This window comes from Gemmobacter aquatilis (genome assembly GCF_900110025.1).
Lineage (GTDB): Bacteria > Pseudomonadota > Alphaproteobacteria > Rhodobacterales > Rhodobacteraceae > Gemmobacter > Gemmobacter aquatilis.
The window spans coordinates 56,013-113,683 of sequence record NZ_FOCE01000005.1 but is presented as its reverse complement, the minus strand read 5'-3'; the positions used below and the strand labels follow the sequence as shown (position 1 = coordinate 113,683).

At 64.9% G+C, this 57,671-nt stretch carries 49 protein-coding genes (1 of these 49 only partly in view); 28 read left to right on the top strand and 21 right to left on the bottom strand.

What is annotated here, in order from left to right; all coding sequences use genetic code 11:
• On the bottom strand, nt 1-1,076 hold the 5' portion of the coding sequence (guaA, locus tag BMX43_RS10465) for a glutamine-hydrolyzing GMP synthase (protein WP_091301086.1). It extends 484 nt beyond the left edge of the window; only the first 1,076 of its 1,560 coding nucleotides appear in the window; the start codon lies at nt 1,074-1,076; the stop codon falls past the left edge of the window.
• Nucleotides 1,077-1,296: 220 nt separating this feature from the next.
• Between guaA and BMX43_RS10460 the strand changes: the two genes are divergently transcribed.
• Nucleotides 1,297-2,841 (top strand): trimethylamine methyltransferase family protein, encoded by a 1,545-nt coding sequence (locus BMX43_RS10460; protein ID WP_091301083.1) that lies wholly within the window; start codon nt 1,297-1,299, stop codon nt 2,839-2,841.
• 69 nt (nt 2,842-2,910) lie between these two features.
• On the opposite strand, the gene BMX43_RS10455 is transcribed toward BMX43_RS10460, so the two are convergent.
• Nucleotides 2,911-3,204, bottom strand: coding sequence for a DUF6477 family protein (locus tag BMX43_RS10455; RefSeq protein ID WP_091301081.1), 294 nt, complete (start codon nt 3,202-3,204; stop codon nt 2,911-2,913).
• A 231-nt stretch (nt 3,205-3,435) separates the two neighbouring features.
• On the opposite strand from BMX43_RS10455, the gene BMX43_RS10450 reads away from it, so the two are divergent.
• Nucleotides 3,436-4,542, top strand: coding sequence for a DUF6456 domain-containing protein (locus BMX43_RS10450; RefSeq protein ID WP_091301454.1), 1,107 nt, complete (start codon nt 3,436-3,438; stop codon nt 4,540-4,542).
• Between the two features lie 10 nt (nt 4,543-4,552).
• On the opposite strand, the gene BMX43_RS10445 is transcribed toward BMX43_RS10450, so the two are convergent.
• The 3 genes from BMX43_RS10445 to BMX43_RS10435 all read right to left on the bottom strand — a co-directional run bounded on the left by BMX43_RS10445 (nt 4,553) and on the right by BMX43_RS10435 (nt 6,703).
• Nucleotides 4,553-5,125 carry a hypothetical protein gene (locus tag BMX43_RS10445; RefSeq protein ID WP_091301452.1) on the bottom strand — a complete coding sequence of 191 codons (573 nt, stop codon included), beginning with the start codon at nt 5,123-5,125 and terminating at the stop codon, nt 4,553-4,555.
• Between the two features lie 188 nt (nt 5,126-5,313).
• Nucleotides 5,314-5,862 (bottom strand): peroxiredoxin, encoded by a 549-nt coding sequence (locus BMX43_RS10440; RefSeq protein ID WP_091301079.1) that lies wholly within the window; start codon nt 5,860-5,862, stop codon nt 5,314-5,316.
• A 154-nt stretch (nt 5,863-6,016) separates the two neighbouring features.
• Complete coding sequence (locus BMX43_RS10435; RefSeq protein ID WP_091301077.1) at nt 6,017-6,703, bottom strand: MIP family channel protein; 687 nt, start codon at nt 6,701-6,703, stop codon at nt 6,017-6,019.
• 119 nt (nt 6,704-6,822) lie between these two features.
• Between BMX43_RS10435 and lipA the strand changes: the two genes are divergently transcribed.
• Complete coding sequence (gene lipA / locus BMX43_RS10430; RefSeq protein ID WP_091301075.1) at nt 6,823-7,773, top strand: lipoyl synthase; 951 nt, start codon at nt 6,823-6,825, stop codon at nt 7,771-7,773.
• A gap of 59 nt (nt 7,774-7,832) precedes the next feature.
• Here the strand turns inward: lipA and BMX43_RS10425 are convergent, their stop codons facing one another.
• The 4 genes from BMX43_RS10425 to hpt all read right to left on the bottom strand — a co-directional run bounded on the left by BMX43_RS10425 (nt 7,833) and on the right by hpt (nt 10,071).
• On the bottom strand, nt 7,833-8,723 hold the full coding sequence (locus BMX43_RS10425; RefSeq protein ID WP_091301073.1) for a c-type cytochrome: 891 nt from the start codon (nt 8,721-8,723) through the stop codon (nt 7,833-7,835).
• 153 nt (nt 8,724-8,876) lie between these two features.
• A complete protein-coding gene (locus BMX43_RS19805) occupies nt 8,877-9,044 on the bottom strand; it encodes a hypothetical protein (RefSeq protein WP_175482081.1) in 168 nt (55 codons plus the stop codon).
• Nucleotides 9,041-9,535: a mismatch-specific DNA-glycosylase gene (locus BMX43_RS10415; protein ID WP_091301069.1), complete on the bottom strand. Its 495-nt coding sequence runs from the start codon at nt 9,533-9,535 to the stop codon at nt 9,041-9,043. The genes BMX43_RS19805 and BMX43_RS10415 overlap by 4 nt, the downstream gene beginning before the upstream one ends.
• Nucleotides 9,532-10,071 (bottom strand): hypoxanthine phosphoribosyltransferase, encoded by a 540-nt coding sequence (gene hpt / locus BMX43_RS10410; protein WP_091301067.1) that lies wholly within the window; start codon nt 10,069-10,071, stop codon nt 9,532-9,534. Before hpt ends, BMX43_RS10415 begins: the two co-directional genes overlap by 4 nt.
• 67 nt (nt 10,072-10,138) lie before the next feature.
• On the opposite strand from hpt, the gene BMX43_RS10405 reads away from it, so the two are divergent.
• A complete protein-coding gene (locus BMX43_RS10405; protein WP_091301065.1) occupies nt 10,139-10,594 on the top strand; it encodes a type II toxin-antitoxin system RatA family toxin in 456 nt (151 codons plus the stop codon).
• On the opposite strand, the gene BMX43_RS10400 is transcribed toward BMX43_RS10405, so the two are convergent.
• The 3 genes from BMX43_RS10400 to BMX43_RS10390 are packed head-to-tail and all read right to left on the bottom strand — an operon-like array spanning nt 10,573 to nt 12,670.
• Nucleotides 10,573-11,055, bottom strand: coding sequence for a CinA family protein (locus tag BMX43_RS10400; protein WP_091301063.1), 483 nt, complete (start codon nt 11,053-11,055; stop codon nt 10,573-10,575). The two genes, BMX43_RS10405 and BMX43_RS10400, sit on opposite strands and share 22 nt — an antisense overlap.
• A complete protein-coding gene (locus BMX43_RS10395; RefSeq protein WP_175482080.1) occupies nt 11,055-11,549 on the bottom strand; it encodes a phosphatidylglycerophosphatase A family protein in 495 nt (164 codons plus the stop codon). The genes BMX43_RS10400 and BMX43_RS10395 overlap by 1 nt, the downstream gene beginning before the upstream one ends.
• Nucleotides 11,546-12,670: a bifunctional 2-C-methyl-D-erythritol 4-phosphate cytidylyltransferase/2-C-methyl-D-erythritol 2,4-cyclodiphosphate synthase gene (locus BMX43_RS10390; RefSeq protein ID WP_091301061.1), complete on the bottom strand. Its 1,125-nt coding sequence runs from the start codon at nt 12,668-12,670 to the stop codon at nt 11,546-11,548. The genes BMX43_RS10395 and BMX43_RS10390 overlap by 4 nt, the downstream gene beginning before the upstream one ends.
• A gap of 182 nt (nt 12,671-12,852) precedes the next feature.
• Between BMX43_RS10390 and dusB the strand changes: the two genes are divergently transcribed.
• The 10 genes from dusB (at nt 12,853) to hflX (ending at nt 25,640) form a co-directional block, all read left to right on the top strand.
• Nucleotides 12,853-13,833, top strand: a complete 981-nt coding sequence (gene dusB, locus BMX43_RS10385; RefSeq protein WP_091301060.1) for a tRNA dihydrouridine synthase DusB — start codon at nt 12,853-12,855, stop codon at nt 13,831-13,833.
• Nucleotides 13,830-14,933 carry a two-component system sensor histidine kinase NtrB gene (locus tag BMX43_RS10380; protein WP_091301058.1) on the top strand — a complete coding sequence of 368 codons (1,104 nt, stop codon included), beginning with the start codon at nt 13,830-13,832 and terminating at the stop codon, nt 14,931-14,933. The genes dusB and BMX43_RS10380 overlap by 4 nt, the downstream gene beginning before the upstream one ends.
• Nucleotides 14,933-16,297: a response regulator gene (locus BMX43_RS10375; protein WP_091301056.1), complete on the top strand. Its 1,365-nt coding sequence runs from the start codon at nt 14,933-14,935 to the stop codon at nt 16,295-16,297. Before BMX43_RS10380 ends, BMX43_RS10375 begins: the two co-directional genes overlap by 1 nt.
• 95 nt (nt 16,298-16,392) lie before the next feature.
• Entirely contained in the window at nt 16,393-18,666 is a 2,274-nt protein-coding gene (locus BMX43_RS10370) for a sensor histidine kinase NtrY-like (protein WP_091301054.1), read from the top strand.
• Complete coding sequence (ntrX, locus tag BMX43_RS10365) at nt 18,663-20,069, top strand: nitrogen assimilation response regulator NtrX (RefSeq protein WP_091301052.1); 1,407 nt, start codon at nt 18,663-18,665, stop codon at nt 20,067-20,069. The genes BMX43_RS10370 and ntrX overlap by 4 nt, the downstream gene beginning before the upstream one ends.
• 116 nt (nt 20,070-20,185) lie before the next feature.
• The gene (locus tag BMX43_RS10360) at nt 20,186-20,956 is read left to right on the top strand and encodes a hypothetical protein (protein ID WP_091301050.1); all 771 of its coding nucleotides are present in this window, start codon (nt 20,186-20,188) and stop codon (nt 20,954-20,956) included.
• A gap of 77 nt (nt 20,957-21,033) precedes the next feature.
• Nucleotides 21,034-22,410, top strand: coding sequence for a Trk system potassium transporter TrkA (trkA, locus tag BMX43_RS10355; protein WP_091301048.1), 1,377 nt, complete (start codon nt 21,034-21,036; stop codon nt 22,408-22,410).
• On the top strand, nt 22,410-23,933 hold the full coding sequence (locus BMX43_RS10350) for a TrkH family potassium uptake protein (protein WP_091301046.1): 1,524 nt from the start codon (nt 22,410-22,412) through the stop codon (nt 23,931-23,933). The genes trkA and BMX43_RS10350 overlap by 1 nt, the downstream gene beginning before the upstream one ends.
• Before the next feature lie 133 nt (nt 23,934-24,066).
• On the top strand, nt 24,067-24,300 hold the full coding sequence (gene hfq / locus BMX43_RS10345) for an RNA chaperone Hfq (protein ID WP_054303569.1): 234 nt from the start codon (nt 24,067-24,069) through the stop codon (nt 24,298-24,300).
• Nucleotides 24,301-24,338: 38 nt separating this feature from the next.
• A complete protein-coding gene (gene hflX, locus BMX43_RS10340) occupies nt 24,339-25,640 on the top strand; it encodes a GTPase HflX (protein WP_483863933.1) in 1,302 nt (433 codons plus the stop codon).
• Here the strand turns inward: hflX and BMX43_RS10335 are convergent.
• Both BMX43_RS10335 and BMX43_RS10330 read right to left on the bottom strand, forming a co-directional pair.
• Nucleotides 25,625-26,131 carry a GNAT family N-acetyltransferase gene (locus tag BMX43_RS10335; RefSeq protein WP_091301043.1) on the bottom strand — a complete coding sequence of 169 codons (507 nt, stop codon included), beginning with the start codon at nt 26,129-26,131 and terminating at the stop codon, nt 25,625-25,627. The genes hflX and BMX43_RS10335 overlap by 16 nt on opposite strands.
• On the bottom strand, nt 26,128-28,599 hold the full coding sequence (locus tag BMX43_RS10330) for a penicillin acylase family protein (RefSeq protein ID WP_091301041.1): 2,472 nt from the start codon (nt 28,597-28,599) through the stop codon (nt 26,128-26,130). The genes BMX43_RS10335 and BMX43_RS10330 overlap by 4 nt, the downstream gene beginning before the upstream one ends.
• A gap of 78 nt (nt 28,600-28,677) precedes the next feature.
• On the opposite strand from BMX43_RS10330, the gene BMX43_RS10325 reads away from it, so the two are divergent.
• Together BMX43_RS10325 and BMX43_RS10320 are read left to right on the top strand one after the other, a co-directional pair.
• Complete coding sequence (locus tag BMX43_RS10325; protein WP_091301039.1) at nt 28,678-29,544, top strand: NAD(P)-dependent oxidoreductase; 867 nt, start codon at nt 28,678-28,680, stop codon at nt 29,542-29,544.
• A 73-nt stretch (nt 29,545-29,617) separates the two neighbouring features.
• The gene (locus tag BMX43_RS10320; protein ID WP_091301037.1) at nt 29,618-30,892 is read left to right on the top strand and encodes a calcium-binding protein; all 1,275 of its coding nucleotides are present in this window, start codon (nt 29,618-29,620) and stop codon (nt 30,890-30,892) included.
• A 6-nt stretch (nt 30,893-30,898) separates the two neighbouring features.
• On the opposite strand, the gene BMX43_RS10315 is transcribed toward BMX43_RS10320, so the two are convergent.
• Nucleotides 30,899-31,447: a lipid-binding SYLF domain-containing protein gene (locus BMX43_RS10315; RefSeq protein ID WP_091301035.1), complete on the bottom strand. Its 549-nt coding sequence runs from the start codon at nt 31,445-31,447 to the stop codon at nt 30,899-30,901.
• A gap of 126 nt (nt 31,448-31,573) precedes the next feature.
• On the bottom strand, nt 31,574-32,572 hold the full coding sequence (hemB, locus tag BMX43_RS10310; protein ID WP_091301033.1) for a porphobilinogen synthase: 999 nt from the start codon (nt 32,570-32,572) through the stop codon (nt 31,574-31,576).
• A gap of 152 nt (nt 32,573-32,724) precedes the next feature.
• Between hemB and BMX43_RS10305 the strand changes: the two genes are divergently transcribed.
• Together BMX43_RS10305 and mfd are read left to right on the top strand one after the other, a co-directional pair.
• On the top strand, nt 32,725-33,249 hold the full coding sequence (locus BMX43_RS10305) for a component of SufBCD complex (RefSeq protein WP_091301031.1): 525 nt from the start codon (nt 32,725-32,727) through the stop codon (nt 33,247-33,249).
• A gap of 37 nt (nt 33,250-33,286) precedes the next feature.
• A complete protein-coding gene (mfd, locus tag BMX43_RS10300; protein WP_091301030.1) occupies nt 33,287-36,757 on the top strand; it encodes a transcription-repair coupling factor in 3,471 nt (1,156 codons plus the stop codon).
• A gap of 46 nt (nt 36,758-36,803) precedes the next feature.
• Here the strand turns inward: mfd and BMX43_RS10295 are convergent, their stop codons facing one another.
• The 4 genes from BMX43_RS10295 to BMX43_RS10280 form a co-directional block, all read right to left on the bottom strand.
• Nucleotides 36,804-38,462, bottom strand: a complete 1,659-nt coding sequence (locus tag BMX43_RS10295) for a calcium-binding protein (RefSeq protein ID WP_091301028.1) — start codon at nt 38,460-38,462, stop codon at nt 36,804-36,806.
• Nucleotides 38,463-38,606: 144 nt separating this feature from the next.
• Nucleotides 38,607-39,806, bottom strand: a complete 1,200-nt coding sequence (locus tag BMX43_RS10290; RefSeq protein ID WP_091301026.1) for a multidrug effflux MFS transporter — start codon at nt 39,804-39,806, stop codon at nt 38,607-38,609.
• Entirely contained in the window at nt 39,803-40,441 is a 639-nt protein-coding gene (locus tag BMX43_RS10285; protein ID WP_091301024.1) for a DsbA family oxidoreductase, read from the bottom strand. The genes BMX43_RS10290 and BMX43_RS10285 overlap by 4 nt, the downstream gene beginning before the upstream one ends.
• A complete protein-coding gene (locus BMX43_RS10280) occupies nt 40,438-41,955 on the bottom strand; it encodes a class I adenylate-forming enzyme family protein (protein ID WP_091301022.1) in 1,518 nt (505 codons plus the stop codon). The genes BMX43_RS10285 and BMX43_RS10280 overlap by 4 nt, the downstream gene beginning before the upstream one ends.
• Before the next feature lie 66 nt (nt 41,956-42,021).
• Here BMX43_RS10280 and BMX43_RS10275 point away from each other — a divergent pair, with 66 nt between their 5' ends.
• From BMX43_RS10275 to BMX43_RS10265, 3 genes are all read left to right on the top strand, one after another.
• A complete protein-coding gene (locus BMX43_RS10275) occupies nt 42,022-42,645 on the top strand; it encodes a helix-turn-helix domain-containing protein (RefSeq protein ID WP_091301020.1) in 624 nt (207 codons plus the stop codon).
• An 89-nt stretch (nt 42,646-42,734) separates the two neighbouring features.
• Nucleotides 42,735-43,475: a metallophosphoesterase family protein gene (locus BMX43_RS10270; protein WP_091301018.1), complete on the top strand. Its 741-nt coding sequence runs from the start codon at nt 42,735-42,737 to the stop codon at nt 43,473-43,475.
• Between the two features lie 2 nt (nt 43,476-43,477).
• Nucleotides 43,478-44,893 (top strand): bifunctional serine/threonine-protein kinase/universal stress protein, encoded by a 1,416-nt coding sequence (locus BMX43_RS10265; RefSeq protein ID WP_091301017.1) that lies wholly within the window; start codon nt 43,478-43,480, stop codon nt 44,891-44,893.
• Nucleotides 44,894-44,909: 16 nt separating this feature from the next.
• Here the strand turns inward: BMX43_RS10265 and BMX43_RS10260 are convergent, their stop codons facing one another.
• Nucleotides 44,910-45,344, bottom strand: a complete 435-nt coding sequence (locus tag BMX43_RS10260) for an RrF2 family transcriptional regulator (RefSeq protein ID WP_091301014.1) — start codon at nt 45,342-45,344, stop codon at nt 44,910-44,912.
• A gap of 370 nt (nt 45,345-45,714) precedes the next feature.
• Here BMX43_RS10260 and BMX43_RS10255 point away from each other — a divergent pair, with 370 nt between their 5' ends.
• From BMX43_RS10255 to BMX43_RS10225, 7 genes are all read left to right on the top strand, one after another.
• On the top strand, nt 45,715-48,102 hold the full coding sequence (locus tag BMX43_RS10255) for a glycogen/starch/alpha-glucan phosphorylase (protein WP_091301012.1): 2,388 nt from the start codon (nt 45,715-45,717) through the stop codon (nt 48,100-48,102).
• A 23-nt stretch (nt 48,103-48,125) separates the two neighbouring features.
• On the top strand, nt 48,126-50,312 hold the full coding sequence (gene glgB / locus BMX43_RS10250) for a 1,4-alpha-glucan branching protein GlgB (RefSeq protein ID WP_091301010.1): 2,187 nt from the start codon (nt 48,126-48,128) through the stop codon (nt 50,310-50,312).
• 43 nt (nt 50,313-50,355) lie between these two features.
• Entirely contained in the window at nt 50,356-51,627 is a 1,272-nt protein-coding gene (gene glgC / locus BMX43_RS10245) for a glucose-1-phosphate adenylyltransferase (protein WP_091301008.1), read from the top strand.
• Between the two features lie 83 nt (nt 51,628-51,710).
• Nucleotides 51,711-53,135, top strand: coding sequence for a glycogen synthase GlgA (glgA, locus tag BMX43_RS10240; RefSeq protein ID WP_091301448.1), 1,425 nt, complete (start codon nt 51,711-51,713; stop codon nt 53,133-53,135).
• Nucleotides 53,132-55,243, top strand: a complete 2,112-nt coding sequence (gene glgX, locus BMX43_RS10235) for a glycogen debranching protein GlgX (RefSeq protein WP_281243124.1) — start codon at nt 53,132-53,134, stop codon at nt 55,241-55,243. Before glgA ends, glgX begins: the two co-directional genes overlap by 4 nt.
• A gap of 7 nt (nt 55,244-55,250) precedes the next feature.
• Complete coding sequence (locus tag BMX43_RS10230) at nt 55,251-56,882, top strand: alpha-D-glucose phosphate-specific phosphoglucomutase (RefSeq protein ID WP_091301006.1); 1,632 nt, start codon at nt 55,251-55,253, stop codon at nt 56,880-56,882.
• 106 nt (nt 56,883-56,988) lie between these two features.
• Nucleotides 56,989-57,666, top strand: a complete 678-nt coding sequence (locus BMX43_RS10225) for a response regulator transcription factor (RefSeq protein ID WP_091301004.1) — start codon at nt 56,989-56,991, stop codon at nt 57,664-57,666.
• Nucleotides 57,667-57,671: the final 5 nt, after the last annotated feature.

Genomic DNA, 57,671 nt, shown 5'->3' with positions numbered 1-57,671 from the left:
GGCAGGCCGCCGACATTGTGGTGCGATTTGATGGTGACCGACGGCCCGCCCGCGAAAGAGACGCTTTCGATCACATCGGGATAAAGCGTGCCCTGCGCCAGAAACTCGGCGCCGCCAATGGCCTTGGCGTGCTTGTCGAACACGTCGATGAACAGCTTGCCGATGGTCTTGCGCTTGACCTCGGGGTCGGACACGCCTTCCAGCGCGCCGAGGAACAGATCGCTTTCATCGGCATGGATCAGCGGCAGGTTATAGGCCTCGCGGAACATCTTCACGACTTCCTGCGCCTCGTTCAGCCGCAGCAGGCCATGATCGACGAAAACGCAGGTCAGTTGCGCGCCGATCGCCTCGTGAATCAGGATCGCCGCGACAGAGCTGTCCACGCCGCCCGACAGCGCGCAGATCACCTTTTTGTCGCCCACCTGTTCGCGGATCTTGGCAATGGCATCCTCGCGGTAGGAGGCCATGGTCCAATCACCCTTGAAGCCTGCCAGCTTCACGAAATTCTCGTAGAGCTTGGCGCCCTTGGGGGTGTGATGCACCTCGGGGTGGAACTGCACGGCATAGAAATTGCGCGACGGATCGGCGGTGATGGCAAACGGCGCGTTGGGCGAGGTGCCGAACACCTGAAACCCCGGCGCGATCTTCGACACATGGTCGCCATGGCTCATCCAGACCTGCTCGGTCCCGGATTCGAACCAGCCGTCCAGCAGCGGCAGCCGTTCCGCGGTGGGGGTGACATAGGCGCGGCCGAATTCGGCGGTGCCATGCCCACCTTCGACATGCCCGCCAAGGCAATGCATCATCACCTGCTGGCCATAGCAGATGCCCAGAATCGGCACGCCCAGATCGAACACGCCCGCCGGTGGCATCGGCGCCCCCTCGGCATAGACCGAGGCCGGCCCGCCCGAGAAGATGACCGCCCGGGGCGCGAAGTCCTTCAGGAAGGCCGCGTCCACTTTGTTGAACGGATGGATTTCGCAATAGACTTTCAGCTCGCGCAGGCGCCGTGCGATCAGCTGTGTGACCTGGCTGCCGAAGTCGATGATGAGGAGGCGATCATGGGCGTGTGTCATGGTCGCGCATTAGCTTTGCACAGCCGGAATCGCAAGTAGAAAGCGGCGTGCCGCCGGGGGTTTCACACCCCCGGACCCCCGTGGAGTATTTGGACCAGAGTGAAGGGGCATATGTCGTTTTTCGGCGTCAGGTGACGCAATCAGGGGGCGGGGCGGGGCGCAAAACCGGCATACAGGGGCAAAGATCAGGCGCCCGTGCGGCGGTTTCGGAGGATGAGCGATGAGCGATGTGGCAATGGCCGGGCGGCGGGCGCGGGGCGGCGGGGCGGCACGGCGGGCCGAGCGCACGGCGGTGTCGCTCGATACCGCGAAATTCATCACCCGCAACATTCCGAATTTCGAGATCCTGAACGAAGAAGCGCTTCAGATCATCGAATGGAACGCGGAAACGGTTCTGGAAGAGGTCGGCGTCAACTTTCTTGAAAATCCCGGCGCGCTGGCGCTGTGGCGCGCCGCAGGTGCCGATGTGCGCGGCGAGCGGGTGCATATCCCGCGCGGGCTGGCGCGCAAGCTGTGTGCCACCGCGCCGCGCAGCTTTACCCAGGCCGCCCGCAACCCGGAGCGGAACGTGGAAATCGGCGGTCGCAATCTGGTGCTGGCGCCGGTTTACGGCCCGCCCTTCGTGCGCGACCGGGAAGGCGGGCGCCGCTATGCCACGATGGCGGATTTCAAGAATTTCGTGAAGCTGGGCTATATGTCGAAATGGCTGCACCATTCCGGCGGCACGGTGTGCGAGCCGACCGATGTGGCGGTGAACAAGCGCCATCTCGACATGCTGCACGCGCACATGACGTTGAGCGACAAGCCCTTCATGGGCTCGGTCACCGAGCCGGTGCGCGCGGCGGATTCGGTTGAAATGGCCAAGCTGCTGTTCGGCGCCGATTTCGTCGATCAGAACGTGGTGATGACCTCGCTCATCAACATCAACAGCCCGCTGACCTTCGATTCGACGATGATGGGCGCGCTGGAGGTTTATGCCAAGGCCGGGCAGGCGGCGATCATCAGCCCCTTCATCGTCGGCGGCGCGATGGCGCCGGTGACGGTGGCGGGCACGCTGACGCAAGTGCTGGCCGAGGTGCTGGCCGGTGTGGCCTATAGTCAACTGGTGCGCCCCGGCGCGCCGGTGATCTTTGGTGCATTTGTTACCTCGATCGACATGAACTCGGGCGCGCCGACCTTTGGCACGCCGGAGGCTGCGCATATCACCTATGGCGCCGGGCAGTTGGCGCGGCGGCTGGGGCTGCCCTATCGCAGCGGCGGGGCGTTCTGCGGCTCGAAACTGCCGGATGCACAGGCGGCTTACGAGACGGCGAACAGCCTGAACATGGCGCTGCTGGCCGGGGTGAACTTCATGCTGCACGCCTGTGGCTGGCTGGAGGGTGGTCTGGTCTCCAGCTACGAGAAATTCGTGATGGATGCCGATCAGCTCGGCACGCTGCATCACCTCGCCAAAGGCATTGCGGTGGACGAGAACGGGCAGGGCATGGATGCAATCCGCGAGGTCGGCCCCGGCGGCCATTACCTCGGCTGCGCCCATACCCAGGCCAATTTCAAGACCGCGTTCTGGCGCAGCGACCTGCTGGATTACAAACCGTTCGAGACCTGGGATGAAGAGGGCGCCCGCGACACCGAGGCGCTGGCCGCCGAACGGGTGAAAAAGCAGCTCGCCGACTATCAGGCCCCGGCGCTGGATGAAGGCATCCGCGAGTCGCTGGATGACTATGTGGCGCGCAAGAAGGCGGCAGAGCCGGATGCCTTCATCTGATTGATGCCGCATCGGAAACGGAAAGGGCCGCCCCTGGGGCGGCCCTTTTGCATTGGCGGAACCGGGGGCTCAGGCCGGTTGTTGCCCGCGCGGCAACAGACGCAATTCGCTGATCAGCGCGATCAGCACCTCGATATGGCGGTTGAGCGAATAGCTGGCATCGCCGATGCGGCGGGTTTCCTCCAGCCGCTCTTCCTCGGCGATCAGGCGGGGCAGCGACTTCTCGGGGCCAGAGGGGCATTCGCCGTTCAACACCCGCTTCAGATCACGGTCGCGGCGAAAATCCTCCACCCCGAAGCGGGCGGCGCGCAGCAGCAGGCACGGGCGGCGCAGGTCGGCAAGAAGGCTGCGAAAATCGGTCATTTCTGGTCTCCCCTAAGCGATGGGGAAACAATGCCACAGCGCAACCTTGCGTTGCGTCCGGCTGCGTTTCAGCGCGCGATGCTGCAGCAGTTGTTTAGGTTTTAGAAACAATTATCGGCCTCAAGCCTGAGGGAACGCAGTTGTTAACGCTCAGGTAACCAATGCTACCCACGGTTGCTTTTGTCCAATTCTGGGGAAGGCGACCGGGGCATGGCCGCAGGACGTGAAATGATGGAACCGAATCTCAGCGCGAGTGTCACTTTGCCGGCATGGTTGCCGGATGCCGTCAGGCTGTATCTCGATCACACCGAAGAGGGACTGTCGCTGCGCGAACTGGCCCGGCGCGAGGGGCTCGCCGCCTCGACCGTGCTGCGTCAGGTCCGCCGCTACGAGGCGCGCCGCGACGATCCGCTGGTGGACGAGGCGCTGGCGGCGCTGGCCCGCGCGCAGGGCACGGCCCCCACCCCCGACGACCCCGACAGAAAGGACGCCCCGAGCATGACAGCCCCGTTGCGCAGCACCCCGATCACGCTGGATGACGACAGCATCGCCCGCGAGGGCCGCCGCATCCTGCGCCGCATGGCCGAACCGGGGGCGGTGATGGCGATTGCCCCCGACATGGAAAAGGCCGCCGTGCTGCGGACAGGCTCGGATGGCTCCATGACGCAAACCGCCGTGCTGGATCGCGGCGTGGCGCAGGCCTTTGCGCTGAAAGACTGGATCACCTGCCTCAAACCGGGGCGACCGGCCACCTATGCGATCACCGCCGCCGGGCGGGCCGCGCTCAAACGCATGGTCGAGGAGGAAGACCGCCGCCGCATGGCGCATCACACGGCCTGCGGCATGGCCGAAGCCCCCGCCGCCTTCACCGGGCCGGAGCGCTGGTCCGACCGGGCAGATGACGGCGCGCGGCGGATGCGCCATGCGGTCAGCGAAAGCCCGGTCGCCGTGCTGGCCCGGCGCCGCGACAAGGAGGGCAATGTGTTTCTGGAACCGGATCTGCTGCGCGCCGCCGAACGCCTGCACGAAGATTACGAACTGGCGCAGATCGGTGCGCGCGGGGCGCCGAACTGGGACAGTTTCCTGACCGGCGGCGCGGCACCGCTGCCCGCCAGCGGCTCGGCCCGGGATCGGGTGGCGGTCGCCTTGCGCGATCTGGGGCCGGGGCTGGGCGACATCCTGCTGCGCGTCTGCTGCTATCAGGAAGGGTTGGAGATCGCGGAAAAGCGCATGGGTTGGGCCGCGCGGTCGGGCAAGATCGTGCTGCGCATCGCCTTGCAGCGGCTGCGGCGGCATTATGATGAAACCTATGGCCGCACCGGGCCGCTGATCGGATAGGCCGATCAGGTTACAGGTGCGGCAGGCTGCCCAGCATCAGCCCAAGTGACAGCGCCCCCAGCCACAGGGCTGCGATGCGGCGAAACAGCGGCGCCGTCTGCCGCGCCGGGCAATCGGATCGCCCGGCGATACAGGCCCCCAGCGCCGCCCAGACCGCCGCGACGCTCACCACCAGCGCCGCAAACAACCCCGCCCGCAGCGCCAGTCCGGCCCCCGGCAGCAGCACCAGCCCGACGATCAGTGCCTTGGGGTTCAGCAGCGTGGTCACGAACACCCGCCCCGCCGTGACCTGCGGCGCGGCCCCGGCTTCGGGCAGGCGCCACATCTTCACGGCCAACCCCATCACCCACAGCGCCGCCATCCCGCCGATCACCGGTTTCAGAACGGGCAGGGCGGTCAGCAGCGCCTGACCGGCCAGCGCCAGCGGCACCACCACCAGCAGATAGGCCAGCACCTCGAACGGGATCAGTGGCAGCGCCCCGCGCCAGCCGCGTTCGGTGCCCGCCACGGCGAGCAGCGTATTGGTCGGCCCCGGCGTCAGCAGCAGGACCAGCAGCGCGAAAGCCAGTTCCGTCAGGGGCATCATCTCTCCTTGGCAGCAGGCGTTGGGGGCAGCAGGCGATGGATCGCCCGGCAGCATGGCGCGCGCCTTGATGCAGATCAATGAATTGCTGCGCCTGCACAGAGTTCTCCACAGAAAACTGCCCTGCAAATGAAACGGGGCCGGGCCTGCGCCGGCCCGGCCCCATCTTTCTGCCTGCAATCGCAGCGTCAGGCGGCCTGCGCCTTGGAAGCCTCGATCAGCCAACCCAGCACGGTTTCCGGCGACGACACGCCGTAAGGGTCTTCGCCATGGTTGTCGGCCAGACCCGGTTCCTCGAACCACGCCTCCACCACGCCGTCGTTGATCACGGCGGCATAGCGCCAGCTGCGCAGCCCGAAGCCCAGATTGTCCTTGCGCACCAGCATCCCGACGCGCCGGGTGAACTCGCCCGATCCATCCGGGATGACCTGCACGTTTTCAAGACCTTGCGCCTTGGCCCACTGGTTCATCACAAAGCTGTCGTTCACCGACAGGCAATAGATCGTGTCGATCCCCAGCGCCGCGAAATCGCCGAACCCCTTTTCAAAGCCCGGAAGCTGATAGGTCGAACAGGTGGGGGTAAAGGCGCCGGGCAGGGCGAACAGCACCACGCGCTTGCCGCCGAAATAATCCTCGGTGGTCATGTCCTGCCAGCGATAGGGGTTGGGCCCGCCCACGGCTTCGTCGCGCACGCGGGTGTGGAAGGTGACAGAGGGCAGCTTGGAGCCGGGAAGCATGAGGAGGATCCTTCTTCAGAGCCACTTGGACTCGTTCTAAAACGATGCCTCCGGGCTATCGCGCCGCGCTGCAGCGGTCAAGGCGCCGCGCCGCAGCAGATCCGCGCCCCGGACAGGCTGCGCAATTATTGCGCAGCCTGATCGCGTGGGCGCCTCAATCCTCGGCGCGGGTCAGGCCTGCCGCATACAGCAATCCGGCCAGTGCCCCGCCCGCCAGCGGCGCCACAATGAACACCCAAAGCTGCGCCATCGCCTGCCCACCCACGATCAGCGCCGGGCCGAAGCTGCGCGCCGGGTTGACCGAAACGCCGGTGACGTTGATGCCCACAAGGTGAATCGCCGCCAGCGTCAACCCGATCGCAAGGCCCGCAAAGCCCGGCGCCGCCTCCGGGCCGGTCGCGCCCAGAATCACCGTGACGAACAGGAACGTCATCACCGCTTCAAAGATCAGCGCCGCAGTCAGGCTGTATTCGCCCAGATAGCCCGGCCCAAAGCCGTTCTGCCCCAGCCCGTTGCCCGCCAGCGTGTAATCCGCCTTGCCGCTGGCAATGGCAAACAGCACCAGCGCGCCCAGCACGGCGCCCACACATTGCGCTACCGCATAGCCGATGAACTCGGCCACCGACATCCGTCCGGCCAGCACCATGCCCAGCGAAACGGCCGGGTTCAGATGCGCCCCCGAAATCGCGCCCAACCCATAGGCCGCCGCCACAATCGCCAGCCCGAAGGCCAGCGCGATGCCGGTCATGCCGATCTGCGCCCCCATCAGCACCGCTGCCCCGCAGCCGAACAGCACAAGGATCAATGTCCCCAGCGCTTCGGCGATCAATTTCTTTGTCATCACTCAAACTCCTGCACATGTCCCGAAGACCGCCCGCGCGCCTTTCCAGCGCTGCGGTTGCCAGTCCCCGGGAAAAAGCCTATGTCAGAAGGGAACGTGCCGTCAGGGGGAAATTTGCGATGCGTGACCTCAAGATTCCCGATCAGCGTCACCCTGAAAAGGCGCACCGCCCCGATCAGGAACAGCCGAAGAAGCCGTCCTGGATCCGCGTCAAGGCGCCGACCTCGCAGGGCTACAAGGACACGCGCGAGATTCTGAAATCGAACAAGCTGGTCACAGTTTGCGAAGAGGCCGGCTGCCCGAATGTCGGCGAATGCTGGAGCCAGGGCCACGCCACCATGATGATCATGGGCGACATCTGCACCCGCGGCTGTTCCTTCTGCAACATTGCCACCGGCAAGCCCGACACGCTGGACGCCTTTGAACCCGGTCGCGTCGCCCATGCGGTGCAGACGCTGGGGTTGAAGCATGTCGTCATCACCTCGGTGGACCGTGACGATCTGGAGGATGGCGGGGCCGAGCATTTCGCCCAGACCATCCGCGCCATCCGCCACCGCGCGCCCGACACCACGATTGAAATCCTCACCCCCGATTTCCTGAAATGCGCCCCCGCCGCGCTGGAAAAGGTGGTCGAGGCGCGGCCTGACGTGTTCAACCACAACCTTGAAACCGTGCCCGGCCTCTACCCGACCGTGCGCCCCGGCGCGCGCTATTTCCACTCGCTGCGCCTGTTGCAGCGGGTCAAGGAACTCGATCCGACCATGTTCACCAAATCCGGCATCATGGTGGGCCTTGGCGAAGATGCGCAATCGGTGCGGCAGGTGATGGATGACATGCGCGCGGCGGATGTCGATTTCCTGACCATCGGCCAATATCTGCAACCAACGCCGAAGCATCACCGGGTGGACCGTTTCGTGACGCCCGAGGAATTTGCCGCCTACGAAAAAGCCGCCTATGGCAAGGGCTTCCACATGGTTTCGGCCACGCCGCTCACCCGGTCGAGCTATCATGCGGGCGACGATTTCGCCCGCCTGCGCGCCGCACGGATGGAAAAGCTGGGGCGCGGCTGAAAAACCTGGATCGGGGGCTTTGCCCCCGAACCCCCAGAGTATTTTTGCCAGGATGAAGACTATTCGCTGGGATTTACCTTCTTGAGGTAGGCCGCCACAGCCTGCGCTTCGGATTCCGGCAACCGCGCGAAGTTTTCCACCACATGCGCCATATGGCCGCCCACGCTGTCGAACTCCGGCGTGAATCCGGTGGTCAGATAGGCGGCGATGTCGGCTTCGCTCCAGTCCAGTTTCGCGGGGGTGAGGTTGGGAATGGTGCCCTTGCCACTGGGATTGGGCGCGCCCGCCAGCCAGCGCGTGGTCTGCAAGCCCCCCAGCGCATTGCGCGGCGTGTGGCATTCGCCGCAATGCGCCAGCGCCTCGGCCAGATAGCGACCGCGTTCTTCCTGCGCCGTCAGATCGCCCGTCACCCCCCAGCCCTCGGTCAGGAACAGCAGCTTCCAGCCGCCAAGCGCGCGGCGGATGTTGAAGGGAAAGCCCACCTCATGCGCCATGCTCGGTGTCGGGTCGGGCGGCAGCGTGTCCATGAAGGCCTTCAGATCGGCCAGATCCTGCATCGCCATCTTTGCATAGGCCGCATAGGGGAAGGCGGGGTAAAGATGGTCGCCCTCGGGCGAAATGCCGCGCTGCACCGCATTGGCAAATTGCGCCAGGCTCCACCCGCCGATTCCCTGCTGCGGATCGGGCGAGATATTGGGGGCGATGAAGGTGCCGAACGCCGTGGTAAACCGCTGCCCGCCCGACAGCACCCGCTGCGCCGCCCCCGACGCCTCGGGTGCCATGTGGCATGACGCACAGCCCGCCGCCCAGAACACCGCCTCGCCCTTCACCGCGTCGCCGCTCAGCCCCGCCGTCGCCTCGGGCGGCAGTGGCTGCGGCGCCGTCATCCACCAGCCAAATCCGCCGCAAAGGGCCGCGAGCAGAAGCAGGCTGGGAAGCAGGCGCGGCATGGGCAGACCTCTGGCAAGGGATTCTGCCGCCAGTCTGCCAGAAAGCGGCAGGGGCGTCTTGCGGGATGCACAGGGGGTGGACTTCTGTCTGAACACCCGGTGTACAGGGGGTGTACGCAAAGTGTACGCAAAATGGACGCGCTGTGCCGGGGGTCAGGGTCGGCGCGGCAGCCGGTTGACGGTCAGCCAGTCGGGCCAGCCCCAAAGGTATTCGGCCCCCGCCAGCGCCAGACAGACCAGCACCACGCCGACCACCAGCTTCACCCGCCCCCAGCTTGGCGGGTGGCGCGCCCAGCGGGCCATGCGGATCAGCCAGATCATCCGCGCCGCCAATCGGCAAGCGCCTGCCACGGGCCAAGCTGAAAATGCCCCCGCGCGCTGCCCGAAGGCGACGGCAGCGCCCAAATCTCCAGCCCCGGCAGGCGCGCATCGGCGGGCTGCAGACCGGGCCGCAGATAGGCGTTGCCAAGCGCCAGCCGCGCGGCGGTCAGGCTGGTGAAGGCCAGGGCGCGCGGGCGGTATTGGTTGATCTTCTGCATAAGTCCTTCAGGATCATAGGCTTGCGCCGGGATCTTCGCATCTGTCCCCGAGGCGGTCTTGGCCAGATCGGTCAGCCCCAAACCGAAATCGGGCAGCAGATGGTCGTCCTCTGGCATCAGGCGGCGCGGCGTCAGCCCGGTTTCGGCCAGCAGCGGCCAGAACCGATTGCCCGGCCCGGCATAATACAACCCGCGCTTGGCCGAAACCGGGCCAGCCGCCGTGCCGCAGAACACGATGTCCAGCCCGGGGCGCAGGCGGTCCGGCAGGATCATGCGAGGAAACGCACCTTGCCGATATAGGGCAGGTTGCGGTTGCGCTGTGCGAAGTCGATGCCGTAACCCACGACAAACTCATCAGGAATCTCGAATCCCGTCCATGTCGCGCGAATATCCACCTCGCGCCGCGACGGTTTGTCCAGCAGGGCGCAGACCTCCAGCCGCTTCGGCCCCCGCGCGCGCAGCAAGTGCAGCACATGGCTCAGCGTAAATCCGGTATCGACGATGTCTTCCACCACCAGCACGTCGCGCCCGGCAATTTCACCGCGCAAGTCCTTGAGAATACGGACTTCCCGGCTGGAATGGGTGGCGTCGCCATAGCTTGACGCCTCCAGAAAATCCACCTCGACCGGCAGATCCAGCTCGCGCACCAGATCGGCAATGAACACGAAAGACCCGCGCAGCAGCCCCACCACCACCAGCTTGTCGGTGCCGCGGAAATGTGCGGTGATCTCGCGCGCCAGTGCCTCCACCCGCGCGGCAATCGCCTTGGCCGAGATCATCTGGTCGATCACATAGGGGTTTTGTGTCATGTCCGGCCCTTGATTTCCTTGCCCGTTTTACCCAATACCGAAAGCGAAGTCACGCCGGGAAGAAGCCATGCCCACCCATCACGAGAAGCGCGTTCTGCCCTATACGGCGCAGCAGATGTATGACCTCGTGGCGGATGTCGCCTCCTATCCGAAATTCCTGCCCTGGACGGCGGCGGCGCGCATCCGTTCGCGCACGCCGATCGAGGGGGGCGAGGTGATGGAGGCCGATCTGGTGATCAGCTTCAAGGTGTTCCGTGAACGCTTCGGCAGCCGGGTGACGCTGTACCCAGAGCGCTTCAAGATCGACACGGAATATATTGATGGGCCTTTCAAATTCATGAAAAGCACCTGGGGATTCCGCGATGTTGAAGGCGGATGCGAGGTGGAGTTTTTCGTGGATTTCGAGTTTCGCAACGCCATCCTGCAAGGCATCATCGGCGTGGTGTTCAACGAGGCGATGCTGCGCGTGGTGCGCGCTTTTGAACGGCGCGCGGCAGAGCTTTATACGCCCGTGCCGCGCTGAAGTGCCGTAGCCAGCAGGCGCAGCGCGTGGTCGCGGCTGGCGGCGCGCACGCCCGCGCGGCCTATGGCGCCAAATTCCACGGTTTCACAAAGGGTTGTGCGGCCTTCCTGTGCCAACCCGAAGCAGACGCGGCCTTCCGGTTTGTGCTCTGATCCGCCCGGTCCGGCGATGCCGGTGACCGAAACCGCCAACCCGGCGCGTGATCGGGCCCGCGCGCCCTCGGCCATTTCGCGGGCGACCTCTTCCGAAACTGCGCCATGGGCATCCAGCGTCTCTACCCGCACCCCCAGCATGTCCTGTTTGGCGGCGTTGGAATAGGTGACGAAGCCGCGGTCGAACACCGCAGAAGACCCGGCAATATCGGTCAGCGCCGCGGCGATCATGCCACCGGTGCAGCTTTCTGCGGTGGCAATCATCACACCAGATTTCTTTGCCAGATCAATGAGTTCTGAAACATTCATCACATGAAGACTCCATGCGCGATGCCTGCGGCGACCATGGTTGCCAGCCCGGCGAACAGCCCGGCCCAAAGGTCATCCAGCATCACGCCCGCCGCATCGCCGCGCCGGTCGGCGCGGCCGACCAGCCAGGGTTTCCAGATGTCGAACAGGCGGAAAAACAGGAAGGCCGCGACCCAACCGGGATAGGCGACCACCGCCCAATCCTCCAGCCCGCGATGCCAGAAGGCGGCGGCGGGGAACAGCAGGGCCAGCCATTGGCCCGCCACTTCGTCGATCACAATCTCCGACGGGTCTTCACCGGGCCGGTCGGCCAAGGCGATGCGGCACACGAGGAATCCGAGACAAGTGACTGCAATCGTTGCGATAACCAGCGCCGGAAAGCCCAGATACCTGTCAATCGCCACGCCCAGCACAATTGCCCCGGCAGAGCCCCAGGTGCCCGGCGCCGGGCGCAGCAGGCCCAGCCCGAAAAAGGTGGTCAGCGCGCGGATCATGGGCGCACCAGCGTTGCGGTGGCCAACGCCGCGATGCCTTCCTCGCGCCCGGTGAAGCCCAGCCGTTCCGAGGTGGTGGCCTTCACGCTGACCCGTTCGACCGCAACCCCCATGATGGTGGCCAGCGCCTGCCGCATCAGCTCGGCATGGGGGCCGATCTTGGGGCGTTCGCAGATCAGCGTCACGTCGCAGTTCATCAGCGCGAACCCCATTTCCCGTGCCATATCAATGGCATGTTGCAGGAAGATGTGGCTTGCGGCCCCCTTCCATTGTGGATCGGAGGGCGGGAAGTGCCGCCCGATATCACCCATCGCCAGCGCGCCATAGATCGCGTCGGTCAGCGCGTGCATCCCCACATCTGCGTCGGAATGGCCCAGCAGCGCCTTGCCATGCGGCACTTTCACGCCACAGAGCCAGACATGATCGCCCTCGGTGAAGGCGTGAACGTCAAAGCCGTTGCCAAGCCGGATATCCATGCGGGCGCCTTTCAGAATCGCTTCCGCACGGGCGAAATCGCCGGGGAAGGTGAGTTTCAGGTTGGTTTCTTCACCGGGAACAATCGCCACGGGCAGGCCGGCGGCCATCGCCACCTCCACATCATCCGCCGCATCGCCGACAAAGGCGCGGTGGGCGGCAAGAATCCCTGTAAAACGAAAGCCTTGCGGGGTTTGCGCCCGCCACAGACCTTCGCGCGATTGCGTGCCGATGACCCGCCCCTCGGCCCCTTTCCACAGCGCGTCGGTGACCGCGAGCGCCGGGGCGGCGGCGGGGGATGTCTCCAGCGCATCAACAATCCGGGCGATCTGTGCCGGGCTGACCAGCGGGCGGGCGCCGTCATGGATCAGCACCTTGTCCACGCCGCTTTCCGCCAGAGATTCCAGCGCGTTGCGCACAGATTGGGCGCGTGTCGCACCGCCCGTCACGATCTCGACCCCCGGGGCCAGGGCGTTGGCGCGCGCGCGGTCATCGGGATGGATGACCAGCACCCGGCGCAGTCCGGCAAAGGCGTCAAGCGTGTGGGCAAGAACAGGACGCCCCGCAAGGCTTTGCCATTGCTTGGGGATTTCGCCTCCGGCACGGGTGCCCCGGCCTGCGGCGACGATGATGGCGGCTGTCGTCATGGCCCTCTCCTTGGCCGACTGCATAGGCCATGAGTTGCGGCATGACAATGCGGTGGCAGAGAGGGACGAAATTGCCTAATATTTGTGCGATGATTGCATGGCGCACAGAAAATCGGCGACTTGTCGTTGTAACGTCATGCTGTCAGGGTTAGTTGCTGAATAATCAGACAAGGACCGCGCAAGTGCCTTTGAAATTGGCCGACATCTCTCTGGAGCCCCCGGTGCTGCTGGCGCCGCTGGCGGGAATCACCGACCTGCCGTTTCGCAGGCTGGTGGGGGCGTTCGGGGCGGGGCTGGTGGTCAGCGAGATGGTCGCAAGCCAGGAGGTGGTGCAGGCGCGCCCCTTGGCACGGGCGCGGGCCGAACTGGGCTTTGGCGAGGCGGCAACCAGCGTGCAACTGGCGGGGCGCGAGCCCTACTGGATGGCCGAGGCCGCGAAATATGTGGCAGGCCAGGGCGCACAAGTGATTGATATCAATATGGGTTGCCCGGCCAAGAAGGTGACCAACGGCTATTCCGGTTCGGCGCTGATGAAGGATCTGGACCATGCGCTGACGCTGATCGAGGCGGTGGTGGGCGCGGTGGATGTGCCAGTCACGCTGAAGACGCGGCTGGGCTGGGATGATGCCCTGATGAACGCCGCCGATCTGGCGTGGCGGGCGGAAGGCGCGGGGGTGAGGATGATCACCATCCACGGGCGCACGCGCTGCCAGTTCTACAAGGGGCAGGCGGATTGGGCGGCGATCCGGGCGGTGAAGGATGCGGTTTCGGTGCCGGTCATCGCCAATGGCGACGTGACGGATGCGGGTTCGGCCGCCGAGGCGCTGCGTCTGTCGGGCGCCGATGGCGTGATGATCGGGCGCGGGGCGCAGGGGCGGCCCTGGGTTCTGGCGCAGGTGGCGGCAGCGCTGTACGGCAGGCCCGCGCCGGTGGTGCCGCAGGGTGATGCGCTGGCCGATCTGGTGGTGGGACATTACGAAGAAATGCTGGGATTCTATGGGCTTGAGCTGGGGCTGAAGGTCGCGCGCAAGCATCTGGGCTGGTATCTGGAAACCGCCGGGCTGGAGGCCCATCGCGGCCCGATCCTGACGGGCGACAGCCCGGCGCAGGTGATCGCGGCGCTGCGCCGGGCCTTTGGTGCCCAGGAAAGGGTTGCGGCATGAAGGGCTTTCGCCAACCCTACCCGGTGCCGGGCGTCATCTGGGCTTCGCTGCCGATCCCGGCGCTGTTGATCGACGAGACCGGGCATATTCTGGAAACCAATCCGGCGGCAGAGCTGTTTCTGAACGCCTCGTCGCGCAACCTGAAGGGGCAGCCGGTGTTCGACCGGGTGCATATCAATGCCGAGATGGACGAGGCCTGCGCCCGCGCGCGCGCCAACCAGTCAGCGCTGTTCATCAACGATGTCGATGTCACCAACGGGGAAAAGCCGCCGATCCAGTGCACGGTGCAGGTGGCCCCGATGGCTGATAACCCCGATGTGCTGATGCTGCTGATGACCCCGCGCGAGATTGCCGACCGGCTGAACCGCGCCGGGGCGGCGAAAACGGCGGCGAAATCGGCGATCGGCATGGCGGAAATGCTGGCGCATGAGATCAAGAACCCGCTGGCGGGCATCGCCGGGGCGGCGCAACTGCTGTCGATGGGGCTTGGCCCCGAGGATCGCGAGTTGACCGAGCTGATCGTCGAGGAAACCCGCCGCATCGTGAAGCTGCTGGAACAGGTGGAACAATTCGGCAATCTGCGCCCGCCAGAGCGCCGCGCGGTGAACATCCACGACGCGCTGGACCGGGCGCGCAAATCGGCGCTGGTGGGCTTTGCCGCGCGGATGAAGATCGTCGAGGAATACGACCCCTCGCTGCCGCCGACCTTTGCCGACCCCGATCAGCTGATGCAGGTGTTCCTGAACCTCATCAAGAACGCGGCGGAAGCGGCGGGCGAGAAGGGCGGCACGATCAAGCTGCGTACCCGCTATGACCTGTCGCTGCGGCTGCGGCGCAAGGATGGCACGGGCAAAGCCCTGCCGTTGCAGATCGAGATCATCGACGATGGCCCCGGCCTGCCGCCCGGCATTGCCGACGAGATTTTCGAGCCCTTCGTCTCGGGCAAGGAAAACGGCACGGGGCTGGGCCTCGCGCTGGTGAGCAAGATCATCACCGAACATGACGGATGGATCTCCGTCGACTCGGTGCCCGGACGCACGGTGTTCCGGGTATCGCTGCCCGTGGCGCCACGGGAGTTGCAGAAGAAGGAAGCTGAGTGATGGATGGCACGGTTCTGGTCGCAGATGACGACCGCACGATCCGCACGGTGCTGACGCAGGCGCTGACCCGGGCGGGATGCAAGGTTCATGCCACATCGTCGCTCGTGACGCTGATGCGCTGGGTCGAAGAGGGCAAGGGCGATCTGGTGATTTCCGATGTCATCATGCCGGATGGCAACGGGCTGGAGGCGCTGCCCAAGATCAGCCAGATGCGGCCCGGCCTGCCGGTGATCGTGATCTCGGCGCAGAATACCATCATGACGGCGATTCAGGCGGCCGAGGCGGAGGCGTTCGACTATCTGCCCAAGCCCTTCGATCTGCCCGACCTGATGAAGCGGTCCGCGCGGGCACTGGATATGAAGCGACGCGCGCCCAAGGCTGTGGCGACCCCGCGCGAGGCGGGCGATGATCTGCCGCTGGTGGGGCGCACCCCGGCGATGCAGGCGCTGTATCGGCTGGTGGCGCGGGTGATGAACACCGATCTGGCGGTGCTGATCACCGGCGAAAGCGGCACCGGCAAATCGCTGATCGCCCGCGCGATCCATGATTTTTCCGACCGGCGCACCATGCCCTTCATCGTGGCACAGGCTGCCGATCTGCAGGGGATGGATGGGCCTTCGGCGCTGCTGGCCAAGGCGCGCGGTGGGTCGCTGGTGTTTGACGAGGTGGCCGATCTGGATGACGAGGCGCAGGCGCGCATCGTGCGGATGCTGGACATGCTGGGCGACAATGCGCCGCGCATCATGGCCACGAGCCAGAGCGATCTGGCAGCAAGGATGGAGGGCGGGGCCTTCCGGCAGGATCTGTTCTACCGTCTGGGCGGTGTCACGCTGCATGTGCCCAGCCTGCGCGAGCGGGTGGATGACATTCCGCTGCTGGCCGAACACTTCCTCGCCAAGGGCGAGCGCGATTTCGGCACGGTGCGCCGTCTGTCACCCGATGCGCGCGAACTGGTGCGCGCCTATAGCTGGCCGGGCAATGTGCGGCAGCTGGAAAACACGCTGAAGCGGCTGATGGTCACCTCGTCGGAACCGGAAATCAGCCGGACCGAGGTAGAGGCCGCCCTTGGCAGCCAGCCGCTGCCCGAGCCGATGAAGGGCGTGGGCGAGAGCGACAAATTGTCCGCCTCGGTCGCGCGGCACCTGAAGCGGTATTTCGATCTGCATGGCGGGCAATTGCCGCCTGCCGGGGTCTATAACCGTATTCTGCGCGAGGTTGAGGCGCCGCTGATCGAAATCGCGCTGGATGCGACGGGCGGCAATCAGGCCAAATGTGCCGATCTGTTGGGGATCAACCGCAATACCTTGCGCAAGAAGATCACCGAGCTGGATATTCGCGTGACACGGCGCCGCAAGTTGATGTAAAACCGCAACAGAGAGCGTGTCTTTGGGGCCATCCCCGATTCAGGCCGCTTGTATGTCGGCGGGGCAACAGTCCCCGGTTGCGGGGGAGTTTGCATTTGCGGGCGGCGGCGCGAAGCTCGATCTGGCTGGACCGTCTGGCCAAGCTGCAGCGTCAGCGCCGGGTGCAGACAGCGCTGACTTTTGCGCTGGTGGTGCTGGGGCCGGTGCTGGTGGTGGCGACGCTGCTGATGCTGGGGCCGCTGGAAAACGGTGCAAGCTCCACGCAGTTGCGCGTCATCCTGCTGACGGATTTCGTCTATGTGCTGCTGGTGGCGGCACTGGTGCTGATCCGCGTGCTGCGCATGGTGGCCGACCGGCGGCGCGATTCTGCCGGGTCGAAGCTGCATTTGCGGCTGACCGGGGTTTTCACGCTGGTTGCGCTGACACCGACGATCCTTGTGGCGGTGTTTGCCGTGCTGACGGTGAATGTCGGGTTGGAGGGCTGGTTTTCCGACCGGGTGCAGCGCGTGGTTGGCGCCTCGCTGGCCGCAGCTGAGGCCTATGAAAGCGAGCACCGTGAAGACCTGACCAAAGATACCCGGGCCTTCGCCGCCTATCTGAACGTCGCCAAGCGATCGACCTTCTTTCTGGATGACGGCCAGTTGCGCCCGCTGCTGACGCAGGCGCAGGGCCGCATCCAGCGCGGGCTGCGCGAGGCGTTCCTGATCGACGGCGGCGGCGAATTGCGCACACGGGGCGACAAATCCTATCTGTTCGATTTCGAGAAACCTTCCGCCGAACAACTGGCGCAGGCGCAGGCGGGTGAGGTCGTCATCATTCAGGACTGGGCAAGTAACGAGTTTCGCGCGCTGGTGAAGCTGGATGCCTATGCCGACCGTTATCTTTATGTCTCGCGCGAGGTGGACGGGTCTTTGCTGGGCCTGCTGGACGAGACGAAAGAGACGGTGCGCCTGTATCAGCAGGTCGAACAGGCGCGCGGGCGGCTGCTGTTCGAATTCGGGCTGCTGTATCTGGGCTTTGCGCTGATCCTGATCCTCGCCGCCGTCTGGTTGGGCCTGTGGTTCGCCGAACGGCTGAGCCGCCCGGTGGGCCGTCTGGCCTCGGCGGCGCAGCGGGTGGGCGATGGCGATCTGGATGTGCAGGTGCCGGAAGAAGACGGCGATGACGAGATCGCCATGCTGGGCCGCATCTTCAACAAGATGACCCGTCAGTTGAAGGGCCAGCGGGCCGAGCTGGTGGAGACCAACCGTCAGACCGAACGGCAGCGGCGTCTGTTCGATTCCGTGCTGTCTTCGGTGACGGCGGGGGTGATCGGGCTGGATGCCGAGGGCGAGGTGGATTTCGTCAACCGCGCGGCAGAGCGGTTGCTGGATTACGCCGAGGGCCGGGCCGATGTGCCACTGGCTGTGGCGGTGCCGGAATTCGCAGCCCTGTTCGAGCGGTTGCGGCAGGGCGGTGGCGTGGCCGTGCAGGAAGAAATCCGCCTGACGCGCAAGGGCCGGATGGAAAGCCTGCTGGTGCGGATGAGCGGACGGACCTCCAGCTCGGGCCGGCTGGAGGGGTATGTGGTGGCGTTCGACGATGTAACCGACCTCGTGTCGGCGCAGCGGATGGCGGCCTGGGGCGATGTGGCGCGGCGCATCGCACATGAGATCAAGAACCCGCTGACCCCGATCCAGCTTTCGGCCGAACGCATCAAGCGCAAGTTCCGCCGCGAAGTGGCCGAACCGGCAGAACTGGAACAACTGGCCGATGTGATCGTGCGCCAGACCAATGACCTGCGCCGCATCGTGGACGAATTTTCGAAATTCGCGCGGATGCCCGAACCCGACCGGCGCGAGACCGATCTGGCGAAACTGCTGCGTGAGGCGGTGGTGTTGCAGGATGTCGGATTGCCGGACGTGCGGCTTGTCGCCGATCTGCCGGATCAGCCCTTGCTGATGGATCTGGATGCCACGATGATCGGGCAGGCGCTGACCAATCTGATCAAGAATGCGGGCGAAGCGATCGAAGGGCTGATCGAAAAGGGCGCACCATCGGGGTTCCAGCCAGAGATTCGCATCTGGTGCGAGGTCGGGCCGCAGGATGTGCTGATCGCCATTGCTGATAACGGGATCGGCCTGCCGCCCGACAGGGCGCGGCTGTTCGAGCCCTATGTGACGACCCGCGAAAAGGGCACGGGCCTCGGCCTGCCCATCGTGAAGAAGATCATCGAGGAACATGGCGGGTCGCTCGTGCTGACCGACGCGCCGGTGTTTGAAGGTAACGCCCATGCCGGGGCGCTGGCAGAGATCCATCTGCCACGCGCGCAACGCATCACGCGACCGCGGGGCAAAGTGGCAGGCGCAGGAGGCCAAGGGGACGCATGAGCAGCATTCTCATTGTCGATGACGAGCGCGATATCCGGGAACTGATCGGGGATATCCTGCAGGACGAGGGGTTTCAGATCCGGCTGGCCGCCAATGCGGACGAGTGCATTGCGGCGATCAACGCCGAACAGCCCGCGCTGATGATCCTGGACATCTGGCTGAAGGACAGCCGGATGGACGGGATCGACATCCTGAAAACCGTGAAGCGCGATAACCCGGATGTGCCGGTTGTCATCATTTCGGGCCATGGCAATATTGAAATCGCGGTCGCGGCGATCAAGCAGGGGGCTTACGATTTCATCGAAAAGCCGTTCAATATTGATCAGCTGATGGTGGTGGTCAGCCGCGCGATGGAAACCTCGCGGCTGCGGCGGGAAAACAGCGAGTTGCGGCGGCGCGATGTCTCCTCGTCGGAAATGCTGGGCAATTCACCGGCCTTTCGCGGGCTGAAAGCGCAACTGGACAAGGTGACCAAATCCAATGGCCGCGTGATGCTGACCGGGCCTGCCGGATCGGGCAAGGAACTGGCGGCGCGCTTCATCCATACCCATTCCAACCGGGCTTCGGCGCCGTTCATTTCTGTCTCCTCCGCAACGATCGAGCCGGAGCGGATGGAGGAAGTGCTGTTCGGGCGCGAAACGCCGGAGCGGGGGGTGGAGCCCGGTCTGCTGGAACAGGCGCATGGCGGCGTGGTCTATTTCGACGAAGTGGCCGACATGCCGCTGGGCACGCAATCAAAAATCCTGCGCGTGCTGGTGGAACAGCAATTCACCCGCGCGGGCGGCCAAGACAAGGTGCGCGTCGATCTGCGGGTGATTTCGTCCACCACCCGCGATCTGCGCGCCGAAATCGCAGCGGGCCGCTTCCGGCAGGAGCTGTATGACCGGCTGAACGTTGTGCCGATTGCCGTGCCCAGCCTTGAGGAACGGCGCGAGGACATCCCGGAGCTCACCTGCCATTTCATCGAGATGTTCCACCGCACGCAGGGCCTGCCGCTGCGCAAGCTGACCCCGGATGCCGAGGCGATGCTGCAGACAATGCAATGGCCGGGCAATGTACGCCAGTTGCGCAACGTGATTGAGCGGGTGCTGATCCTTGGCGACGGCACCGGCCCGATCGAGGCGAAGGAACTGCCGGGGCAGGACAGTGCGGGCGGTGAAGAGGGGCGGCTGGTGATCGGCGGCGCCTTGGCCACGCTGCCGCTGCGCGAGGCGCGCGAGTTGTTCGAAAAGGAATATCTGCTGACCCAGATCAACCGTTTCGGTGGCAATATCAGCCGCACCGCCAATTTCGTGGGGATGGAACGGAGCGCGCTGCACCGCAAGCTGAAGAGCTTGGGGGTTGTCACCGGCGCCAAGGGGCGTGGCGCGGGCGAGGTGGAGGACGACGACGGCGAGGAGTGAGGGGGGCCTGATCTTTCCCCATATCCGCCGCAATTTCGGCAACCCTGCGTTGCATTCCGTCATTCGGGCGGCGCTGCGATCCGGCAGAACCGTCGGTTGTGCGACAGGATGCTTCGATGGCCGATCCCACCTTTCTGATGAATCCCGAACCCCAATGGTCCGCCTGTGTCGAGCCGAGCCATGCGGGCCTGTTCGACCCGGCTTTTCTGCGCGACATGGCGGGCCTGTATCGCCGCCAGTTCGATGGCGCGGCGGTCGAGAGCAATCTTCTGACGCAGCCCATTCCGCTGTCGGCCTGCCGCTTTCCTCAGGCGACAGAGGTTGCGGCACAGCGGTCCGGCTTTGATCTGCCGACGCTTCTTGTGCCAAGGGGCGGCTGGAACGGCGCGTATGTCGCTTTGGCCGGGCAGGATGCGCTGCGTCGCGGGGCGCATTGGGCGGACCGTCTGACGGTGGCAAATCCCTGGGGGCTAAGCTGGGAAGGCAACCGTTCAAAACGGGGCGGGCGGCTGATCTGGTCGGCCGTGCAATATCTCTGCGCGCGGGGATTTGCGGTCTATGTGACGGATGTGGGCAAGATCCATGTCTCTGACCCGCGCTTTGCAAAGCAACCGGCGCTGGTGGTGGCAGAGCGGCAGGCCTTCGTGGCAGAGGTGGCTGCCGTGGCACCGCACCTGTGGATCACCTTTGGGGGCGAGGCCCGCCGGGCCTTGGCGGGTGCGCTGGCCGGGGCAGGCCGGTGCCTTGCGCTGCCACATCCCAATGCGCATGGTCATATCCCGCGAGATTTCTATGGCACCGAGGACGGAAGCCATGCCTCCATCTCGGCGGCGCTGTGTGACCGGATCGCCGCAGCACTGGCCGGGATGGAACGGACCACCGCGTAACGACACACGGCCCCCATCCTTGACCACACCCCCCACCCATGCGATGCCTTGGCGCAATCAGGGTTCGGGAGTAGCCGATGAAAGTCATCATCTGTGGCGCGGGGCAGGTGGGGTGGCAGATCGCGCGGCACCTGTCCGGCGAACGCAATGACGTGACGGTGGTGGACAGCAACCCCGAACTGGTGCGCCGCGCCTCGGAAACGCTGGATGTGCAGGGGGTTACCGGCTTTGCCTCTTACCCCGATGTGCTGGACCGCGCCGGCGCGCGCGATGCCGACATGATCATCGCCGCCACCCATTCCGACGAGGTGAACATGGTCACCTGTCAGGTGGCCCATTCGGTGTTTTCGGTGCCGCGCAAGATCGCGCGGCTGCGGGCGCAGAACTATCTGGATGCGATCTATTCCGACCTCTACCGCCGCGACCATCTGCCCATCGACGTGGTGATCTCGCCCGAGCGCGAGGTGGCCGAGGCGGCGATGCAGCGGCTGGCGGCCCCGGCGGCCTTTGATACCGAAAGCTTCTTTGACGGGCGGGCGCAATTGCTGGGCATCGTGCTGGATGAGGATTGCCCGGTGCTCAACACCCCACTGCGCCAGTTGAACGAGCTGTTCATGTCGCTGCGGGCCATTGTGGTTGGCGTGCGGCGGCAAGGGCGGCTGTTTGCCCCCGATCCGGGGGACCAGCTGTTTGCGGGCGACCAGATCTATATCTTTGCCCATGCCGAGGATGTGAACCGCGCGCTTGGGATTTTTGGCAAATCCACCAAGAAGCAGGAGCGGGTGGTGATCATCGGTGGCGGCAATGTCGGCCTGGCGGTGGCGCGGGCGCTGGAGACGCGCGCCGACCGGGTGCGCGCCAAGGTGATCGAGCGAAACCGTGCGCGCGCCGAATATGCGGCGGACAATCTGGAGCGTACCATCGTGCTGAACGGCGATGGCATGGATATCGACCTGCTGATGGAAGCGGCGGTGGACCGGGCGGATGCCGTGCTGGTGGTGACGGATGACGACAAGACCAACATGCTGGTTTCGGTGCGCGCCAAATCGCTGGGCTGCCCGATGGCGATTGCGCTGATCAACGACCCGACGCTGGTGCCGCTGATGGCCGATCTGGACATCGACGCCTATATCAATCCGCGCGCCACCACCGTGTCGTCGATCCTGCGTCATATCCGGCATGGGCGGGTGCGGGCGATCTATTCGATCGGCGATGCCGAGGCCGAGGTGATCGAGGCGCAGGTTCTGGGCACATCGCCCCTTGCCGGGCGGCTGGTGCGGGATATCGAGTTTCCTGAAGGCGTTCTGGTCGGTGCAGTGATGAAGGGCGACAAGGTGATGAAACCCACCGGCGATCTGCGGATCGACGAGGGCGACGCCATCGCCATCTTCGCCATGGCCAAGGACGTGCCCGAGGTTGAACGCCTGCTGCAAGTCTCGGTCGATTTCTTCTGATGTCGGGTTGGGCACGCCGCCTGCTGGATCTGCCGCTGCTCGTCATTCTCATGGCGATTTCGGCGTTGGCCATGCTGGTTCCTGCGGCTCATGCCTATGCGCTGAGCCAGCATGATGTCGGGCGGCCGTTCTTCTATTCGGCGCTGGGGCTGCTGGTGCTGAGCGCGATGATCGGGCTGGCGACGGTGGAGCGGACGCCGCGCGACGGGCGGCGCAGCCATCTGAAGGCGCTGATCGGCGCCTATCTGGTGCTGCCGCTGCTGCTGGCGGTGCCTTTCGATCATGCGGTGCCCGACACCTCGTTCCGCAATGCCTGGTTCGAGATGCTGTCCAGCTTCACCACCACCGGCGCCACGCTGTATGACACGCCGGGGCGGCTGGCGCCGAGCCTGCATCTGTGGCGCGCTCTGGTCGGCTGGCTGGGCGGGTTTTTCATCCTGCTGATGGGGGTGGCGGTGCTGATGCCGCTGAATCTTGGCGGCATGGAGGTGCTGGGCGGGCGCAGTCTCGGCGAACATGCCTCGCGCCAGATCACCCGCATTGCCGACCCATCTGAACGCATCCTGCGCTTTGCGGTGATGTTGTTTCCGGCCTATGGCGGGTTCACCTTGCTGCTTTGGGTCGGTCTGACCTTTGCGGGCGAGAGCGGGTTTGATGCGCTGTGTCTGGCCATGGCCACCTTGTCCACCAGCGGCATCCTGCCCGAAGGTGCGCAGGGGACGGTGGTGTCGGGGGCGGTGGGCGAGATGATGATCGCGGTGTTCCTGACGCTGGGCATTTCGCGCCGGGCCTATCCGGGGGCGTTTTTTGCTGACCGCAGCCTGCCGATCCGCCGCGACCCCGAAGTGGCGATGGCCTTTGCGCTGGTAGGGCTGGTGACGGCAGTGCTGTTCCTGCGCCACTGGGGCGGCGCGATCGAAAATGCCGAAGGGCAGGATATTCCGGCGTTTTTTCATGTGCTGTGGGGCACGGCCTTTACTGCACTGTCCTTCCTGACCACCACGGGCTTTGCGGCCGAACAATGGGCTTCGGCGCGGATCTGGTCGGGGCTGGAAACGCATGGGCTGATCCTGATGGGGCTGGCAGTGATCGGTGGCGGGGTGGCTACGACGGCGGGCGGGGTGAAGCTGCTGCGTGTCTATGCGCTGTTCCGGCTGGGCGAATACGAGATGGAAAAGCTGATCCATCCCCATTCGGTCGGCGGTGCGGGAATGCGCGCGCGCAAGTTGCGCAGCGAGGGCGCGCATGTGGCCTGGGTGTTCTTCATGCTGTTTGCGATGTCGATTGCGGTGATCGTGGCGGCGCTGACTCTGGTGGGCATCGGCTTCGATCCGGCGCTGATCCTGACCATCGCAGCCCTGTCCACCACAGGGCCGTTGGCGCAGTTCGCAGGCGAGGCGCCGGTGCGGTTTGCCGAGCTTGGTTATGACGCAAAGGTGATTCTCGGATGTGCCATGGTTCTGGGTCGGGTGGAGGCGCTGGCGGTTCTGGCGCTGCTTGCCCCCGGCCAATGGCGGAGGTGAAGCCGAGAATGGCAGGATAAAGCTCTGTTTTGGGGCTGGAATCTCCGGGAAAGCGCAGACATACTGCGCAGGCTGCCAACCGGGACAGGGGAGGGTGGCGCCAAGGACCGCGCGATAAAAAAAGGCAAAAAAAATGGCTGCCGATAAACAGAATTTGCAGGACGCATTCCTGAACCATGTCCGGAAGGCAAAAGTTCCGGTTACGATTTTCCTGATCAACGGGGTGAAGCTGCAGGGCGTGATCACCTGGTTCGACAATTTCTGCGTGCTGCTGCGCCGGGATGGCCAGTCGCAGCTTGTTTACAAACATGCGATTTCGACCATCATGCCGGGTGCGCCGATCAATCTGTATGAGGGTGAAGACTGATTTCCGACCTTCCTGACGAAGACGAAGATTTCGACCCGCTGAATGAAGATGGCAGCGGGATTGATGCCTATGAAACGGCGGCACAGCCGACGCGGGCCTTTGTTCTGCATCCTGACATCCGCACTGACCGGGGCCGCAGGTTGCCCGAGCATCGGCTGGCCGAGGCTGTGGCCTTGGCAAGTGCGCTGCCGGGGCTGGTGGTGGTCGGCTCCGAGGTGGTGCGCTTGCCGCGGGTTCAGCCGGGGCAATTGTTCGGATCGGGCAAGGTGGCCGAGCTGAAGGCACGGTTCGCGGCCGAGGATATTGATCTGGTGCTGGTCGATGGGCCGGTGACGCCTGTGCAACAGCGCAATCTGGAAAAGGAATGGGGGGTCAAGCTGCTGGACCGGACCGGCCTGATCCTGGAAATTTTCGCGGATCGCGCCCGCACTCGCGAAGGCGTGCTGCAGGTGGAGCTTGCGGCGCTGAGCTATCAGCGGACCCGGCTGGTGCGTGCCTGGACCCACCTGGAACGCCAGCGCGGCGGCTTCGGCTTTGTCGGCGGCCCCGGCGAGACGCAGATCGAGGCGGACCGCCGCGCGATCGATGATCAGGTGATCCGGCTCAAACGCCAGCTCGACAAGGTGGTGAAAACCCGCGAATTGCATCGCGCGGCGCGGCGCAAGGTGCCGTTCCCGATTGTCGCCCTAGTGGGCTATACCAACGCCGGCAAATCCACGCTGTTCAACCGCGCGACCGGGGCCGAGGTTCTGGCCAAGGACATGCTGTTCGCCACGCTGGATCCCACGATGCGCGGCGTCACGCTGCCGTCGGGGCGCAAGGTGATCCTGTCGGATACGGTGGGGTTCATCTCGGACCTGCCGACGCAGCTTGTGGCGGCCTTCCGCGCCACGCTGGAAGAGGTGCTGGAGGCCGATCTGATCCTGCATGTGCGCGACATCGCCCATCCCGAAACGGTGGAGCAGGCGGCGGATGTGGCGGATATTCTGGCCAGCCTTGGCGTGAAGGGCGGCACCCCGATGTTCGAGGTGTGGAACAAGCTGGATCTGGTCGATGCCACCACGCATGAGGGGCTGCTGGTGCAGGCCCGTGCGCGCGAGAACGTCTTTGCCGTGTCTGCCCTGACCGGCGAGGGGCTGGATCTGTTGCTGGAGGCCGTCAGCGCCGCCTTCGACGAGGAAAAGACCGAACGCACGCTGGCCCTGCCGTTCAGCGAAGGGCGCAAACACGCCTGGCTGCATGGCGAAGGTGTGGTGCTGGCCGAACGCGAAACCGAAGACGGTTGGGAAATGGACCTGCGCTGGACCGCCCGGCAGGAAAAGCGTTACCGCGAGCTGTAAGTGGCCCGCGGGCAAAGCAGGTAAACGCTGTCGCACCATTCATCGCCCCAAAGCAGGGTGCGTTCGGCGCGGTGGGTTTCGGTGAAACCGAAGCCCGCCAGCAGGCGCAGGCAGCCGGTATTGCGCGGATCGGCCTCGGCGGTCAGGGCGTCGATGCGGTGGTTGGCGAACAGATGCGGGATCAGCGCCGCCAAGGCCTCGGACATATAGCCGCCGCGCCAGTAATCGGGATGCAGGATGAAGCCGATTTCGGCCAGCCGCCACATGCCCGCCTTGCCGATCACCCGGCCCTCATGTTCCAGCACGAACTCGTCAGCCTCGGGCGGCAGGGCGTGCATCAGGCGGGCAAGGGTGGCCTCGGTTTCGGCCAGTTGCGTATGCGCCGGGCGCGACCAATAGCGCATCGCCTGCGCATCGCTGAAAACCGCGTGCAGATCGGCCAGATCGCCCGGCGCCGCGCGCCGCAACAGCAGGCGCGCGGTGCGGATCATTCTGCAACCTCGACCGGGGTCAGCACAGTATCGCCCACCGCTGCCGCGCGGGCCAGATCCGGGTCCAGCGACATCGGAATATACTCGCCCTGACGCCAGCGTTCGCCCAGATTGTCATAATGGCGGCTGAGCGGGTGGCCTGACTGCCCGGTGGAGATGATGAAGACCGAACTGTCCGGGTCGGCGAAATCATAGACCCCGCGATAGCCTGCGCCATGCACGTTCAGATAGGGGTTCGGCCCGCTGCCCTTGGTGACGCCGCGCATCAGCGTGCTGTCATCGCCGCTGGTGCTTTGCCGGATATTGACGAAATAGCGCAGCACCGGCACATCGCCCATCACCGGATGATCCTGCGCCGCCTGATGCACATCGCCCCAGCGCCAGCTTTCGACATTCGGCCCATAGGTTTCCGACAGGCCCAGCAGCGCCTCGTCCAGCGCGATGCGTGCCAGATCGGCGCAGGTTTCCACCACCGCCGATTGCACCACATCGCACCAGCCCGCCGCCCCTTCGACATTGCGATAGACACGTTCCAGAAAGATCGGTTCGATATGGGTGAATTCATCGGCCATCGGCCCGATCTCGTCGCGGATCAGCCGGTCTTGCAGCGCCCGCATCCAGGCCTGATAGATCAGCGGTTCGGGCAGATGCTCGTTCATCTCGCCGTTCCACTTGGCCATCAGCTCCAGCGCGCGCTGGCGCAGGCGTTCGGGCGTGCCCTCGGGCGCGGCCTCGCCGGTGAACCACAAGTCTGCCCCGATCAGTGGCAGCAGCGTGCGCGCGGTGGGGCTGACGGTATCCAGCTGCGCCTCGATGAAGCTTTCGCGGGTATGCACCTCGCGGGTTTTCATCAGCGTCAGCCAGCGTTGGATGCGCTGCGTATCGCCCCAGGTAAAGCTGACATGTTCGGGGAAGGGGCGGTTGATGATCTTGTTGTTGGTATTGCCCAGAATCCCGCTGACCGGATCGGTGAAGCGCGGGTTCTCCTCATAGGGAAAGCTGCCCTGCCAGCGGTTTTCGGCCAGCCAGCCGGGGGCGGGCATCCGGCCCTGGGTCTGGTGGCGGGCATCGCGTTTCGGCATGGCGCCGATCATCTGCAGCGCCACCCCGTTCCGGTCGGCCAGCATCAGGTTCTGCGCCGGGGCAACGTACAGCTTCCCGGCCTCGATCGCCTCGGCCACCGATTTGGCCTTCAGCAGATGCAGCGCCGCCGTCATCGACGTGTCCTTGCCGGTCAGCGCCGTCCAGCCCAGCGACACCACATGCCCCGCCGGGGTGACAGAGCCGATGTCGTAATGGCTGCCGGGCAGGACCGGGCCGTTTTCCGTCCATCGCAGGGTGATGGTGACGGGTGGGGCATCCTTCACCTGAAGGATGGTGCGCCGCGTCTCGAAAGCTTTCCAGCCGTCTGGGGTGCGGTATTGTTCCGTGTTTTCGGGGTTCACCTCTTCGATGAACAGATCCTGATCGTCGAGATAGGCGGTCGTCAGCCCCCAACCCAGCGCCTCGGATCGTCCGATCAGGATGGTCGGCACACCGGGGATGGTGGCACCGATCACGCCGCCCGATTGCAGCTCCAGCCGGGCCAGATACCAGATCGACGGCGCGGTGAAGCCCAGATGCGGATCATTGGCCAGCAGCGAGCCACCCGCCGCCGACCGCGACGGTGCCGCCGCCCAAGCGTTGGAGGCGCCCGCCGTTTCGCGCCGGGGGAAGGGCGACAACACATCCTGCGCGATGCGCAGTGGGGCCGCAGAGGGGCTGACACCGGGCACAAGGCTGGCGTAATCGGGCAGGGCGGCGATGCCGCTACCCGGATCATCGGGCAGAATGTCGCGCAGCCGCGCATCGGGCAGGAGCAGCGACATGCGCGCGCGCAGCACCTCGTCCCCCAACTGGCCTGACACCTGCAGCGCCATCAGTTTCAGGATCGCGAGACTGTCCGCCGGTTGCCACGCGGCAATTTCGTTGGAAAAGAAAAAGAACTCCGGTGCGCCACGCCCGCGCGCGCCCAGATTGACCTGCTCGATCCAGGCGTTCACGCCGCTGGCATAGGCCTCCAGCGCCGCCTGCGTTTCGGCATCCTGCACGGCCACCGACTCGCGCGCATGGGTGTAGAGGTCATAGCGCCGCATCAACTCGTCGATCTTCACGGTGCGGGTGCCGAACACCTCTGACAGCCGCCCCTGTGCGGTGCGGCGCAGCATGGTCATCTGCCACAGCCGGTCCTGTGCATGGGCAAACCCCAGCGCATAGAACACATCCGCATCGGTCTTGCCGAAGATATGCGGCACATTGTCATTGTTGCGCACGATCTCGACCGGGGCGTTCAGCCCCTGCAGGGTGAAATCCTCGTCATAATCCGGCAGCGAGCGGCTGAGAAACCAGTAGCTGATCAAGGTGGCCAGCAGCGCCAGCCCGATCAGCCCGGTGAAGATGCGCAGCAGCCAGCGGAAGAGGGTAAGCATGGGGTCGTCCTTGACCTTGAAACCGAGTTGGGTTCCTAGTCCATCCTGCGCGCCGGAGCAATTGCAGAGGGGATCACCATGGCGAAACTGGCATTTCTGGGTCTGGGGGTCATGGGCTTCCCGATGGCCGGGCACCTTGTGGCAAAGGGCCATGCGGTGACGGTTTACAACCGGACCGAGGCGAAGGCGAAGGCCTGGGTCGCGGCGCATGGCGGCCAGTGGGGCGCCACACCGCGCGCGGCGGCGGAGGGCGCGGATTTCGTGCTCGCCTGTGTGGGCAATGACGATGACCTGCGCGCGGTCTGCCTTGGCCCCGATGGGGCCTTTGCTGGGATGAAGCCGGGGGCGGTGTTCGTCGATCACACCACGGTTTCAGCGCAGGTCACCCGCGAACTGGCGGCGATTGCCGCCGAACAGAGAAAGGGCTTTGTCGATGCGCCGGTGTCCGGCGGGCAGGCAGGGGCGCAGAACGGTGTGCTGTCGGTGATGTGCGGCGGGACGGAGGCCGATTATGCCGCTGCCGAGCCGGTGATCGCCGCCTATGCCCGCATCTGCCGCCGTCTGGGCGACAGTGGCGCGGGGCAACTGGCCAAGATGATGAACCAGATCTGCATCGCCGGTCTGGTGCAGGGGCTGGCCGAGGCTTTGGCCTTTGGCCAGAAGGCGGGCCTTGATGGCGAGGCGGTGGTCGAGGTGATCAGCCAGGGCGCCGCCGGAAGCTGGCAGATGCAGAACCGCCATAAAACCATGCTGGCGGGCGAGTTCGATTTCGGCTTTGCGGTGGACTGGATGCGCAAGGATCTGAAGATCTGCCTGGAAACCGCCGATGAAATCGGTGCCTCGCTGCCGGTCACCGCGCTGATCGACCAGTTCTACAAAGAGGTGCAGCTGATGGGGGGCAACCGCAACGATACCTCCAGCCTGATCCGGCGGCTGACGCGCTGACAGGACGATTGCGGGAATCCGGGCCGCGGCGTAGCCTGTCGCGGTCAAATCATTTCAGATATGGATTTCCGCCATGACCCTGCATGCCTTCAATTCGGATATTCAGTTTGTGAACCCCTTGGTGCTGAACGCCGGTGATGCGGTGGTGATCGGCGTCAATGGTTTTGTCTACGGCCAGGACACGCTGTTCCTTGGGCAGACCGGCAATGACATTCTGGTGGCCGGCGGGGTGGCCTCCTGGCTGACGGCCTTCAGCTTTGGAATATCCGGGCAGGTGCAGGGCGCAGCGATCCAGCTTGCGGACAATGGGCTGATTCAGGCCTATCAGGCCTTGTTCTACAATGGCGTGAATCTGGTTTTCCACAACGCCGGAACCATCATGACCGACACCGTTGCGCTAAGCCTGCGCGGCAGTGCCGAATTGGGCAGCGCCTCGCGCATCGACAATTCGGGCTCGATCGTTTCGGGTGGGATTGCGGCGATCTACGGGCGGGCCGGCCAGACCGAGCCCTACAGCATTCACAACACCGGGGTCATTGCCTCGACCAGTATCTACGCGGTCCTGTTTGACGATACTGATGTGGTCAATGACCGATTGATCAACGCGGGGCAGATTGTCGGCACTGTCGCGATGGGTGGCGGCAGTGACCTGTATGACGCGCGCGGCGGTGGCACGGTTGATGGCACCATCGGCGGCGGGCTGGGCGACGACCGTTTTCGCCCCGGCGCGGCCGAAGAGGTGTTTTCGGGGGATGCGGGCATAGACACGCTGGATTTCCGCGGTGGCGGTGGGGCGGTTGTCATCGCGCTGGATAGCGGATGGGAGGCCGGTGGCTGGGCCGAGGGCGATATCTGGACCGGGATCGAGAACGTCACCGGCACCCGTGGTGCCGACCGGATCGGCGGTGACGGACAGAACAACCGCCTGTTCGGTGCTGCGGGGAATGACACGATCTTCGGCGCGGCAGGCGGTGATGTTCTTGAGGGAGGCGATGGAAATGATGTGTTTTCGGGAGGGGCCGGCAATGATATTTTTGTCTATCGGCGGCTGGGCGAGATCGGCGACCTGATTTCCGATTTCTCCAGCGCGGCGGCGGGAAATGATGACCGCTTCCTCATTTCTGCGGCAGGTTTCGGTGGTGGGCTGTCGGCAGGGACGCTGGCCACCACACGGTTTCGGACCAGGGCGGATAATCTGGCGCAGGATGGCGATGACCGTTTCATCTTCCGCACCACGGACCGCACGCTGTGGTTTGATGCCGATGGCACCGGATCGACCGCCGCAGTGATGGTCGCCGACCTTCAGGCCAATGCAACCGTCACTGCAGGCGACATTGTGATCTTCTGACCCGGCTCAGGGGATGATCCGGGTGTATTTCGTGCCCGACAGCGTTGCCCCGGCGATAAACCCCGATTGGCCAAACACCAGCGCGATCACCGGCGCGATTTCGGTCGTGTCCTTGCCGATGGAGCCGCCCTGATCCGGGATCGCGTATTTCAGATCCGCGCCTGCCGCCCAGCCCTGCGAGCTGCGGAATTCGCTCAGCGCATCCTGCGTCATGAAGAACAGCGCATGGGCATATTGCTGCGCCCCGATCTGGAACCCGATCGTGGCCTTGGCGGCAGAATAGTAATCCACCGTCGCATCCTTGATGCGCAGCGCGCCACGCCCGAAGGCGCCGCCGATGCCCAGGCCCGCCTCGGTGACCAAGGGCATATACAGCACGCCATAGGATTTCTGCGCCAGTTCGCGCGTACCCGGATAGCGGTTGAACAGGTAGTTGCGGGTCTCGTCCACGCGCGCGTCAATTGTGGGGGCGCCATTGCCGCCAACCCCGTTGCCGCAGGCGGCCAGTGCAAGCGTCGCACCGGCGGTGCCGATCAGGGTCCGTCTGGAGATCATCTCTGCCTCGCTGCCTCAGGAAAAGGGCTCTGTGGCCCTGTTACGGCAAAATATAGCGGCTTTCCGCGCCGTTGTCACCGCGCGACAGTGTGATCGGCGCAAAGCCGCCCGCGCACTGCCCGAAGATCAGTTGCGCAACAGCCGTGCTGCGGCGGGGGCGAAATAGGTCAGGATGCCGTCGCAACCGGCACGTTTGAAGCCCATCAGGCTTTCCATCATCGCCGCCTCGCCATTGATCCAGCCGCGATCCGCCGCCCCTTGGATCATCGCATATTCGCCCGATACCTGATAGGCATAGGTCGGCACGCCGAAGGCATCCTTCACCCGGCGGCAGATGTCGAGGTAAGGCATCCCCGGCTTCACCATCACCATATCCGCCCCCTCGCGCAGGTCGCGTTCGATCAGGCGCAGCGCTTCGTCGCTGTTGGCGGGGTTCATCTGATAGGTCTTCTTGTCGCCCTTCAGCGCGCCGCTGGCGCCCACAGCATCTCGGAACGGCCCGTAAAAGGCGCTGGCATATTTGGCCGAATAGCTGAGGATCGCCACATCCTTGTGCCCTGCAGCCTCCAGCGCCATACGCATCGCGCCGATGCGGCCATCCATCATGTCCGACGGGCCAAGGATGTCGGCCCCGCTGTCGGCCTGCATCAGCGCCATTTTCACCAGCGCTTCGACGGTTTCGTCGTTCAGGATCACGCCGTCGCGCACCAGCCCGTCATGGCCGTTGCTGTTATAGGGGTCCAGCGCCACGTCGGTCATGATCGCCAGATCCGGCACGGCGTCCTTGATCGCGCGGATGAAGCGGTTGGTCAGGTTGTCGGGGTTCCACGCCTCTTCGCAGCCTTCGGTCTTCACTGAAGGGTCGGTATAGGGAAACAGGCAGATCGCCGGGATACCGAGGTCGGCGGCTTCCTCCGCCGCCTTAAGCGCCTGATCCAGCGACAGGCGGAATACGCCGGGCATCGAGGCGATGGGTTCGCGGATGTTCACACCATCGCGGATGAAGATCGGCCAGATCAGATCATTGACCGAAAGCAGGTTCTCTTGCGTCAGGCGGCGCAGGGCATCGCTGCGGCGGGCGCGGCGAAAGCGGGTGGCGGGGTAGGCGGCTTGACTCGGGCGCATCGGACCTCCTGCGCTGGCAAAAGCTGGCACTCCGGCAACGGCCTTGCCGCGTCGGCATATTTTTTGCCTGCCTGCCATGGAAAAGCGGGCACGGCAAGGATAGGAATGCCGCAGCATTTGGCCCCGGGGGGCATTCAGGCCGGAGTTCGCGCGTGCAGTGGTATCAATTCGTGCTGGAGATGATCGACCTGCGGTCCTTCTCGAACCTGTGGTTCTGGATCATACTTGCGGTACAATGGTCGATGAGCAGCCATTGGGTACTGGGCGTGCCCTTCGATCTGGTACTGCGAGCGCGGCGCAAGGGCGGGCCGGCGCTGGAGGATCTGGAGGCGATGGCCCGGGTCAATGTGAACCGCATCCTGTATATCACCCATGTCTCGGGCCTGTGGATCGCAGGGTTCGTGGCTTTCACCCTGACGGCGCTGCTGGTGCTGGGCTTCTTTTATCATGTGGAATTCGCGCAGGCGGTGTTCTGCCTGCTGTTCCCGATGACACTGGTATTTCTGCTGGGCCTGCGCACTGCGCATCGCATTGCCGATGGTGACCATCAGGGCGAGGCGTTGCAAGGCTGCCTGATCCGGTTGCGGCTGGCGACGCAGGGCATTGGCATGGTATCCATCCTGCTGACTTCGCTGTGGGGCATGTACCAGAACATGCACATAGGCGCGCTCGGCTGATCCTTTACATCGGCGCGGGACAGGTTAAATCACGGTCATGGCGGAACAAATAAAGATCATCCTCGGTGGTGCCCCCGAGGGCTATGACGCAAGGCTGCTGGCAAAAGAGCTTGCCCGCGGCAAGCCGGTCATCCACATCGCGCGCGACGACAAGCGGATGGAGGCGATGCGCACTGCGCTGGCCTTCATGGCGCCCGATGCGCTGGTGCTTGATTTCCCGGCCTGGGATTGCCTGCCCTATGACCGCGTGTCGCCCAACCCCGAGATTCTGGCGCGGCGCATGGCGACGCTGGCGGCGCTGGCGCATGGTGTGCCGGGGCCGTTCATCCTGCTGACCACGCTGAACGCCGCCACCCAGCGTGTGCCTGCACGCGCGGTTGTGGCGGGGGCCTCTTTCACCGCCCGGGTGGGCGACCGGGTGAATGAAGGCGCGCTGCGGCAGTTTCTGGCGCGAATGGGGTTCAGTCAGGTCACCACCGTCACCGAACCCGGCGATTTCGCCGTGCGGGGCGGCATCGTGGATATCTACCCGCCGGGCGATTCCGGCCCGGTGCGGCTCGATTTCTTCGGCGATGTGCTGGATGGCGCCCGCCGCTTTGACCCGGACACCCAGCGCACCACCGAAAAGCTGACGGCGATCGACTTTGCGCCCATGTCGGAAATCGTGCTGGACGAGGCGGCGATCACCCGCTTTCGCCAGACCTACCGGATCGAATTCGGCGCAGCCGTGTCGGATGATCCGCTGTACGAGGCGGTCAGCGCCGGGCGCAAGCATCAGGGGATGGAACACTGGCTGCCCTGGTTCCATGAGCAGATGGCGACGCTGTTCACCTATCTGCCCGATGCCGCCGTGATGCTGGACGATCAGGTGACCCCCGCGCGCCTGTCGCGCTGGGAGGGCATCGCCGATCAATACGAAGCGCGGCGCGAGCATCTGAACGCCAAGGGGCGGCTGGATACGGTTTACAAGCCTTGCCCGCCCCATGCGCTGTATCTGGATGATGGTGCGTTCGAGGCGGCGATTGCCGGGCATCGCGTGATCCAGCTTTCGCCGCTGCCGCAATCGCCGGGGCCGGGGGTTCTGGATGCCAGCGGCCGGTTGGGGCGCAATTTCGCGGCTGAACGGCAGGCGGAAAGCATCAGCCTGTTCGGCGCGCTGGCCGATCACATCCGCAAGCTGGCCGAGGATCGGCAGGTCGTCGTCGCCTCGTGGTCGGAAGGTGCGCGCGAGCGGCTGAAAGGGTTGATGGAGGATCAGGGCCTGCGCGCCACGCGCGAGATCCGCGATCTGCGTGAGGTGCCCGAGGGGCGCGGCGGCGTGTTTCTGGCGGTCTGGGCGCTGGAGGAAGGCTTTGTCGCGCCGGGGCTGGCGGTCATTTCCGAACAGGATGTGCTGGGCGACCGGCTGCTGTCCAAGCCACGCCGCAAGCGCAAGGCCGAGAACTTCCTGCAAGACATCGGCACGCTGTCGCCCGGCGATCTGGTGGTGCATGTCGAACATGGCGTTGGCCGCTTCATGGGGCTGGAAACCCTGCGCGTGCCGCTGCCGCCGTCCAACAAGCCCGGCCCGCCGCATGAATATGTGCATCTGGTCTATGCCGAGGATGCGAAACTTTACCTGCCGGTCGAAAACATCGAACTGCTCAGCCGTTATGGCCATGACGAGGGCCTGCTGGACCGGCTGGGCGGCGGGGCATGGCAGGCCAAGAAGGCCAAGCTCAAGGAACGCATCCGCGAGATTGCCGACCGGCTGATGCGCATCGCCGCCGAACGCCACCTGCGCCATGCGCCCATTCTGGAGGCACCCCACGCGATGTGGGAGGCCTTTGCCGCCCGCTTCCCCTATCAGGAAACCGACGATCAGTTGAACGCGATTGCCGATGTGGTGGCCGATCTGGAGGCGGGCAGCCCGATGGACCGGCTGATCGTCGGCGATGTGGGCTTTGGCAAGACCGAGGTTGCCATGCGCGCGGCCTTTGTCGCGGCGCTTGCCGGGATGCAGGTGGCGGTGATCTGCCCCACCACGCTGCTGGCGCGCCAGCATTACCGCAGCTTCGCCGAACGCTTCCGCGGCTTCCCGATCGAGGTGCGCCCGCTGTCGCGTTTCGTTTCGGCGAAAGAGGCGGCGGCGACGCGGGCCGGGCTGACGGATGGCACGGTGGATATCTGCGTGGGCACTCATGCGCTGCTGGCCAAGGCGATCAAGTTCAAGTCGTTGGGCCTGCTGGTGATCGACGAGGAACAGCATTTCGGCGTGTCGCACAAGGAACGCCTGAAAGAGATGCGCGCCGAGGTCCATGTGCTGACGCTGACGGCGACGCCGATCCCGCGCACGCTGCAACTGTCACTGACCGGGGTGCGCGACCTGTCGATCATCGCCACCCCGCCGGTGGACCGGCTGGCGATCCGCACCTATGTGTCGGAATTCGACACCGTGACGCTGCGCGAGGCGCTGCTGCGCGAACGCTATCGCGGCGGGCAAAGCTTCTTCGTGGTGCCGCGCCTGTCGGACCTGCCGGAGATCGAGGATTTCCTGAAAACCCATGTGCCGGAAGTGACCTATGTCATCGCCCATGGCCAGCTTGCCGCAGGCGATCTGGACGAGCGGATGAACGAGTTCTACGACGGCAAATATGACGTGCTGCTGGCCACCACCATCGTGGAAAGCGGGCTCGACATTCCCACCGCCAATACGATGATCGTGCACCGGGCCGACATGTTCGGCCTGTCCCAGCTTTACCAGATCCGGGGCCGGGTGGGCCGGGCCAAGACCCGCGCCTATTGTTATCTGACCACCAAGCCGCGCAGCCCGCTGACGCCGCAGGCGCAAAAGCGGCTGAAACTGCTGGCCAGCCTCGACAGCCTGGGCGCCGGGTTCAACCTTGCCTCGCATGACCTTGATCTGCGCGGCGCGGGCAATCTGCTGGGCGAAGAACAGTCAGGCCATATCAAGGAAGTCGGCTACGAACTGTATCAGTCGATGCTGGAAGAGACGATTGCCAAGATCAAATCCGGCGAGATCAGCGGTCTGGCCCCGGTGGATGACCAATGGGCGCCGCAGATCAATCTGGGCGTGCCGGTGCTGATCCCCGAAGATTTCGTGCCGGATCTGGATATCCGTCTTGGCCTGTATCGCCGCCTCAGCCAGCTTGCCACGAAAGTGGAGCTGGAGGGCTTTGCGGCGGAACTGATCGACCGTTTCGGACCGCTGCCGAAAGAGGTGAACACCCTGCTGCTGGTGGTGCGCACCAAGGCGATGTGCAAACGCGCGGGCATCTCGCGGCTGGATGCCGGGCCGAAGGGCGTGACGATCCAGTTCCACAACGACAAATTCGCCAATCCGGCGGGGCTGGTGGAATATCTGCAGGCGCAGAAGGGTGCCGCGCGGGTGAAGGACAACAAGATCATCCTAGCCGTGGATTGGCCGGCTGAGGGCGACCGGATCAAGGGCGCCTTCAGCGTGGCGCGCGATCTGGCGGAAAAGGTGCTGCGTCCCGGCGGCAAATGAAAAAGGCCCGGCAATCGCCGGGCCTTTTCGGTGTCTTGTGTCAGCCTCAGAAGAAGATCAGACCATCGCTCAGCGCCGACAGCTTGGTGTTGATCAGCGTCAGCGTATCGCCATTGTCGAAGGTCACGACCAGATCGTTGCCATCGACAACCGTATGGGCGCGCACTTCGGCGTAGGAGCTGACGCCATAGTCGAGGTCGATCGCGATCAGATCCACATCTTTGGTGAAATCGGTGATCGTGTCGCTGCCCGCGTTGAAATCAAGCACGAAAGTATCCGCGCCGGAGCTGCCGGTCAGGACGTCATCGCCATTGCCGCCGTTCAGTGTGTCAACGCCCGCACCACCGATCACGGTGTCGGCGTCATTGCCGCCGTGGATGCTGTCATTGCCAGCCGAACCGTTCATCGTATCGGTGCCTGCACCGCCGGTCATGCTGTCATCGCCCAGACCGCCGACCACCTTGTCGTTGCCGTCGTTTGCGTTCAGCGTGTCGTTGCCGCCATCGCCGTTCAGCACGTCGTTGCCGTCGTCGCCCTGCATCTGGTCCGCATCCGAACCGCCCGACAGCGTGTCGTCGCCGATCCCGCCGCTCATCGTGTCGGCGCCCGAGTCGCCCTTCAGCACGTCGTTGCCATCGTCGCCCGAAATGCTGTCATTGTTCGCACCACCCGACAGCGTATCGTTGCCAAGGCCGCCCGTGATCAGGTCGTTGCCTGCACCGCCCGAGGCCTTGTCAGCACCGTCGCCGCCGGTCAGGGTGTCATCCCCCGCAGCGCCATTCAGGCTGTCGTCGCCCGTGTTGCCGATCAGCACATCATTGCCGGTGCCGCCGGAAACGGTGTCGGCATCCGCGCCGCCATCAACGGCGTCATTGCCTGCGCCCGCGTCGATGAAATCGGCGCCCGCATCGCCGTCAATGCTGTCTGCGCCTTCAGCACCGCTGATGCGGTCTGCATCGTCGCCGCCCTGAATGATGTCATTGCCCAGCCCACCCGAGATCGTGTCGAGGCCAGCACCGCCCAGAATGGTGTCATTGCCCGCTTCGCCGTCCAGACGGTCATTGCCGCCCAGACCATTGACCGTGTCGGCACCGTCGCCGAGGTCGATCAGGTCTGCATTCTCGGTGCCGGTCACGCTGTCATTGCCCAGCCCGGTGTCGAGCGTTTTGGTCGTCCAGTCGTTGAACGACGCGTTGCCCACGATCAGATCGTGTTCCGTTTCCGAGTCGAACGAGGTCATCAGTTCCGGGCGCACGGCCTGGCCCGGCTTCATCGTCGTCGGCTCCCAGGTATCTACATCGGAACTGGCGAAGGAACCCGCGAGGAAAGCCTCATAGGCGGCGAGGTTTGCGAAGGCCGGAAGGGCATCACCTGCCATTTCGAAGAAGTAGTCCACCCCGCTCATGGTGACTTTCAGCATCAGCGTATACTTGTCGCCGGTGTCATCGCTCCAGCCGATCTGCGCGATCGAGGCTTGGGTATCCAGATTGACCTGCGTGCCATTGATGGTCAGCGCCGGGGCCGAGCCGGTGATGCCCGCAGCGGGCACGGTGATCGACGAGTAGTCGTTGATATTGGGCGCGTCCAGCGTGTATTTGAAGCTGAACGAGTCCGATGTGACGATGGTCATGGTGGTCGCGGCAACGGCAGACGGCGCGCCGCTGCTGTATGTGACCCGGAAGCCGGCGAGAGTTGTGGTGGTCATGTTCTGTCCTCTGTGTGCAAAAGAAGGTCGCGAAGTATCCCCAGCGTCGGGAATTAATCGTGATCCGAGGCAGAAATATGGAAATGGCATGGCCGGATGGGCCAATTTGCCAGAAACCTGTGGTCAGTGGCGAAAAAATCTACCCTAGCGTGCGGGAAGCCGTCGCATCAGGATCGCCCCCAGCAAAGCCAGCGCGGTGATACCCAGCGCAAGCGGTACGGGTGTCCCATCGAAGACAAGGCCCAGCGGTGTGGCGATCAGAGCGGCAACCACGGTGGCGATTGCTCCGGTGACCGAGGCCGCCATGCCTGCCACATGGCCCACCGGCTCCAGCGCCAGCGCGTTCAGATTGCCCAGCGTCAGCCCCGCCAGCATGAAGACAGAGACCGTCCAGCCGACGAACAGCGCGAAATACAGCGCCTCGGGCAGAAGGCCGCTGGCCGCCAGCAGCGCGAAACTGCCCGCCAGCCCGACCTGCACCTGAAGGGTGCGCATCACCAGAAAGCGCATCCCCAACCGCACCACCAGCGTAGCGTTGATGAAACTCGCGCTGCCCGCCAGCACGGCGATCAGCCCGAACCAGTAGGCGAAGTTGGCGCCTTGCCCGAAGGTTGCGTCAAAAATTGGCTGGGTGGAGGCGAGCATGGCATAAAGGCAGGCAAAGCACAGCGTCTGAACCATGGTGGCAATGCGCACCACCGGAATGGCCATCACCTGACGTATGGTCTGCCACAAGGGGCGCAGCGCGAGTGCGCGGCGCGCCTCGGGCGGCAGCGTCTCGGGCTGGCGCAGGCCGAGCCAGGCCATCATCAGCGCGGCAAAGCCGATGAAAGACAGAAAGATGCCGCGCCAGCCGAACCCTGCGATGATGAAACTGCCGATCAGCGGGGCAATCGCAGGCACCAGCGAAAAGATCGTCATGGCGAAACTGACCACCCGGGCCATCTCGCGGCCCTTGTATTGATCACGCACCAGCGCCAGCCCGACGATGCGTGGCGCGGCCGCCCCGATCCCCTGCAACAGCCGCGCCGCCAGCAGCGTGTCCAGCCCCGGCGCGACAGAGGCGAGGAAGGCCCCCGCACAATACAGCAGCGCGCCCCCCAGAATGACCGGCCTGCGCCCGAACGCATCCGACAACGGCCCCACGACCAGAGTGCCCGCCCCCATGCCGATGATGAAGAACATCACCACCAGTTGCGCCCGGTTGGGGGCCTGTGCCGAAAGCTCCTGCGCGATTTCGGGCAGCGCGGGCAGCATCGCGTCGATGGAGAAGGCGACGGTGGCGAACATCATCGCCACCAGTGCGGTGAATTCGGGCAGCGACAGCCGGGCGCGCGGGGTCATGCGCGGTCTGCGCCGGCAAGTTCTGCGATGACCTGGCCCCAAAGCTGCGGCGGCTGCGCGCCCGACAGCGCATATTGATCGGCGACGATGAAGGTCGGCACCGCCGAGATGCCCTTTTCGCGGGCATGGCGTTCGCGGGTGCGGATCACATCGACATCGGCATCGCTGACCAGCAGACGCGCCACGGCGCGCGGGTCCATGCCACATTCGCCCGCCAGTTCGGCCAGCACGGCACGGTTGCCGATATCGCGCCCCTCGCGCCAATAGGCGCGGAACAGCGCTGAAACGACTTGGCTCTGCTGCCCCTCCAGCCCGGCCCAATGGATCAGGCGATGGGCGTCAAAGGTGTTGGGCGTGGTCTTGATTGCCTCGAAATTGAACTCCGCCCCGGCCTCGCGCGCCAGTTCCTGCAGCCGCAGATGCGCGGCGACCGTCTGTTTCTGCGTGCCGAAGATGCGCAGCAGGTATTCGGCGCGGTCATAGCCTTCGGGCGGAGTTTGCGGCGACAGTTGAAACGGGTGCCATTCGATCACGAACGGATGGTCGGGATGCGTCTCCAGCGCGCGGTCGAGATTGGTCTTGCCAAGGTAGCACCAGGGGCAGACCGGATCAGAGAAGATGTCGAGGCGGATCATTCGGGTCTCCATGCCGCGGCAAGGGCGCGGCGGTTGAGTTTGCCATTGGCATTGCGCGGCAGGGCATCCAGCCGCTGCCAGAGGCGGGGCTGGCGATAGCGGGCCAGTCGGCTTGCGGCAAAGGTGGCCAGCGTATCGGCGTCCAGCGGTTCGGTTGCGGTATAGAAACAGGCGATGACGGTGGTGCCGGGCTTCACCGCCACCTCGGCCACCGCGAAATCCTGCGCACCGGGCAGGCCGGCCAGCGCTGCCTCCACCTCCAGCGGGGACACGCGGTAACCGCCGGGGTTCATCTGGTCATCGGCGCGCCCCAGATAGCGGATCGCGCCATCGGCCCGCATTTCCACCTGATCGCCAGTCAGGAACCAGCCGTCGCGAAATCGGGCGGCTGTTTCCGCAGGATCGTTCAGGTATTCCAGCATCAACCCCGGGTCATCCCGCCAGACAGCCAGCGTTCCGGCCTGCCCGCGTGGCACAGGGCCATTGTCGCCCAGCACGGCAATCCGGCGCCCCGGTTGGGCAAAGCCGGTGCAGCCTTCGGGCGCGGGCCGATCCGGGCTGCCCGAGATGAAGGTGGAACATTCCGACATGCCCAACGCCTCGTGTAGATCGGTGCCGGTGCGGGCCTGCCAGTCCTGCCGCAGCGCGGGTGACAGGCTTTCGCCCGCGCTCAGTCCATGGCGCAGGCGCGGCAGGGCGGGCAGGGTGCCGCGCAGCATCTGGCGGATCACGCCGGGGGCGGCGGCAAAGATCGTCGCATCGAACCGTTTCAGCAGCAGGGGCAACTGGTCCGGCGTCACGCCTGCGCCGGGGATCAGCGCGGTGGCGCCTACCGTCCAGGGGTCCATCAACCCGGTGCCCAGCGTATAGGTCCAGTTGAAGGCCCCGGCGTGCAGCAGCCGGTCAGCCTCGCCCAAGCCCTCCCACCCGCTGTGCATCATCCGCCGCGCCCAGATCGCGCGATGGGCATGCAGCACTGCCTGCGGGCGCCCCGAAGTGCCGGAGGTGAACACTGCATAGGCCGGACGGTCCGGGGTGCCCATATGCCAGTCGCAAGGCGGCAGGTCTGCCATGGCGTGCAGCTGCGCGGCTGGAAGCACCGGGCATGCAGTGCCCTCGGGCAGTGCGATCCCGTCGGCGGCGATGATCAGCGCCGGGGCGATGCGGGCCGCCGTGGCGGTGATCTCGGGCACCGTCAGTTGCGTCGAGGTGGGCACCGGCACCAGACCGGCGGTGATGGCGCCCAGAAAGGCCACCGGAAAATCCGGCGTATTGCCCAGCCGCAGCAGCACCCGGTCGCCGGGCACCAGCCCCAGCGCCAGCAAACCGCTGCCCGCCCCGCGCACCGCTGCGATCAGCCGCCCATAACTCCACCGTTCGGCGCCGGTAGGGCGCACGATCTGCAGCGCCAGCTTGTCAGGCAGCGCCGCCCCGCGCGCCAGAACATGGGCGGCAAGGTTGAATGGCGCAGGGCAGGGCGCATCTGGCGCCCCCGGATCACTTATGGACAGCATTTCGTCTTGCTAGACCTGCGGCGCAGACGTTGCAAGGCGCGCGGCCCTGCCGTAATGCACAGGGGTATGAGCACACCGGAACAGCCCTCCATCCTGCGTATCGCCCGCGAAGCGGGCATCGAGACGGCGGTCGAGCCGCTGAACCTTGGCTCACGCGTGCGCGAATTGCGCAAGGCCAAGGGCTGGACGCTGGAACAGGCGGCCACACAGGCGGGGCTGGCCCGCTCCACCCTGTCGAAAATCGAGAACGGCCAGATGTCGCCCACCTACGAGGCGCTGAAGAAACTGGCCGAAGGGCTGGCGATTTCGGTGCCGCAGCTTTTCACCCCGCCATCAAAGGCGCAGGTGAACGGGCGGCTTGCGGTCACGCAATCGGGGCAGGGGCAGGCCCATGCCACCGCGACCTATGAGCACGAGTTGCTGGCGGGCAGCCTGCGCGGCAAGCAGATGCTTCCCTACCGCGCCACGATCCGCGCCCATGACATTGCCGAATTCGACGGCTGGGTGCGCCATGATGGCGAAGAATTTCTCTATGTGCTGACCGGCGTCATCCGGCTGTATACCGAGTTCTATGCGCCAGTCGATCTGCGCCGCGGCGACAGCGCCTATTACGATGCCTCGATGGGCCATAACGTGATCAGCCTGAGCGAGGATGACGCCACCATCCTCTGGGTCACCTCGCTGGCCTGAGGGGCGGGACGATGCGTCGCAGCTGCGCGTGATTGTCGCAGGGGATGCAACCCCCTAGGCTGCGCAAGCCAATCGGGGGGAGCGGCAGGATGCGAATTGCGATTCTGACAGATATTCACGCGAACCGAGAGGCATTTGCCGCCGTTCTGGCAGATGTAGACCAGCGCAAGGTGCAACAGATTGTGCTGTTGGGCGATATCGTGGGCTATGGGCCGGACCCGGAATGGTGCTGCGCCCGCGCCATGCAGCTTGCCGGGGCCGGGGCGCTGGTGGTGCAGGGCAACCACGATGCGGCGGTCGCAAAGCCCGACACCTCGATGAACATCACCGCCCGGCGCGCGATGGACTGGACGCGCCCGCGCCTGTCGCCGGGGCAGGTGGCCTTCCTGTCTGGCCTGCCAATGACCCACCGCATCGGCGACCTCCTGTTCGTCCATGCCAGCGCCAATGATCCGCAGGACTGGATCTATGTCACCTCGGCGCAGCGGGCCATGCCTTCGTTCCGGGTCTGTCAGGATCGGGTGATCTTTTGCGGCCATGTGCATGTGCCCCGTCTCATCAGTTGCGACATCAACAACCGCGTGGCGGAACAGCCGATCCCGATGGGCAACCCTGTGCCGCTGATCCGGTCGCGCCGCTGGCTGGCGGTGGTGGGGGCGGTGGGGCAGCCGCGCGACGGGCGGCCGCAGGCGGGCTATGCCGTGATGGATACCGTGCGCAACGAGCTGAGCTTCATGCGCGTGCCTTATGACACTGCCACCACCGTGGCGAAACTGCGCGCGGCGGGGCTGCCCGAAAGCCTTGCCATGCGCCTGCAATCCGGAGCCTGACCATGAGAACCAGACCGCAGACCGGGATGGAAATTGACGGCTTCACGCTGGGCGAAAAGCTGCACGAGGGCGGCTTTGCCACCATCTGGGACGTGACCCACGCGCTGTATCGCACGCCGCTGGTGATGAAGGTGCCGAAAATCATGGATGGTGACGATGGGCCGACCATTGTCGGGTTCGAGGTCGAACAGATGATCCTGCCGCGCCTGACCGGCGTGCATGTGCCGCGCGTGGTTGGCGTCGGCGATTTCACCGCCATGCCCTATATCGTGACCGAACGCATCCCCGGCGACTCGATGCTGAAGCTGTTTCTTGACGCGCCAAGCCCGTTGTCAGAGGTGATCGAACTGGGCGCCCGCATGGCCGCCGCTGTGCATGACCTGCATCGCCAGCATGTGATCCATCTGGATCTGAAGCCCGAGAACTTCCTGCAACGCCCGACGGGCGAGATGGTGCTGGTCGATTACGGCCTGTCGCGCCATGACCAGATCCCCGATCTGCTGGCGGAAGAATTCACCATTCCGATGGGCACCTTTCCCTATATCGCGCCGGAACAGTATCTGCGCTCGCGCATTGATCCGCGCAGCGACATCTTTGCGCTGGGGGCGATGCTGTATCAGTTGGCGACCGGCAAATACCCGTTTGGCAAGCCCGAAAAGCTGCGCGGTGTGAAAAAGCGGCTGTGGCGCGATCCGGTGCCGCCGCGCGCGCTGGTGCCGGACTTGCCGGAGTGGCTGCAGGAAATCATCCTGCGCGCGCTGGAGGTCGATCCTGCCCGCCGCTATCAAACTGCCGCGCAGATGATGTTCGATCTGACGCATCCGACGCAGGTCAAGCTGACCGACCGCGCCGCAAAGCTGCAACAAGACGGTTTCGGCACCGTGTTCCGCCGCTGGCGCAAGATGCGGCGCGTCAAGGGCTTTGCCGCGCCTGCTTCGGTGCAATCGCAGATCAGCCGGGCGCCGATCATGCTGGTCGCCGTCGATCTGTCACACGAGATGGAGCGCCTTGCCGACCAGTTGCGCCTGAACGTGCAGCGGATGCTGGTGACCGAACCGGATATGCGCGTGGCCTGCGTCAATGTCATCAAGACCCACCGCATGGCGATCGACAACGTTTTGGATGACGAGGGCAACCACATGCATGTCTCGCGCCTTGTCGGGCTGAAACACTGGGCCGAGGGGATTGATCTGGGCGAGGACCGGCTGACCTATACGGTATTGGAAAATACCGATCCGGCGGCGGCGATCATCGACTATGCGCGCCACAACCATGTGGACCACATCCTGATGGGCGCGCGCGGCCATTCGACGACACGGCGCTATCTGGGGTCGGTGTCCAGTCAGGTGGTGGCGGAATCGCATTGCAGCGTGACGGTGATCCGCCTGCGCGAAACCGAGGACAGCGCGGCGGCCTGACGGGCCGCCCTCCACGTCAGGCGACCTTCAGCAGGCCTTCCAACTCGCAATTACCCTGCACCATGTCCACCAGCGACAGCTTGTCGAGCGTGGCATAGAACGCCTCCACCGCCTCAGCCAACGCGCATTTCAGGCGGCAGCAGCCGACCAGCGGGCAAGAGTTTTCTCCGCCCGCGAAACATTCGGTAAAGGGCAATCCGCTTTCAAAGGTGCGGAACACATCGCCGACACCGATGTTTTCGGGCGCCCGCCCCAGCATCAGTCCGCCCGCACGCCCGCGCACCGTATGCAGAAACCCTTTCTGCGCCAGCAGATGGATCACCTGCGCCAGATGGTTTTCCGAGGCATTGCAGGCCAGCGCCACCTCTTGCTTGCGCACGACGCGCCCAGGGTTCACTGCACAGAACATCAAGGTCCGCATGGCAAGATTTGTGCGTGTCGTCAGGCGCATCCCCAGGCTCCTCTGTCCCTCACGTCTTGCACCCTAGCGGCGGCGCTGCCCTGACGACATGATCCAGATCATGTCTTTGGGACTCGGCCTTTTTGCCTGCCGCCCGGCCCTTGGCCTCTGCTTCGAATCGATCCATCTGCGGGTTTGGCGGGCGCCGCCGCGAAACACCGGAAAAACAAAGAAAAACCGGGTTGCCCGACAAAATGATTGCGCTAACATGACGGGAAGGTGTATGTGCTGCCTGAAAAAGCAGCATGTGATTGTCTGTGGGGATGCACCCGCCCCGGTTGCCTTGCCCATCGCTGCGCGCCACCGCTTACTTGCCACGAGGGCCGGATCAGTGCCGGTTGTTGAGAGATAGGATCCCGACGTGACAGACCTGACCGCACCCAAGCTCAAGGCCGAAATCCTGCGCCACCTCACCTACACGCTGGGCAAGGATGCGGCCCATGCCAGCATCTATGACTGGCGCATGGCGCTGAGCTACGCGATCCGCGATCAGATCATGGGGCCGTGGTTCGCCTCCACCCGCAAGACCTGGGATACCGGGCACAAGCGGGTTTACTATCTGTCGATGGAATTTCTGATCGGGCGCCTGCTGGAAGATGCCACGATCAACCTCGGCCTGCGCGACATCGCCGAAAAGGCCATGGCGCAACTGGGGCAGGACTTCCGCGAGATCGTGGAAGACGAACCTGATGCGGCATTGGGCAATGGCGGGCTGGGCCGGCTGGCCGCCTGTTTCATGGAAAGCATGGCGACGCTGGGCTGCCCGGCCTATGGCTATGGCATCCGCTATGAACACGGCCTGTTCCGCCAGCGGTTCGAGGATGGGCGGCAGGTCGAAACCCCGGAAGACTGGCTGAAAGAGCGCAACCCGTGGGAGTTTGACCGACCGGAGGCCAGCTATACCGTGGCCTTCAAGGGCCATGTCGAACACCGCTTCGGGCGCGATATCTGGGTGCCGGGCGAAACCGTGCTGGCCGAGGCGCATGACACCCCGGTGATCGGCTGGCAGGGGCGCTGGGGCAACACGCTGCGGCTCTGGGCCGCCCGTCCCACCACCATGTTCGATCTGGAACGGTTCAACCGGGGTGACTATGCCGCCGCCGCTGAACCCGAGGCGCTGGCCCGCACGCTGAGCCGGGTGCTGTATCCCGATGACACGACCTATCAGGGCAAGGAGTTGCGGCTGAAACAGGAATATTTCCTGACCTCCGCCGCGCTGCAAGACATCCTGCGCCGCTTCACCACCGGTGGCCATGCGATCACCGATCTGCCCAAGCACGTCGCCATCCAGATGAACGACACCCATCCCGCGATTGCCGGGCCGGAGCTGATCCGCCTGCTGGTCGATGATCACGGGCTGGATTTCGAAACCGCGCTGGATACCGCGCGCGCCTGTCTGGGCTATACCAACCACACCCTGCTGCCCGAGGCGCTGGAACGTTGGGCCACCTTCACCTTCGGCAATGTGCTGCCGCGCCACATGCAGATCGTCGAACGCATCGACGCCTGGCACAAGGCGAAATACCCGACGCGCCCGCATTATGTGGGCATCGTGAAGCATCAGGAAGTGCGGATGGGCGAGTTGGCCTTCATCATGGCACACAAGGTGAACGGTGTTTCGGCGCTACACTCCGAACTGGTGAAGAAGAACCTGTTCCCCGAACTCAACGCCCTGCATCCCGACCGGATCGTGAACCAGACCAATGGCGTGACCCCGCGCCGCTGGCTGAAGATGAGCAACCGCCCGCTGTCGGCGCTGATCACCAAGACCATCGGCGAAGGCTGGGAGGCCGACCTGGACCGCCTGCGCGAGCTGGAGCCGCATATCAAGAAGAAGACCTTCCTCAAGGCCTTTGGCGCCGCCAAGCGCGAAAACAAGGTGGCGACGGCGGCATGGATCGCGGAACATTGCGGCGTCACCGTCTCGCCCGATGCGCTGTTCGATGTGCAGATCAAGCGCATCCACGAATACAAGCGCCAGCTGCTGAACATCCTTGAAACCATCGCGCGCTGGCACGCGATCCGCCAGAATCCCGATGCCGACTGGGTGCCCCGCGTCAAGATCTTCGGCGGCAAATCGGCGCCGGGCTATTTCGTGGCGAAAGAGATCATCCACCTGATCAACGATGTGGCCAAGGTGGCGAACCATGATCCCGTGGTGGGCGACCGGCTGAAAGTGGTCTATCCGGCCAATTACAACGTCTCGATGGCCGAACATCTGGTGCCTGCCGCCGATCTGTCGGAACAGATCTCCACCGCCGGGAAAGAAGCGTCCGGCACCGGCAACATGAAGTTCATGATCAACGGCGCGCCCACCATCGGCACGCTGGACGGGGCGAATGTGGAAATCCTGCAAGAGGTCGGGGCCGAGAATTTCTTCCTGTTCGGGCTGACGGCGGAACAGGTGGTCAAGCGCCGCGAAGACCCCGAACATTCCCGCCATGCCATCGAGGCCAGTCAGGAGTTGCAGGACGTGCTGCAGATGATCGCCGAGGGCCTGTTCTCGCCCGAGGATCCGGGCCGCTATCACGCGCTGGTGCACCGTGTCTGGCACCATGACTATTTCCTCGTCGCGTCGGATTTTGCATCCTACCTTACGGCACAGGCCGAGGTCGACCGCGCCTATGCCGACCGCAACCGCTGGCTGGCCATGGCGGCGATGAACACCGCACGCTCGGGCTTCTTTTCTTCGGACCGCACGATCCGAAGCTACATGGCCGATATCTGGTCCGTGCAATCCGCGCTCTGATCGGGCGCAGGCAGGAGGAAGACATGTCCGATGCTCGGGGAGGGGGCGTCTGGATCGACGGGGGGGCGGCGCGCGCAATCGTGTCCGGCTCTCATGGCGATCCGTTCGCGGTGCTGGGGCTGCATGAACAGGCGGGGCGTTTCGTGCTGCGCGTCTTCCAGCCGGGGGCGGACCGGGTCTGGGCGCTGACGCCTGACCCCGTGCCGCTGGAGCCGCTGGGCGATGGCCTGTTCGCTGGCGCCTTGCCGGGCCGCATCGCTTACCGTCTGCGTGCCGAAGGCAGCGGGGCTGCGTGGGATTGGGATGACCCGTTCCGCTTTGGCCCCGTTCTGGGCGAGATGGACGAATACCTGCTGGGCGAGGGCACGCATAAACGGCTGTGGCAGGTGTTGGGCGCGCATGTGATCACCCATGAGGGTGTGGCGGGCACACATTTCGCCGTCTGGGCGCCCAATGCCGAACGGGTTTCGGTGGTGGGCGATTTCAACATGTGGGACGGGCGCCGCCACCCGATGCGCAAGCGTGGCCCGACCGGCGTCTGGGAAACCTTCATCCCCGGTCAGGGCGAAGGCTGCGTCTACAAATACGAAATCCGCGGGCCGGGTGGTGTGCTTCTGCCGTTGAAGGCCGATCCGGTGGGCTTCGGGTCGGAACACGCCCCGAAAAACGCCTCGGTGGTGCGGCGGATCGACGGGGCGGTGTGGCAGGATGACGGCTGGATGGCTGACCGTGCCGGGCGCCATACCGTCGATGCGCCGATCTCGGTTTACGAGGTGCATCTGGGCTCGTGGCGCCGCGCGCCGGGCGACCGGATGCTCAGCTATCTGGAACTGGCGGACCAACTGGTCGATTACGCCGCCGACATGGGCTTTACCCATATCGAGCTGCTGCCGGTGTCGGAATATCCGTTTGACGGCAGTTGGGGCTATCAGCCGGTGGGCCTGTTCGCCCCCACGATCCGCCACGGCACCCCGCCCGAGTTTCGCGCCATGGTGGACGCGGCGCATCGCAAGGGGCTGGGCGTGATCCTCGACTGGGTGCCGGGGCATTTCCCCACCGATCCGCATGGGCTGGGCCAGTTCGATGGCACGGCGCTGTATGAACACGCCGACCCGCGCGAAGGCTTCCATCAGGACTGGAACACCCTGATCTACAATTACGGCCGGACCGAGGTGCAGAATTACCTCGTCTCCAACGCCCTGTATTGGCTGGAAGAATACCATGTGGACGGGCTGCGCGTCGATGCCGTGGCCTCGATGCTCTATCGCGACTATTCGCGCAGCGCGGGCGAATGGATCCCCAACAAGGATGGCGGGCGCGAGAATTACGAGGCGATTGCCGTGTTGCAACGCACCAATGTCATCGCTTACGGCGAATGCCCCGGCGTGATGACGATTGCCGAGGAAAGCACCGCCTTCCCCGGCGTGTCGCGCCCGGTGAGCTGGGGGGGGCTGGGCTTCGGCTTCAAGTGGAACATGGGCTGGATGAATGACACCCTGTCCTACATGCAGCGCGACCCGCTGTTCCGCCGCTATCATCACCACCAGATGACCTTCGGCCTGCATTATGCCTGGTCAGAAAACTACCTGCTGCCGATCAGCCATGACGAGGTGGTGCATGGCAAGGGTTCGATGCTGGCCAAGATGCCGGGTGATGGCGATCAGAAATTCGCCAATCTGCGCGCCTATTACGGTTTCATGTGGGGGCATCCGGGCAAGAAGCTGCTGTTCATGGGCTGCGAATTTGCGCAGGGGCACGAGTGGAACTACCAGCAAAGCCTCGACTGGCACCTGCTGGACCTGCCGCAACATGCCGGGATGCAGCGGCTGATCCGCGATCTGAACACGCTCTACCGTGCCACGCCCGCGCTGCATGTGAACGACAGCCGCCCCGAAGGGTTCGAATGGCTGGAGGCGAATGATGCCGAAGGCTCCACCTATGCCTGGCTGCGCAAGGGGGGCTCAGGCGATGCCATGGTGGCGGTGGCGGTGAACATGACCCCGGTCGAACGGCGGCTGCGCATCGGCCTGCCGGTGGCGGGGCAATGGGACGAGGTGATGAATACCGATGCCGCGCTCTATGGCGGCGGCAATCGCGGCAACATGGGCGGCGTGACAGCCGAACCGACGCCGTGGCACGGCCAGACCCATTCGGCCATGATCACCCTGCCACCACTGGCGGCGGTGTTCCTGCGGCAAGCAAAGATTTGACGTAAAGGTTTGAGGCGGCGCAGCCGTCCGGAGGGAGGAGAACATGAAAGCAAGACCGAACCAGAGGCTCTCGTCGCAGGCCATGGCCTTCGTGCTGGCCGGGGGGCGCGGCTCGCGCCTCAAGGAGTTGACCGACCGCCGCGCCAAACCCGCCGTCTATTTCGGCGGCAAGACGCGGATCATCGACTTCGCGCTGTCCAATGCGGTGAATTCGGGCATCCGCAAGATGGCGATCGCCACGCAGTACAAGGCGCACAGCCTGATCCGCCACATGCAGCGCGGCTGGAACTTCTTCCGGGCGGAACGCAACGAATATCTCGACATCCTGCCCGCCTCGCAGCGGGTGGACGAGACGAAATGGTATCTGGGCACCGCCGATGCGGTGACGCAGAACATCGACATCGTGGACAGCTACGGGGTGAAATACATCATCATCCTGGCCGGTGATCACATCTACAAGATGGATTACGAGATCATGCTGATGCAGCACGCTGCCACCGGCGCCGATGTGACCATCGGCTGTCTGACCGTGCCGAAGGAAGAAGCCTCGGCCTTTGGCGTGATGCATGTGGATTCCACTGGGCGCATCACCGATTTTCTGGAAAAACCCGCCGTTCCGCCGACCATTCCGGGCGATCCGGCCAATTCGCTGGCCTCGATGGGGATCTATGTCTTCGACTGGGCCTTCCTGCGCGATCTGCTGATCCGCGATGCCGAAGACCCCAATTCCAGCCATGATTTCGGCAATGACATCATCCCGCAGATCGTGAAACACGGCAAGGCGATGGCGCATCGCTTCGCCGAAAGCTGCGTGACAAGCGGTCTGGAGGACGAACCCTATTGGCGCGACGTGGGCACGATCGATGCCTTCTGGCAGGCCAATATCGACCTGACGGAATTCGTACCGAAGCTGGATCTTTACGACAACAGCTGGCCGATCTGGACCTATGCCGAACTGGTGCCGCCTGCGAAATTCATCCATGACGAGGACGGGCGACGCGGCTCGGCGATCTCGTCGCTGATTTCGGGCGATTGCATCGTATCCGGCTCCGAGGTGCGCAATTCGCTGCTGTTCACCGGCGGGCGGACGCACAGTTATGCGGCGCTGGATCATGTGGTGGCGCTGCCTTACGTCGATGTCGGGCGCTATGCGGACCTGAGCCGCTGCGTGATTGACCGTGGCGTGCGGATCCCGGAAAAGCTGGTGGTGGGTCAGGATCCGGTGGAAGATGCCAAGTGGTTCCGCTGCAGCGAAGGCGGCATCGTGTTGATCACGCAGGATATGCTGGATGCGCGCGCGCGCGCGCTGGGCTGAGGCGGATTGGCTGGGGGCGACCTGCCCCCAGACCCCGTCGCGGGTATTTGGACAAAGAAGAAGGCAGGGGCGGTGGCATGGAAATGAAGCGGGTTCTGTCGGTGGCGTCGGAATGCGTGCCGCTGGTGAAAACCGGCGGGCTGGCCGATGTGGTGGGCGCGCTGCCTGCGGCGCTGGCCGCGCAGGGCTGGCAGATGCGGGTGCTGATCCCGGCCTATCGCCCGTTGCGCGCGCAGATCGCCGATTGGCCCGAGGTTTTCGCCGAGGAGGATCTGTTCGGCGGTCGTGGCGCGGTGAAGGCCGGTGATGTGGCGGGGGTGCCCATGCTGCTGCTGGATGCGCCGCATCTGTATGACCGTGAGGGCGGGCCCTACAACTCGGGCGGGGTGGATTGGCCCGACAATCCGCAGCGCTTTGCCGCGCTGTCCTGGATCGCGGCACGCATCGCGCGCGAGGGGCTGGCCGATGGCTGGCGCCCGCAGGTGCTGCACGCGCATGACTGGCAGGCGGGCTATGCGCCGACCTATCTGGCTTTTGGCGGCCCGCGCGATGTCGCCACGGTGATGACCATCCACAACATCGCCTTTCAGGGCTGGGCCGATGCGCCGATGCTGGGCACGCTGCGCCTGCCCGCGCATGAGTTTCACCCGGCCTCGCTCGAATACTATGGCGGGCTGTCCAGCCTGAAGGCCGGGCTGGTGACCGCCGACAAGATCACGACCGTATCCCCCAGCTATGCAGCCGAGCTGATGCGGCCGGAATTCGGCATGGGGCTGGAAGGGGTGATTGCCGCGCGGGCGGCGGATGTGCAGGGCATCCTGAACGGGGTGGACGAAGGTGTCTGGTCGCCCGAGGCCGAAGCCGTGCCCTATACCAGCCGCCGGATGAAGGGCAAGGCCGCCAACCGCGCTGCCCTGTGCGAGGAATTCGGGCTGGACGTGCCGGGGCCGCTGGCCATCGTGGTCAGCCGGATGACCGATCAGAAGGGCATCGACTTGTTGCCGCAGGTGCTGCCCGATTTCATTGCGGGCGGCGGCGGTCTGGCGATCCTCGGCTCCGGCGATCCGGCGCTGGAGTCGGCGATGCTGGATCTGGTGCGCCGCTATCCGGGCCGGGTGGCGCTGCGGCTGGGCTATGACGAGGCGCTGAGCCACCGCATGTTCGCGGGCGGTGATGCGGTTCTGGTGCCCTCGCGGTTCGAACCCTGCGGCCTGACCCAGCTTTACGGGCTGCGCTATGGCACGGTGCCGGTGGTGGCGGCGGTGGGCGGTCTGGCCGATACCGTGATCCACGCCAACCCGGCGGCACTGGCGGCGGATGTGGCGACCGGCATCACCTTCCACCCGACCGACGCGCCCGCCTTCGCGCAGGCACTGCGCCAACTGCTGGCCCTGCACGCGCAGCCCGCCGTCTGGGCGCGGCTGGTACGCCACGCCATGGCGCAGCCGGTGGGGTGGGAGGGATCCGCCGCAGCCTATGCGCAGCTTTACGACGGTATCCTGCGGTGAGAACCGGGGCTGCCCCCTCTGACCCGCCGCGCGAAACCGGCCATGCGATCACCGCCGGGCGCCCTTGGCCGATGGGCGCCAGTTTTGACGGCGACGGGGTGAATTTCGCCGTGTTTTCCGCCCATGCGGAACGGGTGGAACTGTGCCTGTTCTCGCAGGACGGGCGGCGCGAATTGTGCCGCCTGCCCCTGCGCGAACGCGATGGCGACATCTGGCATATCCATGTGGGGGGCCTGCCGCCCGGCACGATCTACGGCTACCGGGTGCATGGCCCCTATGTTCCCGAACAGGGGCACCGCTTCAACCCCAACAAGCTGCTGCTGGACCCTTACGCCCGCGCGCTTTCGGGGCGGCTGAAATGGTCGGATGCGGTGATGGGCTACAAGGTGGGCAGCCCGCGCACCGACATGAGCTTTGACACCCGCGACAGTGCCTTTGCCGTGCCGAAATCGGTGGTGGTGGACCCCAGCTTTCACTGGGGCCCCGACCGACCGCCGCGCCGCAGCCTGAACGAGACGGTGATCTACGAAGCGCACCCAAAGGGCCTGACCGCCCAGCATCCGGGGGTGGAAAAGGGGCTGCGCGGCAGTTACCTCGGCCTCGCTTCCGATGCGGTGCTGGATCATCTGGTGAAACTGGGCATCACCGCTGTCGAGCTTTTGCCGGTGCAGGCCTTTGTCGATGACCGTTTCCTGATCGCCAAGGGCCTGCGCAACTACTGGGGCTATCAGACCATCGGCTTCTTCGCCCCCGAACCCCGCTACATGACGCGCGGCGAGATCTGGGAGTTTCAGACCATGGTGCGCCGCTTCCACGGCGCCGGGATCGAGGTGATCCTGGATGTGGTCTACAACCATTCCGGCGAGGGCGACGAACTTGGCCCGACGCTGTCCTTCCGGGGGCTGGACAATCGCAGCTATTACCGGCTGCGCGAGGGCGGGCGCTATTACGTCAACGATACCGGCACTGGCAATACGCTGAACCTGACGCATCCGATGGTGCTGCGCATGGTGATGGATTCCTTACGCTACTGGGTCGAGGAGATGCATGTCGATGGCTTCCGCTTCGATCTTGCCTCGGTGCTGGGGCGCGAGGCGCAGGGGTTTGACCCGAATGGCGGATTCTTCGATGCAATCCGGCAAGACCCGGTGCTGGCCCATGTGAAACTGATCGCCGAACCCTGGGATATCGGGCCGGGCGGTTATCAGCTTGGCGCCTTTCCGCATCCGTTTCTGGAATGGAACGACCGCTTCCGCGACGGCCTGCGCCGGTATTGGCGCGGCGATGCCGGGCTGGCACCCGATCTGGCCAAGCGCCTGCTGGGCAGTTCGGAACGCTTCGATCATGCCGGGCGCGCCGCTACCTCATCGGTGAATTTCATCACCGCGCATGACGGGTTCACGCTGCAGGATCTGGTCAGCTTCACCATGAAGCACAATCTGGCCAATGGTGAAGACAACCGCGATGGCCACAGCGACAACCATTCCGACAATTTCGGGGTGGAAGGGGCAAGCGAGTTGCCGCCGGTGAAAGCCGCGCGCGCGCTGCGCAAACGCAATCTGCTGGCGACGCTGATGCTCAGCCAGGGCACGCCGATGTTGCTGGCGGGCGACGAGATCGGCAACAGCCAGCGCGGCAACAACAACGCCTATGCGCAGGATAACGAGATCGGCTGGGTGAACTGGGCCAACCCTGATGCCGGGCTGACTGCCTTTGTCGCAAGGCTGATCGCGTTGCGGCAGGCCCATCCGGTACTGCGTCAGCGCCGCTTTCTGCATGGCAAGACTCGCGCCTTTGACGGGCTGCCCGATGTGATCTGGCGCCGCGCCGATGGGGGCACCCCGCGCCCCGAGGATTGGCACGACCACGCCTTCCGCTGTCTCTGTGTCGAACTGCGCATGGCGGCCGAGGCTGAAGACCCGCATCGGGACGCAATCTTCGCCGTGTTCAATGCCGGTGCGGCGCAGCCTCTGGTGCTGCCCGACACGGCACCCGGCTGGCGACTGCTGCTCGATACCACCCGCCCCGAGGCGCCCGAACAGCCCGCATCGCCGGGGCTTGAGGTGCCCGCCCATTCCGTGCTTGTCTTCGCATCCGTTCACTCCTGAGGGCCCCATGACCGCTCTGACCATTGCCACCCAACCGATTGCCGGGCAAAAACCCGGAACCTCTGGCCTGCGCAAGAAGACCCCGGTCTTCATGGGGCCGCATTATTTGCAGAATTTCGTGCAGGCGATCTTCGATGCTATTGGTGGTGCTGCGGGCAAGACCTTTGTCCTTGGCGGCGACGGGCGCTATTTCAACGACAGCGCGGCGCAGATCATCCTGAAGATGGCCGCCGCCAACGGGGCTTCGCGCGTCATCGTCGGGCAGGGGGCGGTTTTGTCAACTCCGGCGGCCAGCCACTTGATCCGGCTCAATAAAACCGATGGCGGCATCATCATGTCGGCCAGCCACAACCCCGGCGGCCCCGAGGAAGATTTCGGGGTGAAGTTCAATATGGGCAATGGCGGCCCGGCGCCCGAGGCGGTGACGGATGCCATGTATGCGATCACCCAGACGATAGCCGAATACCGCATCTCGGATGCGCCCGACATTGACCTGAACGCGGTGGGGCGCGTCACCCTCGACGGGATGGTGGTCGATGTGGTGGACAGCGTCACCGATTACGCCGCGCTGATGGAAACCCTGTTCGATTTCCCGGCGATCCGCGCCATGTTCGCGGGCGGCTTTCGGATGCGCTTTGATGCGATGTGCGCCGTAACTGGCCCCTATGGCACGGAAATTCTGGAAAACCGCCTGGGCGCAGCCCCCGGCACGGTGACCCATGGCACCCCCTTGCCGGATTTCGGCGGGATGCATCCCGACCCGAACCCGACCTGGGCGCATGAGCTGATGGCCGAGATGTTCGGCGCCGATGCCCCTGATTTCGGCGCGGCCTCGGATGGGGACGGCGACCGCAATATGGTGGTGGGGCGCGGCATCTATGTCAGCCCGTCAGACAGCCTTGCCGTGCTGGCCGCCAATGCGCATCTGGCGCCGGGCTATGCCCGCGGTCTGGCGGGTGTCGCGCGCTCGATGCCGACCTCTGCCGCGGCGGACCGGGTGGCGGATGCGCTGGGGATCGGCAAATATGAAACGCCGACCGGCTGGAAGTTCTTCGGCAATCTGCTGGATGCCGGAAAGGCCACGCTGTGTGGTGAAGAAAGCTTCGGCACCGGATCGGATCATGTGCGCGAGAAAGACGGGCTTTGGGCGGTGCTGCTCTGGCTCAACATCCTCGCCGTGCGGCAGCAGACCGTGGCACAGATCCTGGCCGAACACTGGGCGCAATTCGGGCGCAACTATTACAGCCGCCATGATTTCGAGGCGATCGCCACCGACAAGGCCGATGCTATGGTGGCGGCCCTGCGCGCCTCGCTTACCACCCTGCCGGGGCGCGAGATCGAGGGGATGCAGATCGAAGCCGCCGATGATTTCGCCTATACCGATCCGGTCGATGGCTCCACCAGCGCCAGACAGGGCGTGCGCATCCTGTTCGCCGACGGCTCTCGCATCGTGATGCGGCTGTCGGGCACCGGCACTGAAGGCGCCACGCTGCGAGTTTATCTGGAACGCTATGCCCCCGGCCCCGAGGGGCTGGACCGCGATCCGCAAGAGGCGCTGGCCCCGGTGATCCGCGCTGCCCATGCGCTGGCTGACATTGCGGGCTTCACCGGACGCACCACGCCGGACGTGATCACCTGACGCCAGCGTAGCAAACAGGCAAGCCGTTGGCGCGACCGCGACTTTCGGCTTGCTTGTGTCGCCTTCGCCCTGCGTTAATCTGCCACAGGAGGACGGAGGAATTGCCATGTCGGAACGGAGCTTGTCCACGGCGCTGATCATCGATGATCACCCGCTGTTTTGCGATGCCCTGTCGATCACCCTGCGCGCAGTTGCAGGCGTGGCGCAGGTGGAAACGGTGGATCGGCTGGAAACCGCGTTGGCGCGGCTGGATCTGTCACCCTTGCCGGATGTGATCGTGCTGGATCTGAACCTGCCCGATGTCACTGGGCTGGACGGGCTGATCCGGCTCAAGGCGGCGGCGGGGGCGGTGCCGGTGGTTGTGGTGTCCAGCCTCGCCGACAACCGCGTGGTGGCGGCGGCGTTTCAGGCCGGGGCGGCGGGCTTTGTGCCGAAACATTCGCGCCGCGAGGTGTTCCGCACCGCCTTTGATGCGATCCGTGCTGGGCAAAGCTATTTCCCCGAAGGCTTCGTGCCGCCGACGGCGGAAGGTGGCCCGGTGACCAGCCGCGAACAGGCGATTGCCCGTCTGGCGCTGCTGACCCGGCAACAGGCCAAGATCCTGCAACTGATCTGCGAGGGGCGGTTGAACAAGCAGATCGCCTATGATCTGTCGATTGCCGAAACCACGGTGAAGGCGCATGTGACCGCGATCATGCGCAAGCTGGGGGTGCAAAGCCGCACGCAGGCGGTGCTGATCGCCGGCGAGGCAAGTTTCAGCGCGATCATGCCCGAGAATGGCTGAGCGCT

Coding starts and splice junctions, on each gene's coding strand:
- BMX43_RS10455 (WP_091301081.1), bottom strand. CDS start 3,204: ATGACCGATTTTCGCAGCCTTCTTGCCGACCTGCGCCGCCCGTGCCTG.
- BMX43_RS10295 (WP_091301028.1), bottom strand. CDS start 38,462: ATGACCACCACAACTCTCGCCGGCTTCCGGGTCACATACAGCAGCGGC.
- BMX43_RS10435 (WP_091301077.1), bottom strand. CDS start 6,703: ATGACAAAGAAATTGATCGCCGAAGCGCTGGGGACATTGATCCTTGTG.
- BMX43_RS10320 (WP_091301037.1), top strand. CDS start 29,618: ATGACCCTGCATGCCTTCAATTCGGATATTCAGTTTGTGAACCCCTTG.
- BMX43_RS10360 (WP_091301050.1), top strand. CDS start 20,186: ATGGCCGATCCCACCTTTCTGATGAATCCCGAACCCCAATGGTCCGCC.
- BMX43_RS10350 (WP_091301046.1), top strand. CDS start 22,410: ATGTCGGGTTGGGCACGCCGCCTGCTGGATCTGCCGCTGCTCGTCATT.
- BMX43_RS19805 (WP_175482081.1), bottom strand. CDS start 9,044: ATGATCTGGCTGATCCGCATGGCCCGCTGGGCGCGCCACCCGCCAAGC.
- BMX43_RS10325 (WP_091301039.1), top strand. CDS start 28,678: ATGGCGAAACTGGCATTTCTGGGTCTGGGGGTCATGGGCTTCCCGATG.
- BMX43_RS10285 (WP_091301024.1), bottom strand. CDS start 40,441: ATGATCCGCCTCGACATCTTCTCTGATCCGGTCTGCCCCTGGTGCTAC.
- BMX43_RS10415 (WP_091301069.1), bottom strand. CDS start 9,535: ATGATCCTGCCGGACCGCCTGCGCCCCGGGCTGGACATCGTGTTCTGC.
- BMX43_RS10280 (WP_091301022.1), bottom strand. CDS start 41,955: ATGCTGTCCATAAGTGATCCGGGGGCGCCAGATGCGCCCTGCCCTGCG.
- lipA (WP_091301075.1), top strand. CDS start 6,823: ATGCGTGACCTCAAGATTCCCGATCAGCGTCACCCTGAAAAGGCGCAC.
- BMX43_RS10375 (WP_091301056.1), top strand. CDS start 14,933: ATGGATGGCACGGTTCTGGTCGCAGATGACGACCGCACGATCCGCACG.
- BMX43_RS10270 (WP_091301018.1), top strand. CDS start 42,735: ATGCGAATTGCGATTCTGACAGATATTCACGCGAACCGAGAGGCATTT.
- hpt (WP_091301067.1), bottom strand. CDS start 10,071: ATGACACAAAACCCCTATGTGATCGACCAGATGATCTCGGCCAAGGCG.
- BMX43_RS10445 (WP_091301452.1), bottom strand. CDS start 5,125: ATGCCCCTGACGGAACTGGCTTTCGCGCTGCTGGTCCTGCTGCTGACG.
- BMX43_RS10290 (WP_091301026.1), bottom strand. CDS start 39,806: ATGACCCCGCGCGCCCGGCTGTCGCTGCCCGAATTCACCGCACTGGTG.
- BMX43_RS10330 (WP_091301041.1), bottom strand. CDS start 28,599: ATGCTTACCCTCTTCCGCTGGCTGCTGCGCATCTTCACCGGGCTGATC.
- glgC (WP_091301008.1), top strand. CDS start 50,356: ATGAAAGCAAGACCGAACCAGAGGCTCTCGTCGCAGGCCATGGCCTTC.
- BMX43_RS10275 (WP_091301020.1), top strand. CDS start 42,022: ATGAGCACACCGGAACAGCCCTCCATCCTGCGTATCGCCCGCGAAGCG.
- hfq (WP_054303569.1), top strand. CDS start 24,067: ATGGCTGCCGATAAACAGAATTTGCAGGACGCATTCCTGAACCATGTC.
- BMX43_RS10450 (WP_091301454.1), top strand. CDS start 3,436: ATGGAACCGAATCTCAGCGCGAGTGTCACTTTGCCGGCATGGTTGCCG.
- trkA (WP_091301048.1), top strand. CDS start 21,034: ATGAAAGTCATCATCTGTGGCGCGGGGCAGGTGGGGTGGCAGATCGCG.
- ntrX (WP_091301052.1), top strand. CDS start 18,663: ATGAGCAGCATTCTCATTGTCGATGACGAGCGCGATATCCGGGAACTG.
- BMX43_RS10460 (WP_091301083.1), top strand. CDS start 1,297: ATGAGCGATGTGGCAATGGCCGGGCGGCGGGCGCGGGGCGGCGGGGCG.
- BMX43_RS10440 (WP_091301079.1), bottom strand. CDS start 5,862: ATGCTTCCCGGCTCCAAGCTGCCCTCTGTCACCTTCCACACCCGCGTG.
- BMX43_RS10395 (WP_175482080.1), bottom strand. CDS start 11,549: ATGATCCGCGCGCTGACCACCTTTTTCGGGCTGGGCCTGCTGCGCCCG.
- BMX43_RS10225 (WP_091301004.1), top strand. CDS start 56,989: ATGTCGGAACGGAGCTTGTCCACGGCGCTGATCATCGATGATCACCCG.
- BMX43_RS10425 (WP_091301073.1), bottom strand. CDS start 8,723: ATGCCGCGCCTGCTTCCCAGCCTGCTTCTGCTCGCGGCCCTTTGCGGC.
- BMX43_RS10230 (WP_091301006.1), top strand. CDS start 55,251: ATGACCGCTCTGACCATTGCCACCCAACCGATTGCCGGGCAAAAACCC.
- BMX43_RS10265 (WP_091301017.1), top strand. CDS start 43,478: ATGAGAACCAGACCGCAGACCGGGATGGAAATTGACGGCTTCACGCTG.
- glgB (WP_091301010.1), top strand. CDS start 48,126: ATGTCCGATGCTCGGGGAGGGGGCGTCTGGATCGACGGGGGGGCGGCG.
- mfd (WP_091301030.1), top strand. CDS start 33,287: ATGGCGGAACAAATAAAGATCATCCTCGGTGGTGCCCCCGAGGGCTAT.
- BMX43_RS10390 (WP_091301061.1), bottom strand. CDS start 12,670: ATGACGACAGCCGCCATCATCGTCGCCGCAGGCCGGGGCACCCGTGCC.
- glgA (WP_091301448.1), top strand. CDS start 51,711: ATGAAGCGGGTTCTGTCGGTGGCGTCGGAATGCGTGCCGCTGGTGAAA.
- BMX43_RS10380 (WP_091301058.1), top strand. CDS start 13,830: ATGAAGGGCTTTCGCCAACCCTACCCGGTGCCGGGCGTCATCTGGGCT.
- hemB (WP_091301033.1), bottom strand. CDS start 32,572: ATGCGCCCGAGTCAAGCCGCCTACCCCGCCACCCGCTTTCGCCGCGCC.
- BMX43_RS10315 (WP_091301035.1), bottom strand. CDS start 31,447: ATGATCTCCAGACGGACCCTGATCGGCACCGCCGGTGCGACGCTTGCA.
- BMX43_RS10400 (WP_091301063.1), bottom strand. CDS start 11,055: ATGAATGTTTCAGAACTCATTGATCTGGCAAAGAAATCTGGTGTGATG.
- BMX43_RS10335 (WP_091301043.1), bottom strand. CDS start 26,131: ATGATCCGCACCGCGCGCCTGCTGTTGCGGCGCGCGGCGCCGGGCGAT.
- BMX43_RS10405 (WP_091301065.1), top strand. CDS start 10,139: ATGCCCACCCATCACGAGAAGCGCGTTCTGCCCTATACGGCGCAGCAG.
- BMX43_RS10260 (WP_091301014.1), bottom strand. CDS start 45,344: ATGCGCCTGACGACACGCACAAATCTTGCCATGCGGACCTTGATGTTC.